Below are 57,114 nucleotides of genomic sequence, written 5' to 3'. Positions count from 1 at the left end.
CATGACCTGTACCTCGTGCCGCCATTCCACACCGAGCTGGTCAAAGGCGTGGCCACCTATGCGCTGGAACTGTTCAAGGCTGCGCCGGACCTGGACACCGTCTATGTACCGATTGGCTGTGGCTCTGGGATTTGTGGAGTGATCGCCGCCCGCGACGCACTGGGCTTGAAAACCCAAGTGGTGGGGGTGGTTTCCACAGAGGCGGCAGGCGCCAAGCTATCGTTCGAAGCGGGAGCAATCTGCGAAACCGCCTCGGCGAATACCTTTGCCGATGGCCTCGCCGTACGCAAGCCGGTTCCCGAGGCCTTCGCTATCTACGGGGCAGCGGCGGCGCGGATCGTATCCGTCAGCGAGGGCCAGATTGCCGAGGCCATGCGCGTGTATTACACCGATACCCACAACCTCGCTGAAGGGGCAGGCGCGGCAGCCCTGGCGGCGCTTATTCAGGAGCGTGAAACCATGGAAGGCAAAAGGGTCGGAGTGATTCTGTCTGGCGGGAATGTTGACCGAGCGGTGTATGCGAGAGTGATCGCCCCAGACCTTCATGCCTGAGTGGAGGCCTGTATCTCATAAATGCGAGGCATCTGTGTCTATCGCAAGTCTCTCTGGATGGCTACGGTCCACAGACATTCTTCATTGATGAGGCAACCATGGATCTCACGGCTGTTCCCTTTGGTACGACTGATTGGTCGACGGTCGAACCAGTCCAGCATGCTGGACAAACCGGTACCGCCTCTTGGCGAACGTGCCAGTTTGGTTCGACGCGCGTGCGGATGGTCGAATACAGTCCCGGCTATCTGGCCGATCACTGGTGCTGGAGGGGTCATATCCTGTTGTGCCTGGAAGGCGAGTTGCACACGGAACTGGAGGATGGTCGCCTGTTCACACTCACCGCCGGGATGAGCTATCAGGTGGGTAGCAATGCAGAGGGGCATCGATCTTCCAGCCCCCTGGGTGCCAGGTTGTTCGTGGTGGATTGACGCTGGGAGTGACCACTTGTGCACGTTCTTCGTTATCGCCCGAGTTGCTCCACCAATTCAGGCGTCACGTAGTGTGGTCCGTCGAACAGGTAGAGCGGATAGCCGTCATAGGCGGCCAACTGCGGTTTGAGCTCGGCGGCGGTGGCGGAGCGGAATCCGCCACCGAAATTGGGGCGGAAGGCTTCGACGATTATCCGCACACGGTCTTTGCCCAGACGCTGGCGCAAGGCGTCGGCATAGGTTCGGGCGACCGGCGCGGTGCGGGCGTAGACACCGACGCCATCCTGGAAAAACACGCCAATGTCATTCGGCAGCCACTGTTTGAGCCATTCGGCCGTGGCGACGGGGCCGATATTGGCGCCGTCGTAAACGCTGATCCACAACGGTCGCGGCAGTTTGGCAAGCAGGGCGGGCAACTCTTTGGCACGGGTCCAGCTGGGGTCGACTTCGGCAGGAAAATACCAGCCGGTGACGTGAAGCGGTGTAGGCAGTTTGGCGATGCGTTCCGAGACTTTAGCCAGTTGCTCGATGTTGTCCCGCGAGCGATTTTCGCTGAAGTAACCCGCCAGCCCGAGGATCACATCCTGCGCCCAGGGCGCCTTGGCGATGCGCACCCAGTCGGGCAGCACCGGCACACCGGGCAGGCCGGTGCCGGGGATGAAGGCCTGGTCGTCAACGACGGTCCATTGCACCAGCAGTTCACGAGCACCGAGTTTTTCCCAGTGACCGTTGATGCCGACCGTTCTGTTGTCCGGCTGCCAGACGATGCCGACAATCCCCGGGTTCAGGGGCTTGTTTGTCATGTAGAGCATGCTGGTTCCTGCGCTGAGGGTGACGGCAAACAACAGCGCCGCCACGCTGGCGCGGCGGGCGGTATAGCCAAAAATATTCACGGCAGTGCCTTGTTGATGCGTTGATGCCATTGGCTCAGCGAGGTGACGCCCTTGGCGCTCCAGTTGGCAGTCGCATCCGGGCCAAGATGAAACTGCCCCTCATTGAATTGCCAGACGATCACTTGCGGCTTGTGTTGGGCAAAATCCGCCGACTCCAGGTATTGCAGCAGCGTAGCCCATGGGCCGACATCACCGGGGTTCCAGGTCAGCGCGACGGGGCGGTCCAGCGCATTGGAGAGCTTCTGGGTAAAACCGAGGTAAGGCTGGACAAAGCTGTTGCCGATGACTTGCACCGGTGCTGGCGCATCATCGATCAGCAAGTCGTTTTCTGCCTGATGGCGAACGGTGTAGAGGTCGCGGCCAATCGCCTTGCGTTTGATCGCCGGCAGAAAATTGCTCGCCAGATCGCCGAACGCGCGGCGGTCGAACCAAGGACCCAGCGCCGCGCCACCACCGGGCTCGCCTTGCAGCCGGTAGCGCCCGGTAATCAGTTGCGCGGTGGCGTCGGCGGTGTTTTCGGCGCTCCAGGCGGTCCAGTGATAGTCGGCGCGGTAAAACGCCGTTTGTTCGCCTTGCTCGGTCCTTTGCAGGATGGGCTTGATGTTCAGCGTACTCAGTCCGACGCGAGTCAGGTCACTTTGCAGGTGTTCGTAACGCTGCATCACTGCCGCGCTGATCGGCTGATCGACGGGCAGGCGCTGGGCATAGAACGGCGCTTTCATCGGCACAACCAGCACGATCAGCCCGATGTGTTCGCGTTCGAGTTGCTGCTGCAATTCTTTGATCAGCACAACATTGCGGGCAGTGCCGGTATTGTCGACCTTGCTCAGGCTTTCCCAGGCCGGGAACAGCCACCCGCCGTCGCCCGTGATCACTGCCGAAGCCGCTTGGACGGCGGTGCTCGAGAGGCTCAGCAACAGACCCGCAATCAGGGTGGAAACCGCCAGGCGCGGGGTCAAGCGAACGTGTTTAAAAGGAGAGGTCATGGCGCGGTCTGGTCCACAAGGCCAATCAATCGTGGCGCCTGGCCGGAGTCGATGATGTACAGGCTGTAACGATCGCCGGCCTTGAACGGTTCCAGCTTCAACGGCAGGCTTCTGTGCTCGTTGCAGCTGGCAACCAGCGTCGCCTGCACCGGGTTGATCGTGCGCTGGGCCTGACCGTTGAACGGCACCTGGCTGAACACCGTGGCGCCATTGGCCAATTGGACGTTGGCCTTTTCGCAACCGCTGCCCAGGTTGTACACGTTGAGTTCGGCGCGCAGGTCTTTACCGCGCAAGGGCGGGTCGATCACCAGGCGAGGTGCACGTGCCGGGTCGCTGTCGAGAATCAGCGTGACCCACGCACTTTTTGGTGCGCTCAAGCCCTGGATCACGCGACCATTGACGGTGACTTGCAACGGCTGTCGCGAGTCGACGACCTGAAAGGGACTGGCCACCGCACTCTGGGCGGAAAGTGCGACGCTCATGCCTTGGCCTACCTGAACCTGCATGGCCGTGTCGGATGGATTGACCACCCGCAGCCACGCCGAACCCTCGGGCAATGCGGGTGCGTACAACCGGGCAATGTCGGGGGCGGCCTGGGCCCACGACGGGAGGAGGGCAAGGCCCAGCCACAAACAGATTCGAACGTTCATACAAGTCCTCAATAGGAATAAGTCAGGCGACCGAATACGCCTTGAGCGCGGTTATCGCCCAGCACCTTCACGCGGTACTGCAAGGAAAAATCCACGTAGGAACGGGGCGCGTTGTACGCGTCCTCGCGGAACCAGTAGCGGACGTTATTGCCGACACCCACGCCCCCGGCCTTGCCGGACGATGATTCGGTGCGGCCATCGGCATCGGTCCTGCTGTTCATTTTCGAGTCGTAGTCGAAAGCGGCCACCACATGGGGGAAGGTGACCCAGCGCGAGCCCGCGCCGCCAATGGCGTAGCTGCGACCGACCTGCCATTCGCTGTTGAAGTAGTCCCGCGAGTCGTTGATGTAATGACCGGCTTCAGCGAAGAACTGCGAGGTCCACCAACTGGAAGCATCAACCCGCAGATCGGTGCCGACGCTTGAGCCATAACCCAGGCGCACCAGCCAGTCACCGTCGACGTCTGACGATCCCAAGGGAAATGTGCGCTCGAAGGCGGCCATCACGTTCAGCGACGTGAACGGTTTGACCCGGATTCCGACGGCGCCTTGCAGCGCATCGAAACCGGTATCCGAATCGCCGTTCTTGCTCCACAGCGTGTCAGTGATGCGGCCGTAGAGTTCGACAAAGCGAGCGTTGCGATACCCCAAGGCACGCCAGGACAGTTCGGTGCTGTTTTGCAGGCTGTCATTGCTGCTACTGCCGCTGCCGGGCGCCGAACTCAGGCCACTGCTGGAATTGTTGCCGCGATAGCTGGTGGTGCTGGTCAAGCCGACTCTGCGCGAGACATCGCCCACCGTGCGGCGGGTGTCGAACAGCTGTTGCGCAGGCATGTCCAGGTCACCGGACGCTTGCGCATCGATGACGCGTTTGAAGTAGGCCACGGCTTGCGCGTCGTCATTGACCCGGATGGCGTTATAGGCCGCGTCCTGAGTGGCTGTCGGCGTGAGTGGAGTGACTGCATCGGATTGACGAAATGACGCGTGGGCACCGTCATCATCGCCGGCCTGGACCGACAGATAAGCGATCTGCAAATCGCTCATCGACTCCAGTTCGCCGGTGTCGCGCGCTTGTTGCAATCGTTCGCGCGCGGTCCGGCGCTGGCCGATGGCGGCATACAGGCTGGCCTCTTCGTAAGCGGGCAAACTGCCCATTGCCAAGGCCTGAGTAAAGTCCTGGCGTGCACCGGAATCGTCACCCGACTGTTGACGCAGGCGACCGCGTTGGGCCAGCAGCCGAGCGTCATCGCCGGTGATTTTCAGACCTTCGCTGGCCGCCGCGATGGCTTCGGGTACACGTTTCTGCTCGCCCAAGGCGCTGACCAGCAGACGTCGGTAAGCTGGATTCTGCGGCGCCCGGCGAATGGCTTCAGTCGCCAGTGCACCCGCTGTTGCCGGGTCTTTGCGGGCCAGCGCCGCGTAGGCCTGACCGGCCATCTCGGTGCCGCCGTCGCGCTGATTGCCAGGCCAGATATCGCAGACCAGGCCGAACGCGGTTTCCTGACAGTTCAACGCCGGTGCCGGAAAGCGGGTCACTGCATTCGAGCCGTTGTCTTTCTGTCGTAGCGCCATGCGAGCGGCGGTGCGTCGGCGGGCCACTTCGCCGCTTTCATCGTCGGCCAGTGGCTGCAGATGATCGAGCGCTTGTTGCGGCTCGCCATGGGCCAGTGCGGTGTCGGCGGCGAAGAAACGAATGTCACGGGTTTCTGTTGCCAGCAGGCCATCGATAGCCAGCGCATGATTCAGATCTGCCTGGGCCGCCTGCGTTTTGCCCTGTCGATCAAGGGCGTAGCTGCGCAAAATCCACGGTGCAATTTCCCCGTCGTCCTGGGCCAATGCGCCTGATGCGGCAAGCTCGGCGCCGCGGTAGTCGCTGGCGGCGAGCAGGGCACTGATCAGCAGTTGCTGATGGGCGCCGATTTCCGGCGCCCAGGCCACGGCTTTTCTGGCCTGGTCCACGGCCAGCGGCACATGGCCTTGCTCGAGGGCGCGATAGCCCGCAACCGCCAGTGGCGCGGCCAGTTGCCGACGAATCGCTTCGCGGCGCATCAGCAACGTATCGTCGTCCGGGAACACGGCCAGCGCCTGAGACGTCGCCTGATCCGCTTCCTGCAAATTCTGTTGGCGCTGCAACGACTCGATCAGCAGCAGCCGATAATCCATGCGTTTGGGTGCCTGAGCGATTGCAATACGTGAAGCTTGAGCCGCCGCGCCGAAGTCATCGCGATCATAGGCCTTGAAGGCCTTTGCCGCGGCCCCGAAGCCAGGGGCCTGACGGGACTGCGGATAGCGCTTGGGATGGTCACGCAATTCCTTGTCGCGCTCAGCCAACGCAATCAGCGTATTCAAGCGCGTGATGTCGGCGCGCTGACGCAATGCTTCGCGGGCCTTGGCGATGGCCAGGTCATAGTCTTTGCGCTCGTAGGCACTGTACGCCTCGTTGGCGGTGACATAGGCCGGACCGGTCAACGGCAGCGGCAATGTTTCGCCGTGCACAAACGCAGGCAGCAGGCTCAGCCCCGTGGCCATGAGGGTCAGCAAGGGGCGGTTCATGCCGGAAGCTCCGCAGGGTAGTGGCTGTGCTGACGGGCCACGGCCTTTTCGATGGTGGAGCGGGGCAGCACGCCGCTGTCGACCAGATAGTCGCCGATGCGTCCGTGACGCTGCGGGCGGTACTGCAACATGGCGCGGTTGAACTCGTCGCGATTCAGCAGGCCCATTTCGATCAGCAGGTCACCCAGCAGTGGCGCGCGGGCATCCGGTACGGCTTGGCCATCGCGCACGCTCAATTGACGCAACTGCGCAACGATTTCGCTTTCCCGGGCAATCAGTTGCACCGGTTCGCTACCCAAGACCTCGCTGACTTGTTGCAGGCCGGCGGTTGGCAACGGGCTGGCCACGGCAACTTGTGCGCGGCCGTCGGCATTCAAGCCAAGCGGCACGACGCGCCAGCGCAAAGCGAATTCATCGTCCAGGGTCAGGGTCGACAACTGCGCCTTGGCAGCCACATCGAATACCCGCGGCAGGTCGTTCTGGAAGGCAATGGCCTCCGCCAGTGTTTCGTCATCCAGCCAACCGTTGCTGAGCAAAATCCGCCCCAATGGCATGTGCCGGGTTTTCTGTTCGATGAGGGCACTTTGCAGGTCGGTTTCGTTGATCGCCTGCCAGGACAGCAACACGCTGCCCAGCTTGCGCGGTGCGGCCGCGACCAGGTCGGTGGACGGGAAGTCGTGCATGGTCTTGTCCCACACCAGCTTGCGGTTCAGCACTTTGCCGACGATGAACATGCGCCAGGCCCTTGATGCGGCCATGAAGTTGACGAAGTTGCCCACGACCATGCGCGGGATCGACAGCAAGCCATGCTGCCAGCCGTACAGCACGGTGGTGAAATAGCAGCGGTGGGCGATACGCCAGGCCAGCGCGATACCGTTGGCCAGCAGCAGGTATTTGATGAAACCGTTGGTCTCGAATGGCGTCGGGAAACTCACGTCCCACAGACCGCTCTGGCGCAGGATGATCAAGCCCAGCAGTTGCACCAGAATCACGTAGGCGATGATGCTGACGAACGCGGTCACCACGCCTTTGCGGTCACGGAACAGCAAATAGCGGTTGGCCAGCGAACCGTTCCAGCCCATTTGTTCCCAGCCTTGCAGACCGATGCCCAGCGTCCAGCGAGCCTTCTGGCGGAACGCGGTGCGAAAGGTATCGGGAAAGAATTCGCGCACGCACAACGGCATCTTCAGGGTCGATTCGTAAGGCTTGCGAAACCAGGATTTGCGCAGCACGCGAAACTGCACCGGGAAACGCACGAAGATCGCGTTCATGCCAACCTTGGCCAGGCGCGCGCCGACGTCGTAGTCCTCGGTGAGACTGTCGGTGTTGAATGGCTGGTTCTGGGTTTCCCCGGCCAGTACTCGCAGGGCGCGATGGGAGAAACAGGTGCCGACCCCGGCGGACGGTACGGTATCGGTCATGCTTTCACGCACCACCAGATCCTTGCCGTGCCATTCGGCGAATTCGTCCATGTAGGTGCCGGCCACCCATTCGTACCAGTTGCGCTCCAGTGACACCACGGGTAACTGGATCATGTCCTTGCGCGGCAGCAAGTAGTTGAACAGGCGCAATTCCATTGGGTGCAGCACGTCTTCGCTGTCGTGCAGAACCACGCCAGCGAAAGTCATGCCGTGGGTTTTCTCGTGCAGGAATATCGCCTGGATCACCCAGTTCAGACAGTCGGCCTTGCAGGTCGGCCCGGCATGCGGGACTTCCACTCGATGCAGTTGCTTGTAGCGCCGACGCATGCGTTCCACTTCATCGATGGTGCGCTGGTCGTTGATGTAGGTGCCGACGAAAACCACATAGTTCTGGTAATCCAGGGTCGACACCATGTTCTCGATCATCGGCGCGATGACGTCGTATTCCAACCAGGCCGGGACCATGATTGCCAGCGGCTGTTCATCCCGCGCCATCAATTGCTCGGCGGTCAGCGGCCGGTATTTTCGGTCCACGGTGAACTTGCGGAACAGGCGACGAGACCAGTACCACAGGTCAATGAACAGATCGTCCAGGCTGGAGATCAGGATCAGCACCGCGACCACGATGGTCGAGATTTCCAGGAAGCTGTAGTAGTGGGCCAGCCAGTAGGGCCAATAAAGCGACGTCATCGAAGGGTTCCGTTACTGGCGATTGCGACGGGCGTTTCGGCCAGCCAGCAACAGGATGAGAACCAACAGGATGCCACCCGGGATCAGCCACAACAGCGACGGCGTGCGCCAGGCGTCGAGGCCCTTGGGTTCATTGTTGTCGATCAATTGGCTGCCGCTCGGGTCCTGGGTGTCGAAGGTGTTCAATGCACCGTTGTCACCGAGGATCGCCACGTCGCCGCGGGTCAGCAGAATCTGTTTGGCGAAGCGTGGCGCGTCAGTGCCCAGCGGTCGATAGACCAGACCGTGCTGTCCGCCGGCATTCACTACTTGCAACGAGGCCAGGTGGTTCAGGGGATGCACGTCCAGCAACACCTGATCCTTGTGATTGATGCGCAGGCGACCCTGCTCATCCGCTTGTACCGATTCCTTGCTGTCCTTGATCGGCAGCTCGAAGGCGAGGAAGGCTTTATCCGGTGTGACCGAAATCTTTGGATCGGCACTGACTTTCAGTTGTGCCCGCAGCGGGGAAACCCCGGCGCCGTCAGCCACCGAAATCACTTGCGGCAAGCTGCTTGCCGGGTGGTCGAGGTAGGTCTGGGGGACGAGGATTTGTGTGTCCATGGCAAAGCGCGCGGCCATGCCGGAGAAGTCATCACCCAGGGCCGTCTTGTCCAGCACGATGTGGCTGGTCGGCAGCACCGAGACCGGGAAGGCTTGTGGCGTTTCCAGGCAGCGATCACTCACGGGCTGGCGCTGGAACGACACGCGCAAGACGTTCGTTGCACCCACCGCATAACGCGGGATACGCGCTTCGATGCGCTGCATTTCACCGTTGGCCACGAGCTGTTGCGCGCCAATCAGATAATCATTGAGAAACAGCGAGGCTACCGGTGCAGTGTCTGAGGCACCGGGCGCGGCAGACACATCGATCACTGCCTTGACTGGCAAGCGGCCGTCATAGGCCACGCTGCCGAGAGGAAACGAAGTACTCCAGTCGGATTTGGCCAGCACGTCGATGGCACCAGGATTACCGCCCAGGCGGGACAAGGCCACGCGGCCGTCGGCGCTCAATGGCAACTGCGCTTCGCTGACCGTCAATTGGCGGCTGCGCGCCAAGGTGTTCCAGGCCGAACTGAACAAGGCCAGGGCCTTGCCGGTGGCTTGCGGCGCGATCATCAGCACCGGACGTGTGCCGAGTAGTGCCAGGCGCACGTTGTCAGTACCGGTGGCGGCCAGGCCTGCATTGATATGCCGTTCACGCCACTGTACCAGCGCGTTGGCGGCTGTGGCGTCGAGACCTTGAATCTGGCTGTGCAGCGCGTCCAGAGATGCATTGACGGCCTTGAGCAGTTGCGGGTCGTTGATGGCCAGGTCCGCCTGGACGTTCGGCGTCTGGCCCAACATCAGGAGGGCGCCGATTTGTGCAGCGTCCGCCAGCGCGTGCGGGCCTTTGCCGTTGAGGCTGGCGAATGCTGGAATGCTCAGCAGCTCAGCCGGAATGTGCAGGCTGCCCAGGTCAATACTGTCTTGAATGGCAGGGAAGGGCAGGATGCTGCTGTGTTTGCCGATCCGTTCCAGCGCTACCCCGAGGCGCCACGCCGCATCGTAGCTTTCGGCGGACAAGGTGCCCGACGCGACCATGATTCCCGGTTTGCCCGGCAGTGCCGTCCACGCGGCGCCGACGTCCTGCAACAGGCTGGCGTCGTAGCTGTAGGTGAGGCGCGTGTCCGGTTCGATACGCAGCACGTTGCCGATGGCGCGTTCGTCTTCGCACAACACGCGGGACACGATGGACGACCAGGCAATGCCCAGACGCAGCGAGCCGCTGTCCCGCGCTTTCTTGTCCACGCCCAGCGTGGCGCTGGCGTCACCCTGGGGTTCGCTGAGCCCTTCGGCGCGCACCGGATAACCGTCCAGTGAGAGCAGCAGCGTATTGCGGCCGCCTTCACCATTGAGATAGCTGGCGTCGAAATTCAGGGTGGCCTCCGTCAGCGGCACACCCGCCGGCACCGGCAGATAGAGCTCGCGACGGGCATCGGTGGAGCCGAGAATGATCGGCGCGTCGATCCCCAGATCGCTCAAGCGCACCTCACGCTCCTGGCGAGTGTCGGCGTTGAGCCGGTTGATCGCCTGGGTGAGCGGGCTGTCCGCGGCCAAGGCAAAGGTCGGCATGAGCGCGAGCAGGCTTACGCCACAGGCAAGGGCGCTGAGCGCACCCGTATGGATGGCAACGGAAGACTTCATTCAGGCAGATCTCGAGCAGATAGGGGGAGGAACGGTTTTGGTTTATAGAGAGGTGGAGGCCGAGAGATTTTTCCCGGGTTCCTCGCGCACGGCAGCCGCTGTCGGGTGTTGCAGGAACCTGGGCAGCGCGCGTACCACGACGAAGTCATCGACCGCGCGACCCATCAGGGCGTCGACGATGCGCGCGCTGGCCTTTCCATCGCCATAAGGGTTGGCCGCCTGGGCGCAGCGACGCCACAGCAGTTCGTCATCAAACAGCGCGTTGACACCGGCGATAATCGAGTCCGGTGCGGTGCCAACCAAGCGCACAGTGCCCGCTGCGACCGCTTCCGGACGTTCCGTTACATCACGCATGACCAGCACCGGCTTGCCCAGTGACGGCGCTTCTTCCTGCACGCCACCGGAATCAGTGAGGATCACATGGGCACGTTGCATCAGGCGCACGAAGGTCAGGTAATCCAGCGGCTTGATCAGGTGCACATTGGGCAGATCGCCCAGTTGCTCGGTGACCGGGCCGATGACATTGGGGTTCAAATGCACCGGATAGACGATCTGGATATCCGCGCGCCGGGCCAGATGACTCAGGGCCTTGCAGATATGCAGGAAGCCTTCGCCGAAGTTTTCCCGACGATGCCCGGTGACCAGCAGCACCTTGCGGCCGCTTTGCAGAAACGAGAATTGCTGGTCCAGACTGGCCCGCAAGTCAGCGTCCTGCTCGATGCGCCGTGCGGTCATCTGCAACGCATCGATCACCGTATTGCCGGTCACGAAGGTGCGGCCCTGCAGGCGTTCATCGAGCAGGTTCTGGCGCGACTCATGGGTCGGCGCGAACAGCATGTCCGCACCCAGGTCGATGCAGCGACGGTTCATTTCTTCCGGCCACGGGCTGTAGATATCCCCGGTTCGCAGCCCGGCCTCCACGTGTCCGACCGGAATGCGTCGATGAAACGCTGCCATCGCGGCGACCATGGCCGAGGTGGTATCGCCATGCACCAGCACCCGGTCCGGGCGGGTCATTTCCAGCACCGGGTCAATTGCTGCGTATAACGCCGCAGTCAGCGAGTTGAGCGTCTGGTGTTGCGTCATCACATCAAGGGTGTAATCAGCCTTGAGGTCGAACAGATCCAACACCTGTTTCAGCATGCTTTGATGCTGGCCAGTGACGCAGATCCGCGAATCAATTCCCGGTTCTTCGGCGAGGGCTTTGACTAACGGCGCCATTTTGATGGCTTCTGGACGGGTTCCGAAGATCGAAAGGATTTTAATCTTATGGCGAGCGATGATGCCTTCCTTGCGCAGTTTTAGTGCGCAACACAACAGCGGCCCAGGTTTTATTGGAACTTGGGCAAGCTAGCGTTTTGAATTTAATTAAGGTCGGGTCATCGGCGTGAGAGGTGAGTAGATGTTCACTTCAGGTCAATAAGTTTGTTGCCTGGAACCCGGAATCGTCCGAATTATTAGCATCCGAGAACAGTATTTAAAAGTGTTAAATGTATTTTTTTATCTGATGGGAAAAGTTTGAAACTTTTATATGGGTGGTCGGTCTTTTCTAGTTTTTTACAATTTAAGCAAGAGTCTTGATGTTTGTTGTGTTTAATTTAACATTATGATTCTTATAGGCTTTTTTATTATTTAATACCATTCGTCGCTACGTGTGAATTATTCTCGCGTTATAAGAGTCGGGAACGTTCCCGGTAAGGCGTCGGCTGGCTGGAGTATAACGGGTTATAGTCACTTAAGTGACGCCTGTATATTGTCGCGACGCAACAATGTTTTGTGAGCTTGTCACCCGTGTTTGATAACGGTCCTGCTGCGAATTGGCAGGTTAAGTGTTTGACTGCCAAATTAAGCCTGGCTAATCACTTCGCTTTCCAGTGTCCGCCACCCGACTCGCAATCAATCTTCAGCTGGCTCAAGTGTTCGGCGTCGTAGTAATACGTGGTCACTTGGGCATTGTCTGGAATGTTGAGCGACTTGGCGTTCTTGTCCTTACTGGTGGAGTGAGGATTGGCCAGCGACTCCTGAGTCAAGGTCGCAATGCAAGTGGCCTGATAATGACCGTCGCACTGTTTCACCTTTTTCTTGGTGCTGGTCATCATTTCCTTGCTTTCATTACTGCATGACCAATCGATGGAATTGACCGGCATGCCTTCATACTCATAGCAACTATGGGTTTCGACCACGGGCACGGAAGGGCTTTGGGAGCGGGTCAGGACGTCGCAGCCTTCAGCGAAAGCCAGGGCCGGACTGAGGCTGGCGATCAGAAACAGCACTCTACTGTTCATCGGGGTTTCCTCTCCAATGGCGCCTTGCCAGATCAAGGATCGGCGCTGATAACGTTTCGAAAACGCGATGACGCGCCGGGTTCCATTCGTTTTTGATCGGCGACAGGCTGTCACTGTAGAAGTCGCGAATCGAAGGTACGAATCATGGCGCGGTCCCCAGAGGAACCGATGGGAGGAGCGTGGACCGTTTTGCGATATCCTGATGCACCAGACTCCTGTCCGTTCACGCAACCGAGTGCCAAAAACATTGATCGAACGACGCCAATTTAGCGGAGGCATGAAGGGGAAAAATCTCCGCTATCTGAACGACAACCCCAACGAGCCTGTTCAAATGACGCGAACAGGCTTTTTGCTGCTCGAACATTTCTCGCTGCCTGCTTTTACCCAGGCGCTGGATACAATCGTCACCGCGAATCTGCTACGCCCCAAACTGTTTTCGTCCCGCACCTTCGGCTTGAACGACGGGGAAGTGGTCAGCGATCTGGGGCTGGTCATTCGGCCGGATGCGCGCATCGACTGCTCGGTGATTCACGACCTCGATCTGCTGGTCATTTGCGGTGGCTACCGAACCGAGCTGAAGGCGACTGACGAGTTGATCAGTCTGTTGCGAGCGGCCGCCGACCAGGGCGTGAGCCTGGCGGGATTGTGGAATGGCGCATGGTTCCTCGGGATCGCCGGGTTGCTCGACGGTTATCGTTGCGCGATTCACCCCGAACATCGCCCCGCGCTCGCGGAAATTGCCAAGGCCACGCACGTCACCAGCGAGCCCTTTGTCATCGACCGGGACCGGCTCACGGCGTCCAGCCCGTCAGGTGCCTTCCACATGGCGCTGGACTGGATCAAGGGCCTGCACGACAAGGCGCTGGTCGAGGGTATTGAGGACATCCTCGCGTTCGAAGAGTCCCGCTACCGGCGCATCAAACCGACGGAGAACGTCTGTGTGAGCGCTCCCTTGCGCGAGGTGGTGAAGCTGATGGACGCCAACCTCGAAGAACCGCTGGAGCTGGAACAACTGGCCGTCTATGCAGGTCGTTCTCGTCGACAACTCGAGCGTTTGTTCAAGGAGCAACTCGGCACCACGCCGCAGCGTTATTACATGGAGCTGCGGATTACCGAGGCGCGTCGACTGCTCCAGCACACGGAGCTGTCCCAGGTGGATGTGCTGGTGGCCTGTGGGTTTGTGTCGCCGAGCCATTTCAGCAAGTGCTATAGCTCGTATTTCGGTTACAGGCCGTCCAAGGAAACGCGGCTGGTCAAATGACACTCTTCTGAGCCGGTTCTTCGAGATCGGCGATCTTTACGTTCGACATGTGTTGTCGTACGACTATCTGAAATTAAAAATCTGCTGGCAATTTCGCCCGGACTAAAAGCTGTCGGACTGCTTCGCCCCGCGTGTTTGGTCGATAGCGAATCTTCAGCGAGGGCTGAATGGCGAGACGAACGGCAATTTTCCAGATTGACAGCCGGGTAGGGGACTCGCTATAAAAGGCGCAGTTGTACGACGACATACGATGTTACACCCCTAAAAACAAAAACCGGGTCCCATCATGAACTCAATCCGCTTTCTCGCCTCCCTGCATCCCGCTTCTTATGGTCCGGTCCTGACTGCCTGCCCGTGCGCATTGTCTGCGGCAGCTCCGCCAACCCCCTGCTTGCACGTGCTACTCGTCTGACGCGAGCCGCAGAGCGGCGTGCTGCGCGTAAGAAGTGATCTCGCTTGAAACCGAGAGATCATCACCATAATCCAATAATAAAGTGATGCGATGAATCTGAACGAGCCCATCAATGCGCAACGTGTCGGCCAGGCTGTCGGTAAATACCGCTGGACGATCTGCGCGCTGCTGTTTTTTGCTACCACCGTCAACTACCTGGACCGCCAGGTGCTCAGCCTGCTGGCACCGGATTTGTCGACGCAATTTGGCTGGAGTAACAGCGACTACGCCAACATCGCTTCCGTTTTCCAGTTTGTGTACGCGATTTCCATGTTGTTTGCTGGTCGGTTCGTCGACAAGATCGGGACCAAGAAGGCCTACATCATTGCGATCAGTATCTGGTCGACCGGCGCCATGATGCATGCCTTTTCAGTACCGATGGGCGAGGGCATCGCAGCGGTGTGCGGCGCGTTCGGACTGGCTGTCATCCCAGTGTCGATCGCAGGTTTCATGCTCTCTCGCGCCGTGTTGGCGATAGGCGAAGCGGGTAACTTCCCGATCGCGATCAAGGCCACTGCCGAATACTTCCCGAAGAAGGAGCGCTCCTTCGCCACTGGTATCTTCAACTCCGGCGCCAACGTAGGCGCGATCCTGGCACCGATCTGCGTACCGCTGATTGCCGGCCTGTGGGGTTGGGAAGCGGCGTTCATCGTGATCGGCATGCTGGGCTTCGTCTGGGTGGCCGTGTGGATTGCGCTGTACGACAAACCGGAAAAGCAAAAACGTCTCTCGGCGCAGGAGCTGGCCTACATCCGCAGTGATGCGCAGGTGATCGATACTCCGGCGCCGAACGTCGCCGAGAAGAAAGTATCGTGGTTCAAGTTGCTGACCTACCGCCAGACTTGGGCTTTTGCCTTCGGCAAATTCATGACTGACGGCGTGTGGTGGTTCTTCCTGTTCTGGCTTCCGACGTATCTGTCAGCGCAATACGGCATGAAAGGCCAGGCCATCGTGTGGCCGCTGGCCGTGTTGTACAGCATGACCATGGTGGGCAGCATCGGCGGCGGCTGGTTCCCCAGCTACTTCATGGCTCGCGGCGACGCGCCGTATGACGGTCGTATGAAAGCCATGCTGGTGATCGCTTTCTTCCCGCTGCTGGTACTGTTGGCGCAGCCCTTCGGATACATCAGCTTCTGGGTGCCGGTGCTGTTGATCGGCGTAGGCGCGTCGGCGCATCAGGCGTGGTCGTGCAACATCTTCACCACCGTGTCCGACATGTTCCCGCAAAAATCCATCGCATCGGTGGTCGGCATTGGCGGATTGGCGGGCGGCTTGGGCGGCGTGGCAATGACCAAAGTCGGCGGCTGGGTGTTCGACTATTACAAATCGATCAACGACATTCACACCGGTTACATGATCATGTTCGCCATCTGTGCGGTGGCTTATCTGGTGGCCTGGAGCGTGATGAAACTGCTGGTGCCACGCCATAAGGAAATCACCGACCTGTAAGGGGCGGGCCCGACAAAAGTGAATGGCAAGGCCCGATTTTATCGAGCCTTGCCATTTTGCGTATCAGCCCAACGTAAATCGTTCGGGCTTCTGAAGAAGGTTGCTGCCTATCGACCATGAGCAACCGCCGCCAGTTGCCCGGCATCGACGCGCACAAAAATAGAGTCCCCGACCGCTGTCAGCACATCCCCGGCATAGACCTCGCAGATGACGCGGGTTTTGCGTCCCACTTCGCCTTCCACTTTCGCACGCAGGGTCAGCGGTACGCCCATCGGCGTCGGCTTGATGAACTTGATGCCCAGGTTGCCAGTGACGCAGTTGATGCGCGGTAGGCTGGCGACTTCGCGGTTTTCCATGCGGTAGTGATAGGCCATCGCCGTCCAGTTGGAATGGCAATCAACCAGCATCGCGATCAAACCACCGTAAACCAGATCCGGCCAACCACAATACTTGGCTTCCGGCATATGCTCGGCAATGACATGCTCGCCGTCTTCATGCCAGAAGCTCTTGATGTGCAGCCCGTGTGGATTGCTGCCGCCGCAGCCGTAACAAACGCCGTCAGGCGCGGCGGTGTCTTGCAGGGAAGTGTCGGGTGTGGACATGCCTGGATCATCCTCAAGAATGTGAACGGGAGCGGGCAGATATTAACGCTGAACCGCTAGCGATGGTTGCTGCAAATCATGTCCGGCGCGGGTGCCGGATCGTTCCCCAGTGACATCTGTTCACAGTCAGATCGTGGCGGGCGCAGAACCATAGGCTTTAATAGTAAGCGGCCCTTCATGGATGCCGCTGTTCATCGTTCTGCCAACGCGGCCGATATCAGGGTATGCAACACACTAACGTCGACGACCAGCAGGAATCTATGCCGAACAGTTCCACCTCCAGTAACCCTGCTTCCTCCCGTCGCTCGAGCGTGGTACTGGCTCGCGCCTCGCTGCTCAAGTTTGTGGGTCTATTGGCGGGCGTGTTTTTACTGGCCAGCTATTCACTCGTTTACCTTGCACATGATTTGGACCGGGCAGAGGAGGCTGAAAGCGCGTTCTACACGAAGAAGGCCGTCCAGTCGCTGGAAAAATCGCTGCGCTCAACCGTCAAGGATTACGCCTTCTGGGGTGACGCCTACAGGCACCTGCATGCCGAAGTGGACCCTGACTGGGCCTTCGTACGACAGAACGTCGGAGCAACGCTCTACACGGATTTCGGGGTCCAGGGACTGTTTGTCGTCAACGACGTTGATCGCACTGTTTACGCTGTGGTCAAGGGTGAGCTGAAATCCGTGGAAGTCACTGAGTGGCTCAAGCAGTCCATCGCCGGAATTCTTGACAAGGCGCGTGCAGGAGCGGAAACCGAGACGCCGATAACAGCCTTCATCAACCTGGGAGGAGTACCCGCCCTCGTCGCGGCAGCAGCCATTACGCCGGGAACCGATCCGACAGTGGTGCCTGATGACAGGCCACCTTCAGTGCTGGTTTTCGTCGATGTGTTGAACAACGCCAAGCTGCAGATGATCGGCGACGATTTCGGGGTCGATCGTTTGCACGTCGTCACGTCCGGCGAAACCGACACTGCGTCGCTCTTGCCACTGGGCGATGACGGTTCGGCCGGCAGCCTGCAGTGGAGACCGGAAAGGCCGGGCCTGCGGTTGCTGGGGATAGGGTTGCCATTGATCGGCATTGCCGCGTTGTTGGTGTGCCTGATGACGTGGGTCATTTTGCGTCGCACGACCGCGGGTGCGCTGGCACTTGATGCCAGCTATGCGTCACTGCAAAGCAGTCAGGACGCCCTTGCCACCAGCGAAGCACGCTTTCGCGACGTGGTTGAAGCCAGCTCGGACTGGGTATGGGAAATTGATCCCGAGTGGCATTTCACCTATTTGTCAGAACGATTCGAAGACGTGACGGGGCTCTCGAGAGACATCTGGATTGGTGCGGTAATCGATGATCTGCTGAGTACCGAACTGGGCACGCTGGCTCAGTGGCTCAGCATCCCGAACCGTCGTCCGGATATCAGCATTCAGTGCCGATACGTCGATACCGAAGGCCAGGAGCGAATCACTCGTCTTTCGGCTCGAAAGATGGCAGGTGGGGGGTTCCGGGGGACTGCGACGGATGTGACAGAGGAAGTCGAAGCTCGTCGGCGTATCGAATTCCTCTCGCAGCATGACGCCCTGACCGGGCTGCCGAACAGAACCCGCCTTCAAGAGTTTCTCGACGGTAAACTCAAGGCATTGCCAACGATAGAACAGCCGCTGGTCATGCTCAGCCTGGATCTGGATCGTTTCAAGCCGGTGAATGACTTGCTCGGGCATGCCGCAGGTGATCTGGTCCTTAATGAAGTGTCGAGTCGCCTGTCAGAGTGCGTGCGCCATGGCGACCTGGTCGCTCGGGTGGGCGGGGATGAGTTTGTATTGATCCTGACCGACGTGAGTTCCCAGGAAGAAGTCGAGACGCTCTGTCGCCGCTTGATCGAGTCCATCGAGCAGCCAATAACGATCGATGAGCAGGAAGTGTTCGTCAGCGCCAGTCTAGGCATTGCAATGGCGCCTCATGACGCATGCGAGGCGACCGAGCTGCTTCGCTATGCGGATATCGCACTCTACGAGGCCAAGGCCGGAGGGCGTAACACCTGGCGCTTTTATGCCGGCGATATGAACGCCAGGATCATCGAGCGCCGTCGTCTGGAAAGCGACCTGCGCTTCGCGATCAAACATGGAGAGCTGCGGCTGCATTTCCAGCCACGCTATCGTATCGCTGACGGTCAGATGGTGGGTGCTGAAGCGCTGGTCCGGTGGCAACATCCTGAGCGCGGTTTGATACCACCCGACACGTTCATCCCGATTGCCGAAGAGTCCGGGCTGATTCTTTCCCTGAGCAACTGGGTTCTCGATACCGCCTGCCGCTGCGCCGCACGGTGGCCGGAAAGTTTGTTCGTATCAGTCAACCTGTCACCGACCGAATTCAAACGAGGCAATCTGGTCGAGCGTATTCAGACAACCCTTTTGGACTCTGGCATCGACCCTGGCCGCGTAGAACTGGAAATTACCGAAAGCGTCATGCTCGAAGACGCCACCGGCGCTCTTGAGGTCATGCGTACGCTCAAACGTCTCGGCGTACGGATATCAATGGACGACTTTGGAACGGGATATTCTTCGTTGAGCTACCTTCGCGCATTCCCGTTCGACGGCCTGAAAATTGACCGCAGCTTTTTGAACAGGCTGGCCGATAGCGAGGATGACAAGGCGATCATCCGGGCTATCGTGGGCCTGGGACGTGCGTTATCGCTCACCGTAACGGCTGAGGGCATTGAGACGGCCGATCACCTGAAGTTGCTGAAGGCGGTATCGTGCGATGAAGGTCAAGGCTATTTCCTGAGCCGGCCGCTGGATATTGTTGCTTTCAATGAGTTGGTAGGCCTCTTCGAGGAAGCTCGTTAGAGGCAGGCTACCAACCCTGAACAACGGTCATTCATCCCTGGACGGATTCCGGAAGTCTGGCGATCACCTTGATCTCGAACTGGAAACCATACAGCCACGTGACGCCAATCCCGGTCAGCGTCGGGTGCGGCGCGTTGCCCCAGAACTCCGGGACGATCTTCCAGATCGTTTCGAACGTCGATTCGGGATCGACGATGAAGACGGTGACATCAATCACGTCGTCGAAAGTGCAACCAGCCGCGACCAGGATCGCGTTCAGGTTGTTGAAGGCAAGCCGGACCTGATTCTCCAAATCAGGCTCGGGCGATCCATCCTCTTTGCTGCCGACTTGTCCGGACACGAACAGAAAGCCATTGGAGCGAATCGCCGGCGAGTAGCGATTGCGCTCATAAAGCGCTTGGCGTCCGCTCGGAAAAACCACGTCACGCGTTGTCATAAACCACCTCGATCAAAAGGCCGAAACCGACCCGAAACTAACGATGTAGGGACTGTAAGGACTTGCGCCGGGGCGATAAACGAGCAACCTTGGTGATCACTGTTTGGAAAATACAAACAATCTGATCGGAACAAGGGGTGGCGATGGACCGTTTTGACGCGATGCAGGCATTTGCGCGTGTGGTGGAGGCGGGCAGTTTCACCAAGGCTGCAGAGACCCTGCACATGAGCAAGACCACCGTGACTCAACTGGTGCAGCAACTGGAAGCGCGGTTGCGCGTCAAGTTGCTCAACCGTACGACGCGCAAAGTCAACGTCACCGCCGATGGCGCCGTGTATTACGAACGCGTGATCAAACTGCTGGCCGACATCGACGACGCGGAAACCAGTCTGTCCGGCGCCTCGGCATCGCCCCGGGGCCGGTTGCGAGTCGATGTGCCGAGCCCGTTGGCGAGCATGATTCTGATGCCGGCATTGCCTGGGTTCTACGCGCGATATCCGGACATCCAGATCGACATGGGCGTCAGCGATCGCATCGTCGACATGATCGATGAGAACGTCGATTGCGTGGTGCGCGGCGGTGAACTCACGGATCAGTCGCTGATGGCCCGGCGCGTCGCTGATCTGTCGCTTGGCGTTTTCGCAGCACCGAGCTATCTGGCTCGCGTCGGTACACCCTTGCATCCGCGAGAGTTGGAAGAGTCGAACCATAGGATCGTCGGTTTTCTGTGGGCGCGCACCGGCAAACCATTGCCCTATGCGATGCATAAACACAGCGAGCGCTTGCAGATCAAAGGTCGCTACGTGTTGGCCGTCGACGATGGCAATGCCTACCTCGCGGCCGGCCTGGCAGGGTTGGGTGTTCTTTGGCTGCCCAAGTACATGTCCAAAACCTTCGAGGCGAGTGGCGAGTTAGTGCCGCTGTTCGAAGACTGGCACCTCGACACGATGCCGCTTTACGTGGCTTTTCCACCGAACCGGCATATAAGCCTCAAGTTGCGCGTGTTCATCGATTGGGTCGTCGAGGTGATGGCGCTCCATGCGCCGGTGGGCGACCGACAGGTATTGCCGCTGGGCAAATGATCGATGGCTTCGTTGACCCGACGCATGGGCGAAGCGCTCGGCTCCGGTCGAGCGACTCGCGTGGGTATCCTGCGATGACGCCGGGCAGAGCATCGCAGCACTTTGAAATTATCGGCAACACCGGTCACTCTGCACTAACGTTTAGGCATTCGTTCTGAACTGCAACTACGCTACATGTTTTTGCTCGGCCACCGATTCTGAATCTTCTTACTCAGGATCTTATGAGCACGGCGTCAACCTCGTATAGATCATGCGGAGCCTAGGGATTAAATGCACGATCTTCGCCCAAACCCAGCGTTAAGGCTGGAATACTGTGCCGAACGCCCAATATTCATGGACTTCTTGCAGCAGGCGAGGCGTTCGCCCGATGCCATCGCTGTCATCTCTCAAGACGCGACGTGCAGCTATCGACAACTTGAAGAAATAAGCCGGGGCATGGCGTCCTTGCTGATCAGGGAGGGCGCAAAACAATCCGACCGGGTTGTTATTGTTTCGAGTCGTTGTGCGGGGCTGGTCTACGCCATGCTCGGAGCGTCGCGGGCCGGATTGATGTTCACGGTGGCCGACGTCGCCTATCCGCCAGCGCGTGTAGGGCAAATCATCAAGGCGCTGGAGCCTTCCTTTGTGCTGGTGTGCGGCGAGGCGCCTGACGAACTCAGGCTTGAATGCCTTGAGACAAGTACGCGGGTCGTTCACATTCCGGAAAGTCCCGCCCTTGCACTGCAAGCCTTCGCCTGTGATCAAACAAGCCTGCCTGAAGTCAATCCGGCCGATCCGGCCTATGTCACCTTCACCTCCGGCAGCACGGGTGAGCCGAAAGGAATCGTGACTCATCACGCGCCTTTGGTTCACTTCATTGAATGGCATGCCCGGCGTCATTCATTAACCAAAGACGATTGCTTTTCCCTGCTGTCCGGTCTGGGGCATGACCCGGTGTACCGGGATGTTTTTACGCCGCTCTCCATTGGCGCGAAAGTTGTGGTTCCATCGCAGTCAATTGTCATTGATCCTTCAGCTTTGGCTACGTGGATACAGGAAAATGGCGTTTCGATTATTCATCTGACGCCCCCGTTGGGAAAATTGATTGAAACGGGCGCGAAACTTAAAAAACTTGAATTCAATGCCCTGCGATATCTGTTCTGGGGCGGAGATGCATTAAGTCAGACGCTGTACAAACAAATTCGCGCTATTGCGCCTGGTGCCGTCAGCGTGAACTTCTACGGCACGACAGAAACGCCGCAGGCCATGGCGTACCATCATCTCGATCCTGAAATCGACCGTCTGAAAATTCCGCTGGGCAAGGGGATTGAAGGTGCGCAACTGCTGGTGGTCAATGAGTCAAATCAGTTGGTCAGCGAAGGCGAAGTGGGCGAGATTCTGATACGCAGCCCTTATTTGTCGTTGGGTTACTGGAGTGACACATCGCAAACCAGAGAAAAGTTTGTGGTGAACCCGTTTACGAACGACGAACACGATATTTGTTATAAAACCGGTGACCTGGGCACTTATCTTATCGATGGCAGTGTCAGCTTCCTGGGGCGAGGTGACAGTCAGGTCAAGATTCGCGGCCATCGAATCGAACTGACTGAAATCGAAGGCGCGCTGTCACGGCATCCCCGAATCAAGCAGTGTGTCGTGCTTGCCAACCATGACACGTCGCTCGCCCGGCTGGTTGCCTACTGCGTTGCGACTACGCCGGTTACATCGGTTGAATTGCGTGACCATGTCGGCAAGGAGCTCCCCGACTATATGGTCCCGGCGTTGTTCGTCTTCCTGGACGCTATTCCACTGACGCCGAACGGAAAGATAGATAGGCGCGCATTACCCTCGATTGATACGGACGCGACGTCGATCAATTCGAGCCAGAACCTGTCACCGCTGGCGCTCCAGCTGGTAGCCGCCTGGTCGGAAATACTCGAAGTCCCGCGTATTGATTCAAATTTGTCGTTCGTCGAACTGGGTGGGGATTCGCTCTCGTTTGTACAGGCTTCCATGGCACTTGAAGCGCTGATTGGCCATCTCCCGGATCAGTGGGAAATGATACCGGTGCGTGAATTGTGTGAGCTGACCCATAAAACCCGGTCTTCCCGGTTTTCACTTCGGGCAATGGAGGTTCCTGTTCTTCTGCGTGTCATGTCCATTTTGCTTATTGTTATCGAGCATCTTGATATTTTTTCAAAATTCCCGCTTGCAGGCGAGACGAAGGTGTTGTTTATCGTGTCGGGCATCAGCCTGGCCAGGTTTCAACTTCAAGCGATCAATGAGCGCGGTAATGCGCGTACACTTTTAAAGTCCATTGTCAGTATCGCGATACCCACCATCCTGTACGCCATCTTGATTCAAATAGTTTTCGACAGGGTTCATTGGCAAACGGTATTGCTCGTTTCGAACTGGTTTCCAGAACGTGTTGTAGGCACCTTTACCTATTGGTATGTCGAAGTTCTTCTGCAAATGATCCTGATCATTGGATTCGCCCTGTCGTTCGAGCGAGTCAGAAAAACGATCATGTCAAATCCGTTTCAGAATCTGGTCATTGCGGCCTGCGTATTGGCCGTGGCGGATGTTCTGATCAGTGCCTATTTGTTTGATGCTTCCGAACTCTATGACAGAGTGCCGCAACACTATCTGGCGATCATGGTGCTCGGAATGGCCATTCATTATGCCAACTCGAGCATCAAGAAATGGATCGTCAGTGCGGTGGCCGTCATTGTGCTGGGCGGGCAGGATCTTCTGCTCATCTATGGGCCGCACAACATGGACATAAACGGATATGTCGATATCGCCTTGCCTGCCGTGCTCGTGGTGATCTGGGTCAAGTCCATTCCTGTGCCTGGCTTCATTGCGCGGGGCCTGGCGTTAATTGCCGCATCAACGCTGTATATCTATTTGACGCATTTTCAGTTTCAGTCCCTGGCGCGTCACATTGTTGATGTGCCGGCGTTGTCGGTTGTAGTCGCTCTCGTTGGTGGTGTCGGGGTTGGTTATGTGTGGAACAAGGTGGTTCGGATTGTCTTGATGCGGTGGAACAGGGGGAAGAAGAAAGCCAGTGTGGATGCGGTTGAGCGGGTGGCTTGAATAGAGATTGGGATTGGGATTGGGTGAATATCCGTTGCTGCGGTGACGGCCACTAATGGTTCCGCCCTTACGGCGGGTTACTTGGAAGAGCGCCAAGTAACCAAGCGCTTGCGCCCCTGACGTACGGTGCCTCGCTAAAGCTCGGCATGCCCTCGCTCCGGTCCTGCTCCGTGGGCCCGCCGCCATCGGCCATCCATGGCCGGGGGCGGCTAACCCGGCATCCATGCCGGGTTGCCCACTGCGCAGAACCTGCGCTCGGCCTTCCGACGGGGCAGATCAAGATCAAAGGCCAAAGCGAGGCGGCCTGATAGCCGGCCTGAAGTCCGTCACCACCACGCCCAACCATTCGTTTAATCAATAACCACCATCAATAAACGCAAGTTCTGTTTTTCCGGCAACGGAGGAGGATAGCTACATACCGAATTCGCCTCCGAAGGAATCTGCGCGATGAGAATCTCTACCTGGCTGGCCCTTGTCGCTGTATTGACCGGCAGCGTTGCCGCCACCGCACCGGCCTATGCCGCTGAACAGACCTGCCATTTCTTGCCGGTCGCCGACAGCGCCGCCAGCCTGAAGCCTGCCCAAACGGTGGGTGTGCTCTACAGCGAAAACACCGTCAACACCCTCGAATACCTTGAGCAGTACCACTCGGTTGCGCTGAACGGCGCGAAGAACCCGGCGCTGGATTCGCGTATCAGCAATGCCTTCGTGAAAAGCTCCGATCCGAAATTGGCAATCAACTGGCTGATGGGTTCGTTGCACAAAAAATTTGCCACGGTGACCGTCTACGACAACCTCGACGCACTGGTGCAAGCGCACCCGGACGTGGTGGTGATGCTGGACACTTACAGCCGTCTGGTGTCGAAGCGCAACAATCAGGTTGAAGCGCGTTTCATGGCGAAATTCTACGACTCGAACCTGCAATACATTGGCAAGGCCGAAGGCGCTCGCGCACAGCAAATGCCTTCGGTGTGGGTACAGGGCAAGGCAGCGCCGGAAATCGCCGCGCAGATCGACCAGCAAACCGAGCTGCAAGTGAGCGCCCTGAAACAGTTCGATGCCTCCCTGGCGGCACTGGTGAGTTCGGGCACTGTGGCTCAAGTCGCGAGTAACTGACGGTTGCCCATCGCCGCGCCGATTGTGTTTGCGCCTGGGTTTGGCTAATCTCGCACAAACCCGCAAATTCAGGCGAAAACATGCACGATCATTCGGCGGCCGAACTTCCCCAGCTGCGCCGGCAAAAAATCCTCCTGATCCTCGAGCGTGACGGCAAGGTCATGGCCTCCGAGTTGAGCCAGCATTTCGCAGTCTCCGAAGACACCATCCGCCGCGATCTGTCGGAACTGGCCACGGCCGGTCTGGTGCAGCGCGTACACGGTGGGGCGCTGCCTCGGCCCAAGGATACGGGCAAGGATTATTTCACCCGTGTCAGCGAAACCGATGAGGTGAAAACCCGCCTGGCGCAGCTCGCCGCGGACCGGGTGGAGAATGGCCAGATCGTGATGTTCGATTCCGGCTCCACCACGCTGCAGATCGCGCGTTCGTTGCCGACGGACATTTCCATCACGGCGATCACGACCTCGCCGATGACCGCGATTATCCTCGCCGAATACAAAGGCATCAAAGTGATTCTGGCCGGCGGACAACTCAACCTGGCGACGATGTCGGTCAGTGGTCACGAGACCGTGCGCCTGCTGCAGGGCATCAAGGCCGACGTGCTGTTCACCGGGGTCTGCGCGATTCATCCGGAAGTCGGCATCAGCTCACTGCATTTCGACGAGGTGCCGGTGAAGCAGGCGCTGATTGACAGTGCTTCGCAAGTGATCGCCGTCACCACAGCGGACAAACTGGGCGCGGTGGAACCGTTCGTGGTCGCGCCATGCAACCGCATTCATACGCTGATCACCGAGCGTCATGTGGCGTCGGGCGATGTCGGGGATTATCGGAAACTGGGGATTGAGGTGGTTCAGGCGCAGGACTGAAAACGACGCAACGCCCACCATTCTCCGCCGCCAGTGACTGGCGGAAGCCATCGCCCGACTGCTGACGATGGCCAAGTCGCCCCGTCTCGATCACTCAAGCACAAAATCAACGGGCTCCAGAACCGGAGGAAGCTGCGTCACCCCCAGCGCCGACAGCACTTCACGTTCGATGATACGCACCAAGGCATCGGTGGGCAGGTCATTTTCGTCGCGACCGAGCGGGTCTTCCAGCTCATCGCCAATCGCGTCCAGACCGAAAAACGTGTAGCTGACAATGGCCCAGGCGTTGTTGCGAAAGCTCATGAAGATCGACAACGACAAGCCCAGCAGGGTGAACGGCGTTGCACTGACCTTGGAGAAGTAACTGGGGTGCAGGGTTTCGATCAGCACGATGGCCGAGGCGAGCAATGTCACCATCAGGCTGCGCCAGGCAATGCGTTTGGCGATCGAACCCTTGAGTGAAGTCAGCACGCCGATCAGATTGGGTTTGGGCCTGACAATCATGGTCTTCAGCCGCCTGTCATGTTCATGAAGCGAACCACCTGAACATCATCGTTCACTTCAAAATTGTGCCGATAGGGCTTGAGCTTCATCGCCTCGATAATAGCGTTCTCCAGGCGCTCGGGCTGGCCTGGATGGGCGCGCAACACGGCCTTTAGATCGACGGAATGCTCGTTGCCCAGGCACAGCAGCAGTCGACCTTCGACGGTCAGCCGCACCCGGTTGCAGGTGCCGCAAAAGTTGTGGCTGTGAGGAGAAATGAACCCCAGTCGGATCTGCGGCGCCTCGGCCAGGCGCCAGTAGCGGGAAGGGCCTTGGGTCGACTCGGCGGAGTCAATCAACGTGTAGCGTTCGGCAATTCGTTCACGGACCTGGGCGCTGGAATAAAACGATTCCGCGCGGCTGTGCTCATGGATGGTGCCCAAGGGCATTTCTTCGATGAATGAAATATCGAGCTGGCGGTCGATGGCGAAGCTCACCAGGTCGTTGATCTCGTGATCGTTGCGACCCTTCATGACCACGCAGTTGAGCTTGGTGTTGCGAAACCCGGCTGCATTGGCGGCGTCGATGCCCTTGATGACCTGCGCCAGGTCGCCGGTGCGCGTCAGTTCGCGAAAGCGCTGCGGGTCCAGGCAGTCGAGGCTGATGTTCAGTCGCTTGACCCCGGCGTCGAACAACGGCTTGGCCAGTTTGCTCAACTGCGAACCGTTGGTGGTCATGCACAATTCGCGCAGGCCGGGCAGGGCGGCGATGCGTTGGCACAGTTGCACCACGCCCGGGCGAATCAGCGGCTCGCCGCCGGTCAGGCGGATTTTGCGCGTTCCCAGCGCCACGAAGCTTTCAGCGACTTCGTAGATTTCTTCCAGGGTCAGGATCCGTTGGCGTGGCAGAAACTGCATGTCTTCGGCCATGCAGTACACGCATCGGAAATCACAGCGATCCGTGACAGACATTCGCAGATAGTCCACACGCCGGGAGAACCCATCGATCAAGACTCGCTCTGACATGACAGCCTCGCTTGGCGATTCGGGTCGCACTTCTAATGGGTATTCCGTCATTAACGGATGTGTGAGTCGCAGGCTAAGAGCAACTTGAGGGGGGCGTCCAATCACTATTTATGACCGGGTGATCGATGGGCTCTATGACGAATTCCGGGAGGGGACCGGTTGCCTGGTGAACCCGGCCTGCTTCAACAAATACGGTCGAGCTGCTGTGCAGGGTGGGCATCGGCTACATAGCGTCGATGCCACACCCACTCCGGGTTTTTGCGTTTGTATGGGAGGTGCCTTACGGCGTACCGAACATCGCCGTCCAGTAGATTCCCGAATCACTTTTCGGGTCCACCGCATACGCCGCACCCAACTCCTGGAATTGCGGGTTCATCAGGTTGGCGCAATGTCCGGGGCTGGCGACCCAGCCATCGACTACCTTGCGCACGGCGTCTTGTCCGGCGGCGATGTTCTCGCCGATCTGCTGGCCGCTGTAACCCGCCAGCTCTGCCCGATCACCGGGCGTGCGGCCATCGCGGTCCTTGTGATCGAAATAGTTGTTGTTGGCCATCGACCGCGAATGGGTCTCGGCCGCCGTTGCCAGGATAGCGTTCCAGGTCAGCGGCGTGGCGGCAGCGAAGGATTGCGTGCCGCACTGGCGCGGCCGACCGCGTGCGACATTGAGCTCGGCCAGCAATTTCTGGCCTTCGGCCTGCCAGTCGCTCAGCCGTGCGCTCAACAGTGGACGGGCCAGCACAATGCGCCATTCACGGTCCTGGCGGCTCACACCAATGTCGACGAATTGCGGGTCCAGCACGATCTGGCAAAAGCTCTCCTGGATCGCTTTCATCGCCGATGCCGCATCACGCGGCCCGGACAGGCTGATCGCCTGCACATTCTTCATCGGATAATTCGCGGCGACCATGGCCTGTTGCAAATTGACGACGCTGGTGGCGGACAACGCCAGCCGTGGATCACCCGCCAGCGGCGGCAGTTCCGCCGATACCTCACCCGCGCAACGCTGCACCTGGCTGCGGTAGTCGTTGATCGAATCGATCAGTTGTTTCTCGTCAGCCGCCAGCGCCTTCGCGGCGAACAGCAAGCCCAACGACAACGTGGCAAGACGCAAAGCGGATGACAGGACACGCATGGAAATCTCCCTTGGATCTGACTGCGCCCATGATGCGCGAAGTGGCCCCCCTGCAGGCAATGGATTTTTCCAAAATGCCGGGGAGGTGATTGCTGTCATTTCACTACTACACTTATCCGAAACCGCCAACCGAGTCTTTCGACGATGTGCTTCCATTGGATTGCCACCTGCCTCGCAATTACCCTGTTTGCCGGCCTGGCTTTCGCCACGGATCAGGAGCAAAAACAGCAAGCGGCCGAGAACAAGGCCGAGGTACTGGAGCAAAAAGCGGCGGATAACCCCAGCCCTGCGCCGGCCCCAAAATCCGAAGCCATTACCCAGTCCGAGGTCCAGTCCGTGGATCCCGCAGGCGTCGCGCCGCTGGACGATGCGATCACTTGCCTGGCCCGTTCGATCTATTGGGAAGCCAAAGGCAAGGACGCTGTCGACATGGAAGCGGTCGCCAACGTCGTCATGAATCGCCTGGGTCACAAAGGTTTTCCGGACACCGTGTGCGGTGTGGTCAAGCAGGGCTCCGAAACCAAAAGCTGCCAGTTTTCCTGGTGGTGTGACGGCCGCTCCGATTCGGTCCAGGAAGAGGTGCCTTACGCACTCGCCAAGGAAATCGCGCGCAAGGCGCTGAATAAACAGCTGCCGGATCGCACAAGCGGAGCCTTGTACTTCCACGACCGCACCGTGAAACCGGATTGGGCCAAGGAGTACATCAAAACGGCGGATATTGGATTGTTCCGCTTCTACAAGCCCCATGATGGCGATGCGAAATAGGAGAGTTTTTCGTTCGCCCCGGAGCGTGTCATCTGGGTGTCATCGAACCCATGTCAACATCCTTGCAAACCGTCTTGAGTGTTCAGCGGAGCGGCTTCTGCTGACAGATGAATTGCGCAAGGAATACCTCAATGAAAGGAGACGCCTCCCTGTTTGCGGCCATTGACCTGGGCTCCAACGCGTTTCGTTTGATGATCGGCCAGTCGGTCAGGCGGAACCAGCAACTGGTGATCCAGGAAGTGAAGACCCTGCGTGAGCCCGTTCGGTTGGCGGAGGGGTTTCAGGGTGGCGCGCTGGACGAAATGGCGCTGGATCGTGGATGGCAGGCGCTCGCGCGATTTGGCAAAAAATTGCGTGGCTTCGAGCCCGGTCGTGTGCGGGCGGTGGCCACCAGTGCGGTGCGCGAAGCTGACAATGCGCAGCTGTTTCTGGCCAGCGCGGAAAGGCACCTGGGTTTTCGTATTGATGTGATTTCCGGGCATGAAGAAGCCCGGCTGGTGTACGCCGGCGTGGCCCATACGGTGCCCGGCACCGAGCGCAAGCGACTGGTCATCGATATCGGCGGCGGTTCCACGGAATTGATTCTGGGGCAGGGCGCTCAACCGCTGTTGACCGAGAGCATCGCCATCGGCAGCGGCACCTTTGGCGCGCGCTATTTTCAAGGCGGCCGCATCTCGGCCCCGGCACTGCTGGAGGCCGAGCGTGTCGCGACTCTGCAGTTCGAACGCGTCGCGCGCCGTTATCGCACGCTGGGCTGGCAGCAGGTCATCGGTTCTTCAGGCACCGCACGCATGCTGGCCAAAGTCCTCAAGGCCAACGGTTTGAACGACGATGGCCACAGCGGAATCACCTACAGCGGCCTGTTGCGTCTTTCGTTGCGCCTGCTGGAAGCAGGGCACGTCGAACAGCTCAGGCTGGCCGGTCTGCAGAGTCATCGCCTGAGCATCCTGCCGGGCGGACTGGTGCTGATGCTGGCGGCGTTCAAAGTCTTTGGCGTCTCGCACATGACACCTTCCGAGCCCGGCTTGCGGTTCGGTGTGCTGCACGGGTTGATGACCAGGCACTAGCGACTGATTCAGGAGTACAGTGCAGACTCGGCTGACCGTAAACCCGTCATGCCACCTTTAAGGTCAAAGGAGTCTGCCACCGTGCACAACATCGGCCTCATCGTTTACCCTGGTTTCCAGGTGCTGGGCCTGGCCATGTGTGCGGCTTTCGAAATGGCCAACGGTGCCGTCGACACTCCGATGTACGACATCACCTTGCTGTCCGAGCACGGCGGTACCGTGCGGACCTCGGCGGGTTTCGGCGTGGAGACCACGGCGTTCCACCATGCCCCCTTCGACACGCTGCTGGTGATGGGCGACAACCTGATCCGTCCTGTCTCGCCCGGTATGGTGGAGTTTTTGCGCAGCGCCAGTCGGACCTCTCGACGCCTGGGGTCCATTTGCACCGGGGCCATCGCATTGGCCGAAGCCGGCCTGCTCGATGGCCGGCGTGCGACCACGCACTGGTGTCATGCGCCGGCATTGCAGCGGGCGTACCCGAAAGTGAGGGTGGAAGAAGACCGGATTTTCATCAACGACGGTAACGTCTGGACCGCGGCGGGCATGAGCGCGTGTGTCGATTTGGCGCTGGCGCTGGTTGAAAAGGATCTGGGCGCCGACGTGGCGCGGCGCGTGGCCCGGCAATTGGTGGTGTATCACCGGCGCGCGGGCGGGCAGTCGCAGTTTTCGGTGATGCTCGAACTCGAGCCCAAGACTGACCGCATCCAGTCCGCGTTGATCTACGCCAAGCAGAACCTGAAGTCCGAGCTATCGGTCGAGGCGCTGGCCAGCGCGGCCAACCTTAGCCCGCGACAGTTCAGTCGTGTGTTTCATGCCGAAACGGGTCAGTCACCGGCCAAGGCTATCGAGAACCTGCGAGTGGAAGCCGCGCGCCTGATGATGGAAACCGGCCGGCATGCCATCGATGTGGTGGCGACAGAGACCGGTTTTGGTGATCGTGAGCGTATGCGCCGGGCTTTTATTCGTGCGTTCGGCCAACCACCGCAAGTCATCCAGCGTGCCAATCGCAGTTGATCCCAGGCCGATGGCCGAGCGCTCTACTGTGGCGAGGGAGCTTGTCGGAACGCCGCACCGTCCCGCTCGGCTGCGCAGCAGTCGCAAAATCCAATGGGCACGGATTGTCCTGAAAGGTGGTGTATTCGACATTCAAGACAAAATATTATTACCGTAATCTGGTCCTCGTTGAAACCCATTCCCCAACGAGATTACCGTCATGACCATCGTCAAAGCCGCCGCCGTTCAGATCGCTCCTGTGCTCTACAGCCGTGAAGGCACTGTAGAAAAGGTCGTCAACAAAATCCTAGAACTCGGCGAGAAGGGCGTGCAATTCGCCGTTTTCCCGGAAACCATCGTGCCGTACTACCCGTATTTTTCCTTCGTGCAGGCCCCATTCAAAATGGGCGCCGAGCACTACAAACTGCTGGACCAGGCCGTCGTTGTCCCTTCCGCGACTACCGATGCGATCGGCAAAGCCGCGAAGGACGCCAACATGGTCGTGTCCATCGGCGTCAATGAACGCGATGGCAGCACTCTCTACAACACTCAGTTGCTGTTCGATGCGGACGGCACCCTGATTCAGGCGCGGCGCAAGATTTCGCCGACCTATCACGAACGGATGATCTGGGGCATGGGCGACGGCTCCGGCCTGCGGGCCACCGACAGCGCCGTCGGCCGCATCGGCCAACTGGCTTGCTGGGAGCATTACAACCCGCTGGCGCGTTACGCCTTGATCGAAGACGGTGAACAGATTCACGCCTCGATGTACCCCGGTTCATTTGCCGGCCCGCTGTTCACTCGCCAGATGGAGGTCAGCATCCGCATGCACGCGCTGGAATCGGCGTGCTTCGTGGTGAATTCGACGGCCTGGTTGTACCCGGAACAGCAGGCGCAAATCATGGCTGACACCGGTTGCGAGATCGGTCCGATCTCCGGCGGCTGCTACACCGCGATCATCGATCCGCAAGGTGAGGTTGTCGGCGCACTGACCGAAGGCGAAGGCGAAGTCATCGCTGACATCGACTTGTTCCAGATCGAAATCCGTAAACGCCAGATGGATGGCCGCGGTCACTACAGCCGACCGGAAATCCTGAGCCTTAACATCGACCGCACGCCCCATCGCCATGTGCATGAACGTAACGCTCAACCGCAGCTGGCGGTGGCTGCCCAAACGGAAGACGTGAGCCAGTAAGCATCGTTGCAAAAAAAAGGCACCTTCATCGTCGTATGAAGGTGCCTTTTTCGCGGGTGTGGGCCTTACAGTTCCATACCCAAAAAGATCAGCGTATTGCCATGGGCCTCGGCCGCTGCACGCTGGTTGTAGCTGTCACGGTGCGAGCAGTTGAAGCCATGTTCGGCTTCCGGGTACACGACGATTTCCACGTTATCGTTGTTGTCGAAGCGCTCGGCGATTTTCTCGACGGCTTCCAGCGGAATGTGGCTGTCCTGTTCACCGAAGTGCATCAGCAGCGGCACTTCGATTTCGTCGGCACGGTCCAGTTGGTTCTGGATGCCGCCGCCGTAATAGGCAATGGCCACGTCCACCAGCCCGTTGGCGGCGGTGTGGTACGAGAGCAGGCCGCCAAAGCAGTAGCCGATGGAAGCGATCCCGCCGTCCAGGCCCGGCTGGGCTTTCAGGGCGTCGATGGCCAGTTCGATGTCCTTCTGCGCCTTGTCGACGTCGGTGGCGTTCATCAACTCGATCGCACGTTTCCAGCCGGCTTCGTCGTAGGTCAGTTCGATACGGTGGCCGCTGCGCCAGAACAGGTCCGGCGCGATCACCAGGTAGCCGTCGGCGGCGTACTGTTCGGCGACGGAGCGAATGTGTTCGTTGACGCCGAAGATCTCTTGGATCAGCACGATCCCAGGGCCTTTCCGGGTATGCGGAATGGCCAGGTAGGCGCCGAATTTACCTTCGGCGCTGTCGATCTCGATCCATTGGGTGGTCACGCTCATGGTGGCTCCTGTCTACGCAAGTGAGGTGGGAGGTACAGCTTGCCACATTAACATTTCAGCGATTGTTGCGACGCCAGAAGAATCGGGCCAGCAACGCATCGAGGCTGAGTTTGCCGGCACCCGAGAGCAGCAGTGGCATCAGGGCGGCGAGGTAGATCAGCGGCAATTTGAAGTTGCCGTAGCCCTTGTTGCTGATGGAGTAACCCTGGGCAAGCTCACTCAATGTAGACCAATCGGCTGGCCAGTGAACGGCAGCGGTCGCAACGACAGTCACCACGATCAACACAATGGCGGAGATCCGCGTACCCAGTCCGACAAGGATGGCGAGGGCGCAGATCAGTTCGGCCCACATCGACAGTTCCCAGTTCAGCGTGGCCGGCACATGGTCGAAGGGAAACGGGAAGCGGTCCTGAATGTCGGCGAACCAGTTTTCGCCGTTCCACTTTTCCAGGCCCGACTCGAAGAATTCCCAGGCGATGAACAACCGCAAGGTCAGAGGGGCGAGCCAGCTACCGGCACGGTCAAGGTTCAGGTGCAGGCCTTTTACGGCCGACGAGATTGCAGCGTTCATGGACTTGGTCTCCGTTCAGTCAGGGATGCGGGGCCCGACGGCCCTGCGCAGGGGTTACTCGCTGGCGCCGCACTTGCCTTCGCCGCATTTGCCTTCAGCCGGTTTTTCCGCGGTGTCGGCCTGGGCCTGGCTGTAGCCGTGGGCCAGCTGTTTCATGCTGAACGCTTCGGACTCGGAAGCCGACGCGACGTTGGACAGGGCCAGGCCGCCCGCAATGATCAGGCCGAGGGTCAGGGAAGAAGTCGAGAGCTTGAACATGGTGATACCCCATAGCATTGAGTGAGTTGAGCGCTTTGATCGGCTGAGCCAATCGACAGGCACATTTCATCAATCGGGTGTATCTGCGATGTGTCGCGGGTGCGGGGTTTTATGGACGGGGTGTGTCAAAAACGGGGCTGTATACATGCTGATACACAGGCAATGCAAATCCCCTGTGGGAGCGAGCAAGCCCCACGGGGAGCAGTGTTGTTATGAGATTGTGTTCAGGCAATCTGTGATTCGCCGCTGACCGCCAGCGTCTAGCGTCAGTGTCCCCGCAATCCCATGGGGCAAGACTTCGGAACCCGGCATGCAAGCGCTGTTGAACGAGATCCTTGACGCAGTTCGTCCCCTGATTGGTCAGGGCAAGGTGGCTGACTACATTCCCGCCCTCGGCACCGTGCCGGCCAACCAGTTGGGCATTGCCGTGTATGGCAACGACGGCGAACTGTTTTGTGCCGGTGACGCCCATACGCCGTTCTCAGTGCAGAGCATTTCCAAGGTGTTCAGCCTGGTGCAGGCCATCGATCATTCCGGCGAAGCCATCTGGCAGCGTCTGGGCCACGAACCTTCCGGCCAGCCGTTCAACTCGCTGGTGCAACTGGAGTTCGAGCGCGGACGCCCGCGCAATCCGTTCATCAACGCTGGTGCGCTGGTGATCTGCGACATCAACCAGTCGCGTTTTGCCGCCCCGGCGTTATCGATGCGCGATTTCGTCCGGCGTTTGTCGGGCAACCCGCAGGTGATGGTGGACGGCAAGGTCGCCGAGTCCGAATACCAGCACCGTGCGCGCAACGCCGCCATGGCCTACCTGATGCAATCCTTCGGTAACTTTCATAACGATGTCGAAGCGGTATTGCGCAGCTATTTCAGCCATTGCGCCCTGCGCATGAGCTGCGTGGACCTGGCCCGGGCGTTCTGCTTCCTGGCCAACGACGGTTTCTGCAAACACAGCGGCGAACAGATCCTCAGCGCCCGCCAGACCCAGCAAGTCAACTCGATCATGGCCACCAGCGGCCTCTACGACGAGGCAGGCAACTTCGCCTATCGCGTCGGCCTGCCTGGCAAGAGCGGCGTGGGCGGCGGGATCGTCGCCGTGGTGCCGGGGCAGTTCACGGTGTGCGTCTGGTCGCCGGAACTGAACACGGCCGGCAACTCGCTCGCGGGCATGGCCGCACTGGAACTGCTGAGCCAGCGAATTGGCTGGTCGGTGTTTTGAGAAATTCGAGCGGGCGGGGTTAATGACGCTTCCGGCGTTTTGCTATACATTTTCCAGCCGCCCCTTGCATGGTGAAACCGCTTCATGTCTCTTGCGCTCGAACGTCTAATCGCTGGCACGCCAATTCCTTTCGCTGGTAACCGCGTCACCGTGGTCAGCCCCGAACTGGCCTTGCGCTTTCAGCCCGGGGACCACCTGCTGGTGGAGCAGGTCAGCGGCGAGTTGCTGCTGATTCCCGTCGCGGACCAGAAAGCGGCGGCAGTAGCGATCGAGCGGGCCGAAGCGGCGTTTACGGCAATGTCCGCCGTGTCGGACCAGGCGATCAGTGAGTTCTTTGATTTCTTTGCCCGGCGCCTTGAAGATCAGGGCTGCTGGGACTTGATCGAGGCGGCCAACCTCGCCGACATCGAGTGGGCCAAGTCTCGTGGACGCTCGACCACGCGGTTGCTGGCCGATGAACGCATGCGCCGCGACATGATCGCGGGCCTCAGGGCCTGGCGCGATGCGTCAGCCACGCGTGGCAAAGTGATCAGTTGCGTCGAGCATGACGGCTGGAAAGTCGAGCAGGTGGTTTCGCCGCTGGGTATCGTCGCCTTCGTCTTCGAAGGACGGCCGAATGTCTTCGCCGACGCCGCTGGCGTGTTGCGTACCGGCAACACTGCGGTGCTGCGCATTGGCAGCGACGCCTTGGGCACGGCGAAAGCCATTGTCACCCATGCGTTGAACCCGGCGTTGAGCGACGCCGGTTTGCCGGTGGGTGCGGTGTCGCTGGTGGAAAGTGTCAATCACGCCGCCGGTTGGGCGATGTTCGCCGACCGACGCCTGTCGCTGGCGGTGGCCCGTGGTTCGGGGCGTGCCGTCAGCCAATTGGGCAGCATCGCGCAGCAGGCCGGCACGGCCGTCAGCCTGCATGGCACCGGTGGCGCCTGGCTGATCGCCGACAAGGAGGCCGACGCCCAGCGTTTTGCCGCCGTCGTGCGCAATTCCCTGGACCGCAAGGTCTGCAACACCCTGAACGTCTGCCTGATCCACCGCGACCGCGCCGCCGAACTGGTGCCGCTGTTTCTGCAGGCCTTGAAACAGGCTGGCGCCGCTCGGGACGAGGGTTGCAAGTTGCACATCGTCGAGGGCAGCGAGACATACCTGCCTTACGATTGGAGGACCGCGAAGGTCGACGTCTGCCGCGCTGAAGGTTATCAAACTGAAGCATTGGCCGAGCCGCTGCCCGAGGACCAGTTGGGCCGCGAGTGGGAGTGGGAAGAAACCCCGGAAGTCAGCCTGAAGATCGTCGACGACCTGGACAGCGCCATCGCCTTGTTCAACCGCTACAGCCCGCAGTTCACCGTGTCGTTGATCAGTGAAGATGCCGAGGCCCATGAGCGTTTCTACAATGCGGTCAACGCGCCTTTTGTCGGCAACGGCATCACCCGCTGGGTCGACGGACAATACGCGCTGAACAAGCCGGAACTGGGGCTTTCGAACTGGGAGAGCGGCCGCCTGTTTGCCCGCAGCGCGATTCTCTCGGGGGATGGTGTGTTCACGATTCGCAGTCGCATGACGCAGGTGGATCTGTCGGTCAAACGCTGAGAACCCCGACCACAGACGCAGGCCGCACTATAATTTAGGTGTCTGCGTCTGCGTTTCGAAAGAGGGTTCGCCATGAAACATCATTCCTTGGAGCATTACTCTCATCAATTGGGAATAATCGCGCATGACGCGTGGCTGACCGCTCGGGTGAAGTCGGCCCTGGCGCTGGCCGATCCTGCCCTTAGTCTGCAAGTCCATGTCAAAACACTTGCAGGAACGGTGGTGTTAAGTGGTCGCGTCAACACCCATAAACAATGTGAGCAGGTCGTTGCGCTGGCCCGCACGGTGAATGGCGTCAATGAAATCGATGCCAGGGAATTGCTGACTCACGTGTTCACGCCCGGAAGCGTTCCAACACCGCCAAGCGCCGAGGACAGCCCGGAGATCCGGTCACCAGCGTCAGGCAAGCCTGACGACAAATGAAACTGGATGCAGCGCTCCCGTGAACCGGGCGCGCTGCATCGGCTGCCGACCTGGATCAAGCCGCTTCCATCGCTTTGCCGTGCACCGCGCAGGTAGTCGGGTGTTCGACCAGCGACACGAACGTGCGGCTGTGGGCATCCAGCGCATCGATCGAACCGGTTTCAATGTCGTAGACACAGCCATGCAGGTTCAGCAGGCCTTTTTCCTGAGCCAGTCGCACGCTCGGGTGGGTCTGGATGTTGGCCAGTTGAGCGATCACATTCTCCCGCACCATCGAACTCACCTTCGCCGCGTCATTGGCGTGAGGGCGCGATTCATTGATCACTTTCGCCGACTCGGCGTGTTGCAACCAGCCGCTGACGGCGGGCAGGTGGTCCATGCATTTGCACGAGGCGACGGCGGTCATGGCGCCGCAGTCCGAATGGCCACAGATCACGATGTCGGTGACGCCCAGCACGGCAACCGCGTATTCGACCGTGGCCGATACACCGCCTGGATGCGGGCTGTAGGAGGGCACAATGTTGCCGGCGTTACGGATTACGAACAGTTCGCCGGGCTCTTGCTGGGTCAGCAATTCCGCACGACACGACTGTCGGAGCAAGTGATAGAGCAGGGCGGCGGTGACGTAGGCGAGGCCGAGTTTTTCGCCGATCACTTTGGCCGCGGCTTCCGGCCGAGCTTGAAGTTGATCGCGCTGATGATGCCGTCGCCGAATTGTCCATGAACCAGGGCTTTCAGGGTGGTGCCGTAAATCTGGATCATCTCGTAGAAGCGGTAGATGGTCGGGTCGGTCGGGACAGGATCGACGTGGTCAGGGTCAGACTCGGGTCGTTGTAAGCGTGGGACTGTTGCATCGGGTATCTCCTGTCGGCGTGGTGTTGCTTGGGTGTGAAGCCATCTTCTGCTGGTTGATTCATAGCGTCCAAGACCGATATGCAATGCTGCGCATAAGGCCTGCCTATAGGTTCAATCCTGCGGCGGTTTCACCCGTGCTGCCGCGGCACTGCACGTGTCACAGCCAACCTTGTCGCAACAGATTCGCCGACTGGAGGAAACACTGGGGGGTAGCCTGTTCGATCGCACCTCGCGCACGGTCAGGCCGACTGACGCGGGCGAGGCCTGCATCGGGTGTGCGAGGTGGGGGCTGGTGGCGTTGGAGGCGGGCAAACGGACGCTGCATAACGTGAAGGAATTGCCGTTATGGAGTTGGTTCTGGGAAAGCCGAGTCGTCGACGTCAGTCATCGACTGACTGGCACACTCCATTGGGCGCCTTGCCGGTGGAAGACACGACCACCGAATCGTCATCGGCCAGGACGATGGACAGTGTGATGCCGGAGCTCTTGGCTTCGAAGCGGCGATCATTGATGGCTTTGGTTTCGGCTTCCTTGCCGTTGATCATCACCGGCCCGTCCTGATCCGCCTGGACGAGGATCTTGCCAGGGCACTCCACTGCGAATGACGGGACTCCGTTGACGCTGTTTGCCTGAACAGCGCTCGTCATCAGCAGCAACAGCAGGAATTTCAGGTTGTTTTTCATCGCAAGTCTCCAGGGACCAACAGCGGATACCTTTAACGATAGCTTTGTTTGGCACAGTGGAGACAAACAAAAAGGCCCCGCTCGATCATCATTCGAGCGGGGCCTTTTTATTGCGTTGAATTATCAGTAGAACCGGTCAATCACCCGAACTTCATTCTGGTTCTGCATCGAGGCCCAGGCCTGTTTCAGCGTTTGCAGAACATTACCGATGAAGTCTTTGTCGGCTGCGGCTTTTTTGCCGACATAGCCCTGACCGCGACGGTACATCTTCAATCGGGCCAGCAGATTCTGGTTGTTCTGGTCGAACTCGGCTTCATGGGCATGCGGCGACAGGCAGTCGATATGCACCTGGCCCGATTTGCTGATCCACAGGATATGGCTGTCGTGGCTGTCTTTTTGCGCAGCGAACATACGAGCCAGTTCATCGATGGTGGGTTGATTGTTCAGATTCATATAAAGCCCCTTGACCATTTGGTGATCTTTCAAAGTTGATTCGCTAATACAGGTAGCCCATCGGTTAGTTGATCCCTGGCACCGAAACCAGGACGTCAGCGGTCGGCCGCCGAAATGACGGGGTCCCGCGTCTGTTGCATGTAGTCGTGTTGAATAACTGCTACGCAATAGCGTCACAACGAAGAGAAGCAGCGATAACCTTCGGGCCACTACCGACGTTTTCAGGGTCGGCCACAAGCTTCATGAGGATTGATCGCCAGCGCTTCTCGTCCTTGTACTGGACGTTCGGGCCAGGTCAGCTTCTTCAATCTGCCTTGTGGGCAGCGTGTATCCGGGAAAAACAGCTCGGCGGTCAGACGAGCTTGCTCAAACATGTTGCCGTACTCCCGATCGGGGAGATGTCTGCATCATGCAAGGGCAAATCGGAGGCGTCAACGGTTTTGTAGTGATTATTTTCAAGCACTACATATTGTCGGACAAAGCTGTTTGGAATGAGAAAGCGGAACTGGAGAACGTCACTCAGGACGATAGCGGTGAGCTTTGGAAGCGATAAAAGGTGCAGGGGAAATCGTCTACCGGCTGCTGATGCCGTGTGTACGTGCCGCCGGTGAGATCGTCAATCACACTCGCCCAGAACAAACGCGCGGGCTGATTGGCGTCGATGTGGAAAATCTGCCATTGACCGGGGAGCTGGCTCAAGAGGGTGGATGCGACAAACGTCGCGACACCTTGGCCACGAAAGCGGCGGCTGACGAACAGGTAGCCGATGTTGTGCTCGGCGCCGGGAAGATGGGTGCGGTCATCCACGGTCACGAAACCGGCCAGTTCCCCATCGACCTTGATCAAAAAGGGGCGGGTGGCAGGGTTTCGCCAGTAATCCTGTTGGTCCTGGAGGTTGAAGAAACCATTCGCGCCGAGTTTCAGCGGCAGCCATTCACTGAAGTCGTGCAGGTAGAACTGCATCAGGTTTTCAATGGTTTCCAGTTCATCGCGCTGTGCGGCGTGCAGTTCAATCGAGGGCATGCGGGCTCGCTCCTGATGTCAGCGGATCTGATGAACAGTAGACCATTGCCCGATCACGCCTTGCTCGCCGGTTTTGCTGCGCGCTTGCCAGCCGTCGCGGGTTTGCGCTTGGCCGGTTTGCGTTTGTTTTTCCATGGCGCGCCACCGCGCCCGGCCGGGCTTGCCGGGCCGCTGATGGTCAGGCTGAGGCCGGCGCAGCGGGCCACCTGCTTGCTCATCCACGCGGCTTGTTTGGTGACGAACTCTTCCAGGCTCATTTCGCCGCTTTGCACCATGTCCAGCGCCTGTTCCCAGATCGCCGTGGTGCCCGGATCGGCAATGGCACGTGGCACCGCGTCGATCAGGCTGAAGGCGGCCGGCGTCGCGGCCAGTGCCTTCCCGTTCTTGATCAGGTAACCGCGGTCGAGCAGGCCCTGGATGATCGAGGCGCGGGTGGCTTCGGTGCCGATCCCGGTGGTGTCCTTGAGTTTCTGCTTGAGCAGTGGGTCTTCCACCAGTTTGGCGACGTTCTTCATCGCTTTGATCAAGTCACCTTCGGTGAAGGGTTTGGGCGGCTGGGTCCAGAGGTCCTTGAGCTTCACGTCGGCCACCGTGCACTCACGTCCTTCGGCCAATGTCGGCAAGGTTTGTGGCGCTGGCGCTTCGCGGCCCTTGGCCGGGGCGAGGGCCTCGGGCAGGGCGCGTTTCCAGCCAGGCTCGATGATCTGCTTGCCGACGGCGCGCAAGGCTTGACCGGCGCAGTCGAAGTCGGCCTGGGTCCGGTCGTATTCATGATTGGGCAGAAACTGCGCCAGATAACGTGCACGGATCAGGGTATAGACCGCACGCTGCTTGCCCGCCAGCCGATCAAGGTTTTTTGCCGCGGCAGTGGGGATGATGCCGTGGTGAGCGCTGACTTTCGCATCGTTCCACGCCCGTGAGCGGCGCTGGGGTTCCAGGTAGTCCTGCAAGGCGTTGAGGGCCGGATCAGCTTGCCTCAACGCTGCCAGAATACCTGGCGCTTCGCTGTGTTGACTGACAGGCAGGTAGCCGCAATCACTGCGCGGATAGGTAATGACCTTGTGGGTTTCGTAAAGCGCCTGGGCGATGTCGAGCGTTTCCTGGGCGCCGAGGCCAAGCTTCTTCGAGCAGACTTCCTGCAAGGTGCCCAGATCGAACGGCAGCGGCGCCACTTCTCGCATCCGCTCGGTACGCAGCTTGATCACCCGGGCACTCGCCGCATTGCCAATCGCCGCCGCCGCTTGTTGCGCGAGCGCCTGGTCGAGGCAGCGATCCTGATCGTCGCAAGCGTCGGAGGCCGCGCGCCACTGTGCGGTGAACGCGGTGCCATCGTGCAGCAGCTGCACGTCGATGGCCCAGTAAGCCACGGGGACGAAATCGGCAATGCTGCGGTCGCGATCCACGACCAGCCGCAGGGTCGGCGTTTGCACCCGACCGACCGGCAACACGCCCTGGTAGCCGGACTGGCGCCCCAGCAGCGTGAACAACCGGCTCATGTTCATCCCGATCAGCCAGTCGGCCCGTGAACGGCCCAATGCCGAATGATAGAGACTGAACGTCTCCGCTCCCGGTTTCAGTGCAGCCAACGCCTTGCGGATCGACGCATCGTCCAGCGCCGACAGCCACAATCGCTGGATCGGCCCGCGATAACGGCAATGCTCCACCAGTTCCCGGGCGATCATTTCGCCCTCACGGTCGGCATCGGTGGCGATCACCAGCTCATCGGCCTCGCCAAGCAAGCGTTTGACGGCCTTGTATTGACTGGCGGTGCGCGGTTTGACGGTCATTTTCCATTTGTCCGGAATGATCGGCAGATCCGCCAACACCCAGCGCTTGTAACGTGCGTCGTAGGCATCCGGCGGCGCGGTTTCCAGCAGATGGCCGATGCACCAGGTTACCGTGACGTCCGTTCCCAGCCAGCAGCCGTCGCCGCGACGCCGAGCGCCGAGCACGGCCGCAATGTCTTTGGCCTGGGAAGGTTTTTCACAGAGGTACAACCGCATAACCACCATCGTTCATCAGCTGCCGGAAGGTGCACAGAATGGCGGCTGATGAGCGATGGAGCAATCTTTATCTGTATGGATGTACAGCTTGTGCATGTCCAGACATTGCAACGATCTGCAGATCGAGGCGCTCAATGGGAGGACACAAACTGCGCGTTCTCCAGAGGCGGCAGGGCGAACGAGCCTTTCATTCGCGTCACCTCATCGGTGGGCGTACGACCGAACAGCCTTTTGAATTCGCGACTGAACTGCGAACCGCTTTCATAGCCGACTTGCGAAGCGGCCGACGCGACGCTGCAGCCGTTGCGCGCCATCAACAGGCGGGCCTGATGCAGGCGCGTGGTCTTCAGGTACTGCATCGGCGAGGTGTGGGTGATCGCTTTGAAATGCGCGTGGAAGGTCGGCACGCTCATGTTGGCCTCCCTGGCCAGGTCTTCCACCTCCAACCGTTCGCCGAGGCTGGCGTGGATTTTTCGCAGGGCCAGGGATATACGGCCAAATCGGCCTTTGGCGCTGAGGGCGGCGCGCATCGAACCGCCCTGAGCGCCGGCAAGAATCCGGTAATAAACCTCGCGCACCAGCGCCGGTCCGAGCAGGCGACTGTCCAGCGGCGAGTCAAGCGCCTCCAGCAGCCTCAGGACCGATTGGCTCAGGCGCGGTTCCATGGGCGAGGCGAACATGCCTTGGGGCGCGGCCGACGGTTGGTCGTCGAGTTGCAACATCAGTTCGGCGACGAGGTTGAAGTCCAGATGCAGATAGATCGCCAGCAGCGGTTCGTCCTCGCTGGCGTCGGTTTCCATGGTGAAGGGAACCGGCACGGTCACCGCCAGATAATGCCGGGCATCGTAGAGGTAGGTCGTTTCCCCCCAATAGCCGCGTTTGCGCCCCTGGCAGACGATGACGATGCCCGGATCGTAAAGCACCGGGGTGCGATGCAGCGGACGGTTTGAGCGCAGCAAACGCACATCCGCCAGCGCGGTGAGGTTGTAGCCTTCGTCCGGAGCGAGTCGGCTGAGCAGGTCGATCATCCGTTGCTGGCAATCGTTTTGATCTACGGCTGATGGGCTCACGGTTCGGTCCTGATGAGTGTTCATTGGGCTTGAATGTGACCCTGCCGTTCGCACAAAGCAATCAACTCATAGGATTAGGCAAATAACTCGCAGCAATGGGCGTTCAGTCCGCGCGTGTGCACTTCTACCATGGTGTCGAGCCTGACTGTCGCGCTGTGCGGCAGCACTACCTGGGTGGAATGTGACCATGAGTACAAAAAAGACCCTCTTCATCACCGGCGTCAGCAGCGGTTTCGGCAAGGCGTTGGCCAACGAGGCACTTGCGGCGGGGCATCGGGTGATCGGCACTGTGCGCAGCGAATCGGCGCGGGTTGAGTTCGAGGCGCATGCCTCGAAACAGGCTTTCGGTCGATGCCTGGATGTCACTGACTTCGCGCGGATCGACGCGGTGGTGGCCGAGGTCGAAGCCAGCCTCGGCCCGGTGCATGTATTGGTCAATAACGCTGGCTATGGTCACGAAGGTATTTTCGAAGAGTCGGCCCTTGAAGAAATGCGCCAGCAGTTTGAGGTGAATGTGTTCGGCGCGGTGGCGGTGACCAAGGCTTTCGTGCCCTTTTTTCGCCAGCGCCGGGCAGGGCACATCATCAACATCACGTCCATGGGCGGTTTCATCACGATGCCTGGCATTGCCTATTACTGCGGGAGCAAATTTGCACTGGAGGGGATTTCCGACACCTTGAGCAAGGAACTCAAGCCATTCGGCATCGCGGTCACGGCCGTTGCACCGGGATCGTTTCGCACTGATTGGGCCGGGCGTTCAATGCGCCGATCCGAACGCAGCATTGCCGAATACGATGCCACTTTCGACCCGATCCGTAGCGCGCGGCAGAACAAGAGCGGCAAACAGTTGGGCGATCCGGTGAAAGCCGCGCGAGCCATGTTGACGTTGATTGACAGTGAGGCGCCACCTGCGCACCTGTTGCTCGGTAGCGATGCGCTGCAGCTGGTGCGCGAGCGGCTGGAGGCGATGACGCGTGAAATCGAGGCGTGGGAAGCGGTGAGCCGGTCCACGGACGGATAAAGCACTTGATCCCGTTCGGCTGCGAAGCCGTCGTGATGGCAAAATCTGGGTTATACCTGAAGCTGTGTTCTCACGTTTTGGGGCCGCTGCGCGCCCCATCGCGAGCAAGTCGGACCGCCGCTCGCACGCTCCTACAGGTTTATCATCATCCCGAGGAACGCAATTCATGAAAAGCTCCGGTCCCAGTCCTGTCATCACCATTGCCGAGCAACCAGGCACCCTGCTGGTGAAGTTTCACGATATTCAGGTGGCCGCGTCCACCCGCGCGCTGGTGCTGCTGGAGGCCAATTACCCTCCGGTGTATTACGTCCCGCGGGAGGACATCGACGAGCAATATTTTGCCCGCACCGATCACACCAGCTATTGCCCTTACAAGGGCGACGCGAGCTATTTCAGCCTGCAGATTACGGGGCATGAGGGGGCCAATGCGGCATGGAGTTATGAAAACCCCAAAGTGTCGGTAGAACAAATCAAGAATCATGTGGCCTTCTATCCCGATCAAGTGAAGTTCGAGATTCTCGAAAACATTGAATGAGGGGCGCTTCAGCGAAGATAGAGCTTCTACGGCTGACAACCCCGTCACACCTACGGGTGAGGCGGGGTTTGGCCAATACAGCTATTGCCAATCACCTCCTGTACCGATGACAATGCGATTCATTATCAGTCGCGAATTATTCCATTGTCATGTCCGCCAACGATTTGTCCCTGCGCAGCGCCGTCAATGATCTGTATTGCGACCACCACGGTTGGCTTAATGGCTGGCTGCGCAAGCGCTTGGGTAACGCCTTCGATGCGGCGGATCTGGCGCAGGACACCTTCGTCCGGGTGATCAAGGCGCGCAACGCGCTGGAGATACGCGAGCCGCGGCCGTACCTGTCGATGATCGCCAAGGGCTTGTTGATTGACCTGTTCCGCCGGCGTTCGCTGGAACAGTCGTATCTGGAAGCCTTGGCGGCCATGCCCGAAGGGCAACAACCTTCGCTGGAAGAGCAGGCGATCCTGCTGCAAGCCCTGATGGAAATCGATCGTTTGCTGCAAGGGTTGGGGCCGAAGGTCAAACAGGCGTTCATTCTGTCTCAGTTCGAAGGCCTGACCTACCCGCAGATTGCCCAGCGCCTGGGCGTCAGCGTGCGCACCATCAACAATCACATGGCCAAGGCCATGGAGCATTGCTGTCTGATGCAAATCCAGTTGCAGCTGGCATGAGCCTTTCACCCGCCGAATTGAAGGCGATCAGTGTCGCGGCTCAGTGGTATGCACGCCTACAGTCAGGTGTCGCGACCGACACCGATCGCGCGGCATGGAACGAATGGCTGCTCGCCGACCCTGTGCACACTCAAGCCTGGCAGCGCATGGCCGCCGTCGGCGAGCAAATGAGTCGCGTGCCTGGCGCTTTGGCCTCACCGGCCTTGCGCGGCGCTGACAGCTCGCGTCGGCAGGTGTTGCGTAGTGTCGTGGTACTGGCCTCGGCCGGTTCGCTGGGTTGGTTGGGATGGCGCAGTGAAACAAGCCAGAACCTGTTCGCCGATTTCCGCACTGCCGTGGGTGAGCGCCGGGAGTTCCGCCTGGCGGATGGCAGTTCATTGCTGCTGAATACCGACACGTCGGTCAACCTGCGTTTCGATGGGCACCAACGGGTGCTGGAACTGTTGTGGGGCGAGATGCTTGTCACGACCGCTGTCGATCCTTCGCAGCGACCGTTCAAGGTGGTCACTCGCCATGGCGAGGTGCTGGCGCTGGGGACACGGTTTATCGTCCGGTCCGGGCATCGGGACGGCGAGGTGGCCGTGCTTGAGAAGGCGGTGGAAGTGACTTCATCTGGCGTTGGCCCGAAGGTGCGCCTCGAAGCTGGCCAGTCCCTGAGTTTCAATCCTGCTTCACTGGGGACGGTACGGCGCAATGATGCTTCGACGGGCGCCTGGCAGCAGGGCAGCATCATCGCCATCAATCGTCCGTTGGCCGAGTTGCTGGCCGACCTGTCGCGCTATCGCACTGGCGTGCTGCGCTGTGATCCGCGCATTGCCCATCTGAAGGTGTCCGGGGCGTTCCCCATCGATAACACGGACCTGGCGCTGGCTGCGCTGGAAAGCGGTTTTTCCCTGCGTATCAGCCGATTCAGTCGCTATTGGGTCAATGTTTCCGGCTGAGGCGACAAAAAATAATTTCAGTCTTTTGCACTTTTCATTCACATCGTTCGGCTCATCCCTCAGTGAGTTTTATTGATGATCTTTGGGGGAGGGTAAGCATGTCTCGGGTCTACACGTCAGGTCGTCTGGCGATTGCAGTGAACGTCGGATTGATCGCGGCAACGTCGATGTGCGTATGGCCGGTCGCGGCGATGGCGGCGCAACAGCAAACTTCGGTTCAATCCTTCGACATTGCTGGCGGCAGTCTGACCGAAGTCCTCAGTCATTTCGCCAGTGCGGCGGGCGCCGCCATTTCCTTTGATGCGCGACAAACCGAAGGGCTGAAGTCCCCCGGACTCAAGGGGGCGTTCGGTGTGAGTGAAGGATTCGCGCGAATTCTGGGCGGCAGCGGTCTGCAAGCCGAACCCCAGGCCAACGGCACTTACGTGCTGCGGCCAGTACCGGCCACCGGCTCGGCACTGGAACTGGGGGCGACCAACATCAACGGGCAGATGCTGGGCGCGACCACCGAGTACAGCGGCTCGTACACCACGGGCGCGGTGACCATCGGCAAGGGCGAGCACTCGCTCAAGGAAACGCCGCAATCGGTCACGGTGATGACCCGCAAGATGCTTGACGACCAGAACCTCAACACCATCGAACAGGTCATGGAAAAGACGCCGGGCATTACTGTCTACGACTCGACCATGGGCGGCAAATATTTCTATTCGCGCGGCTTCCGTATGTCGGGCCAGTACCAGTACGACGGCGTGCCGCTGGATATGGGCAACCTTTATGTTCAGGCCGACAGTTTCAGTGGTGACATGGCGTATTACGACCGGGTCGAAATCCTTCGTGGTGCCGCGGGCATGATGAAGGGTTCGGGTGGCACGGCCGGCGGGGTGAATTTCGTGCGCAAGCGCGGCCAGACCGCGCCGCATACGGACATCACGCTGTCCGGTGGCAGTTGGGACAATTATCGCGGACAGGTCGACACCGGCGGACCGCTGAACGACTCCGGCACAGTGCGCGGCCGGGCGGTAGTCGCCGAGCAGAGCCGGCATTACTTTGTGGACGACGCCAGTCGCAAGGATCAGGTGTATTACGGTGCCCTCGATTTTGATGTCAGCCCCGACACGACACTCGGGCTGGGCGTTGCCTATGAAGACGTCGACGCCAATCCCTGCTGGGGCGGTCTGCCGCGTTACCGGGATCGCAGTGACCTGAAGCTCAGCCGCTCCAGCTGCCTCGACCCTTCCTGGAACACCTGGCGCAGCCAGCGCACCACCGTCTTCAGCGATCTGAAACATCAAATCAACGAAGACTGGTCCTTGAAGGTCGCAAGCGTTTACACCAAAAACACCCAGGACATCAAATACGCGTTTGCCTCAGGCGCGGTGACTCCCGGCACCAACACCACGGGTATGCTCGGCAGTATGTATGACTACGACCAGGTCGATTACGGCCTGGATGCCTACGTGGACGGCAAGTTCGACGCGTTCGGCCAACAACACGAATTGGTGGCAGGTTTCAACGCCAGCCGTGCGAAAAAAGACGACTTCTACTCAGTGGCGTTTCTGCCGCAGCGGCAGAATGTGTTCAACCCCGACAAGCATGTTCCTGAACCGGACGACAGCTACTTCATCGACAACTCGTCTCGCGGCGGGCCGGTCAATTCCGTGACCAAACAGAAAGGCGTTTACTCGACGTTGCGCCTGAAACTGGCAGATCCGTTGACCCTCGTCGTCGGCGGTCGTGTGAGCTGGTACAACTCGGAAACCGACTACGACTTCATCAATACAGGCACCTCGGAACACGCCAGCACCACGGAGACAGGCCAGGTCACGCCATTTGCCGGCGTGCTGCTGGACCTGAACGAGCACCTGACGGCTTACGCCAGCTACTCGGATATCTTTACCCCTCAAGGCAACTTTCGTTCGGAAGACGGTTCGGCCCTCAAACCGCTGGTGGGGCAGAGTTATGAATTGGGGATCAAGGGCGCCTGGTTCGATGGTCGCCTGAACAGCTCGTTCAACCTTTTCCGCACCATCCAGAAGGACCAGGCGCAGACGGACTTCAATTCCTCTTGCCCGTCATCGGATGGCTACTGCTATGTCAACGCGGGAAAAGTGCGCGCCCAGGGTTTCGAGGCCGAGATCAGCGGTGAAGTGATCGAACGATTGCAATTGCTCGCGGGTTACACCTACACCCAGACCAAGACCCTCGACGACATCGACACCAGCCTGAACGGCGCCGCGTTCAACAGTTATGTGCCGAGACACGTGTTGCGCATGTGGGGTGATTACGCGCTGGGCGGTGCTCTTGAGCGGTTCACCCTGGGGGCCGGCGTCAACGCGCAAAGCGATAATTTCCGCGTCTCTCCGGCCACTGGCGACAAGATCACTCAGTCAGGTTATGCGATCTGGAACGGTCGGATCGGCTACCGCATCGACGACACCTGGTCGGTGGCGTTGAACGGCAACAACCTGTTCGACAAGCGTTATTACACCACCATCGGTACCGAGAGCTTCGGCAACTATTACGGCGACCCACGCAACTTCATGGTGTCGGTCAAAGCGAGTTTCTGACGCTCGCCTCCCTGGAAAAGCCGCGCCATTGCGCGGCTTTTTAATGATTGCGATCAGCTCACCGAACCGCCTGCACCAGCGTCGATTCATCAATCTGACCAATCGAAGTGACCCCGGTTAACGTCATCGCCACGCGCATCTCTTTGGCGAAAATGTCCAGCATGTTTTCCACCCCGCGTTGACCGTCGGCGGCCAGCGCGTACGCCATGGAACGCCCCAGCAACACGCCTTTCGCGCCCAGCGCCAGCATCCTCACGACATCGAGCCCCGAGCGGATTCCCGAGTCGACCAGCACCGTCAGGTCATTGCCCACCGCTTGCATGATCGGCGGTAATGCCTTGGTGGTGGAGAGCACGCCGTCCAGCTGCCGCCCGCCGTGGTTCGACACCACAATGCCGTCCGCGCCAAAGCTGACTGCGTCCCGGGCATCCTGAGGGTCGAGGATGCCTTTGATGATCATCGGGCCTTGCCAGAAATCCCGTATCCATTCCAGATCGCTCCAGCTGATCGACGGGTCGAAGTTGTTGGCCAGCCAGCCCATGTAGTCTTCGAGGGTGACGGCTTTGCCGAGGTACTTCGAGATGTTGCCCAAGTCATGCGGACGACCCATCAGGCCGACGTTGAAGGCCCAGTCGGGTTTGGTCATGGCTTGCAGGATTCTTCGCGAAGACGCAAAAGGCCCGGACATCCCCGAGTGTGCGTCCCGGTAGCGCGCGCCGGGCGTGGGCATATCGACGGTGAACACCAGGTTTTTCACCCCGGCGGCCTTGGCCCGCTCCAGGGCATTTTTCATGAAGCCTCTGTCTTTCAGTACATACAGCTGAAACCAGATGGATTGTTGGGTTTGGGTCGCCACTTCTTCGATCGAGCACACCGAGACCGTTGACAGGCACAGGGGGATGCCTTTGTTTTGTGCGGCCTTGACCGCTTGCACTTCGCCACGACGGGCGAACATGCCTGTCAGGCCGACCGGTGCGAGGATGATCGGCATCGCAAGGGGCTGGTCGAAGAGGGTGGTTTCAAGGCTCAGGGTTTCGACGTTTTTCAGGATGCGCTGACGCAGGCTGATACCCGTCAGGTCGGCGCTGTTGGCCCTCAGTGTGTGCTCGGCATAAGCGCCGCCGTCGATGTAGTCGAACAGGAAGCGGGGAAGTTTGCGGCGGGCTGCCTCGCGGTAGTCGGATGCGGATGAAATGATCATGGTGCCTCGGTCGGGTGAGTGGCGGGGCGATGGATGCTTCGGGTCAGAGTAGCGAAAACGGCTCGCGATTGCGGTAATTCTGTTCACTTGAGGAAGTGGATACCGATTTGAACTCGCGGATGTCAGCGGAACCCTGTGGGAGCTGGCTTGCCAGCGATGGACGTCCAGACAGCGCGTTCATTCAGACAGCGCGTTATCGTTAACGACCATCGCTAGCAGGCTGGCCTACCAATCAATTCATCAAGTCAGGTGTCAGTTGGTATCCAGATCCACATTCTTGGTCTCACGCAAACAAATCATCCCCACCACCAGGCTCACCGCAGTAATCACTACCGGGTACCAAAGCCCGTAGAAAATGTCACCGGTATACACCACCAACGCGAACGACACCGTCGGCAGAAACCCGCCAAACCAGCCATTACCGATGTGATAAGGCAGGGACATCGAGGTGTAGCGGATGCGCGTCGGGAACAGTTCGACCATCAGCGCCGCCAGCGGGCCGTAGCACATGGCGGAGATGATGATCAGCACCACCATCAGCGCCACGATCATCGGCTTGTTGACCTGTTGCGTATCCGCTTGTGACGGATACCCCGCCAATGTCACTGCGCCGCGCAGGGCCGCTTCGTCGTAGCCATCGATTTTTACCTCACCAACGCTGACCTGCACGTCGCTGCCGGTCGGGGCTGCTTCACTGGTGTAGGGCAAGCCCTGTTTCACCAGGAAGGTTTTGACCTTGTCGCAAGGGCTGTCAAATTTCGCCTTGCCCACCGGATCGAACTGGAAGGTGCACGTGGCCGGGTCGGCCAGTACGGTGATCGGCGCCTGGCGACTGGCTTGGTCGATGGCCGGGTTGGCGTAGTGAGCGATGGACTTGAAGATCGGGAAGTACAGCGCGGTGGCCAGCAACAGGCCGATCATCAACACCGGTTTGCGCCCGACCTTGTCCGACAGCCAGCCAAAGAAAATGAAGAACGGCGCGCCGATGATCACGCTGACGATCAAAAGGCTGTTGGCCAGTGCCGGATCCATTTTCAGGAACTGGGTGAGGAAGAACAGCACATAAAACTGCGCCGCATAAAACGTCACTGCTTGCCCGGCGTTGATGCTGAACAGGGCGATCAGCACGACTTTGAGGTTTTCCCATTTACCGAAGGAATCACGCAGCGGCGACTTGCAGAGTTTGCCTTCCTCTTTCATTTTCACGAACGCAGGAGATTCGTGCAGGCTCAGGCGAATCCAGGTCGAGATGCCCAACAGCACGATCGAAAACAGAAACGGAATCCGCCAGCCCCAGACTTCGAACTGGTCACCGGTGAAATAACGGCAACCCAGCACCACGAGCAGCGACAGCAGCAAGCCGAGGGTTGCAGTGGACTGAATCCAGCTGGTGTGGAAGCCGCGTTTGCCGATGGGCGCGTGTTCCGCGACATAGGTCGCAGCGCCGCCGTATTCACCGCCCAGGGCCAGCCCCTGAAGCATACGCAACACCACCAGAATGATCGGCGCGGCGATGCCGATGCTGGCGTAGGTCGGCAGCAGCCCGACGCAGAACGTCGCCACACCCATGAGGATGATGGTCGCGAGGAAGGTGTATTTACGCCCGATCATGTCCCCCAACCGACCGAACACCAGCGCACCGAAGGGGCGCACGATGAAGCCGGCGGCGAACGCCATCAGCGCAAAGATGAACGCGGTGGTGTCGTTGACCCCGGCGAAGAATTGTTTGCTGATGACCGCCGCGAGGGCACCGTAGAGGAAGAAGTCGTACCACTCGAACACCGTCCCGAGTGACGAAGCGAAAATGACTTTGCGGGTGTCGCGGCTCGTGTCGACGCTGCGTGTGATGTCCAGGGGCTGTACATGTTCTGACATATCGGTATCCCTCACAGTGATTGTTTTTGTTGTTCCACTGTCGGCGCCTGCCTTGTGGGCGGGTGCCGCTACTGTCAATTCGACGCTACCTGCATCGATCTTGCTGATTTACCCGATCCCTGTAGCAGCTGCCGCAGGCTGTGATCTTTTGACCTTGATGCTCTGGCGCGCCATGGGCGCCAAAAGATCGCAGGCTTCGCCAGCGCCTACATTGACCGAGTTTGGCATTCAGACGTTCGTGACCAGTTCCCTTTCCTGGCTGTTGCTCCTTGTATTGGGGTTAAGAATGAGTTGCGCGGCTTTTTCGGCAATCATCAGCGTAGGCGAACAGGTGTTGCCCGAGGTGATGCGCGGCATGATCGACGCATCGGCAATGCGCAGGCCGGGGATGCCATGGACTTTGAGCTGCGCATCGACCACCGCGTCGGCGTCGTCGCCCATGCGGCAGGTGCCGACCGGATGGAAAATCGTCGTGCCGATGCGGGCGGCGGCTTCGTGCAGTTCTTCTTCAGTCTGCAAGCGGTCACCGGGCAGGTATTCCACCGGCTTGAATGCTTGCAGGGCGGGGGCGGAAACGATGCGCCGGGTCAGGCGTATCGCGTCAGCCGCGACGCGCAAGTCTTCCGGGTGGCTCAAATAATTAGGTTGGATCAGCGGTGCTTCCTGGGGATTCGCCGAACGAATGTCGATTCGACCACGGCTCTGCGGGCGCAAATCGCAGACCGACGCGGTGAAGGCGGGGAAGGCGTGCAATGGCTCGCCGAAACGTTCCAGCGACAAGGGTTGCACGTGGTATTCGAGGTTCGCCGAGGTCTGTTCCGGCCCTGACCGGGCAAACGCACCGAGCTGACTTGGCGCCATGGACAGCGGCCCGCTGCGGTCATACAGGTAACGCAACCCCATGCCCATTTTGCCCCAGACGCTGCCGGCGATCTGGTTCAGGGTCCGGGCATTTTCCAGTTTATAGATCAGCCGCAGTTGCAGGTGATCCTGCAGATTGCCGCCCACGCCGGGCAGCTCATGCATCACGCCGATCCCCAGTTTTTCCAGGAGTGGGCGAGGGCCGATGCCGGAGCGTTGCAGGATGCTCGGTGAACCGACAGCGCCAGCGCAAAGGATGATTTCCTTGCGTGCCTTGAACGTTTTTACCTGGCCTTGCCAGCGCGTGCTGACCGCCGAGGCGCGGCCGTTTTCCAGGAGCACGCGGTCGACTTCGACGTCGGTCAGTACGGTGAGGTTGGGACGGAGACGGACCGGTTTGAGAAATGCCTTGGCCGCGTTCCAGCGAATGCCGGCTTTCTGATTGACCTGGAAGTAGCCGCAACCTTCGTTGTCGCCCTGGTTGAAGTCGTCGATGCTGGCGATGCCGCTTTGTTCGGCTGCGCTGCGAAACGCATCGAGAATCGGCCATGACAGTCGCTGGCGCTCGATCCGCCATTCCCCGGCGGCACCGTGGAATTCAGAGTCGCCGGCAAAGTGATTTTCGCTTTTCTTGAACAGCGGCAGGACGTCGTTCCAGCTCCAGCCGGGATTGCCGTCGGCGGCCCAGCGGTCATAGTCGCCAGCCTGGCCACGCATGTAGATCATGCCGTTGATAGAGGAACAGCCGCCGAGCACCTTGCCACGGGGGTAACTCAGGGCGCGACCTTGCAGGCCAGGTTGCGCTTCGGTCTTGAAGCACCAGTCGGTGCGCGGGTTGCCGATGCAGAACAGGTAACCCACGGGGATGTGAATCCACGCGTAGTTATCGCGGCCGCCGGCTTCAAGCAGCAGCACGCGGTGTTGCGGATTGGCCGATAACCGATTGGCCAGCAAACAACCGGCCGGCCCGGCTCCGACTACGATGTAGTCGAATTCTTCAAGGGAAGTCTGCATCCCTGACCTCTTATTGTTGTTCTTGTTGTCGGTCATCCTAGTTGTTAGCTTTCGTCAAAAGAATGTTAGTTTTTGCGCAGCCGCTGTGCGTTTTCAAACAGCGCAGCCCTAAGGACGGTTCATGTTCGATTGGAATGACCTGCGGTTTTTTCTCGAATTGCAGCGCAGCGGGCGTTTGCTCACTGCCGCCCGCCGTTTGAACACTACCCACGCCACGGTGGCCCGGCATATCGAGGCCATCGAAAAGAGCCTTGGCTCGGCGCTGTTCGTCCAGCATGCCCAGGGCTACGAGATGACCCCGGCCGGCGAAGCGCTGCTCAAACACGCCGAGGCGATGGAAAACGTTGCGCTGCTGGCTCAGGAGGAGATCACCCAATCGACGGCGCCCTTGGGCAAGATTCGCGTCGGCGTGACGGAAGGGCTGGGCATCATGTTCCTCGCCAGTCGCATGAACGGGCTGTTCGAACGCTATCCGGGGCTCGAAGTGGAACTGGTGGCGGTGCCACGGTTTGTCAGCATTCTCAACCGCGAAGCCGAGATCAGCATCCACCTGGAACGCCCGTCCGCCGACATGCTGGTCACGCGCAAGCTCACCGACTATCGCCTGGCGCTGTACGCCAGCCAGGCGTATCTCGACAGCGCACCACCGCTGCGCAGCCGCGAAGACCTCGGTCGCCATGCGTGGATCGGTTATGTCGACGATTTGCTGTTCAGCCAGGAACTGATGTTCCTCAACAGCTTCTGCCGCAACCCGCAGGTGGTCTTCCACAGCACCAGCGTCATCGCCCAGCAACAGGCGGCGCGATCAGGCCTGGGGATCGCGGTGTTGCCGTGCTACATGGCCAGTGCCGATCCGCAGCTGGTGCCGTTGTTGCCGGATGAAAGCATCCAGCGCAGCTATTGGATCAGCACCCGCCGCGAGCTGCACAAATCCGTGCGGCTGCGGGTGTTGTGGGATTATGTGGTGGAGTTGTGTGAGCAGGAACAAACTTTACTGCTGGGCCAGAACCCTTTGTAGGCGCCGGGTTTCAGGGGAGGATTTCGAAGGCCGTGCTGGCCAGGCGCTCGCCGTTCACCATCACGTGTACTGCATGTTGGCCCGCGTAATGTTTGCGGGTGGTGAGTTCCTTGATGTGCTGACCACGGCTGAGCACGGCGGTGGTGTGGCCGGGCAATGTCAGCGCTTTGAGTTTGAACACCTTCGCTGAAGTGCTGCCATTGGCTTTGACGTAATCGATGGTGTAGTCGATCACCAGTCGCTGGCTGTTCTCGACTGTGGATTTAACGGTAAAGGACAAGGTGATTTTCTCCCCCAATGCAATCACCGCCGGTTCGACGTTCACGTCCATGATCTCGACCTCGGGTTTGCCGCCCGCGCCAATGATCGCCAGTGCCCGCGAGTTACCTTGTTTGATCAGGCTGCGAAGGGCGTGCCTGGCAATCCACGCGGTGTGCCTGTTGTCCAGCGACCAGCCTTCGATCAGGTCCAGCACCCACTCGGGATGGTCCTTGGTGATGTCGTTCAAGTGGTTGGCCACCGACTTGCGCACATAAAGGCTGTCGTCGGCCTTGAGGTTGTCGAGGATGGCGGCGGCGAGGGTCGGGTCAGCCTGGATCTGTTCCAGTCGAAATGACCACGGCAGACGCGGGCGGCAGCCTTCGCTGGCCAGACGCCGGACGTGTTCGTTTTCGTCCAGCGACCACTCGTGCATCACCGCCAGCGCGCGCTCGAAGTCGCTGCGCAGGAAATAGCGGATCGCGAATTCAGCGGAGCCGAAGGTGGTGAAGTATTTGAGCGCGTCCATGGACTGCTCGAACGCGTGGCCGCCATAGGTCGCGACGTAATGCGGCAGCGAGATGCTGACGAAACCGCTGTTCAGGCGCGGGGCGAGGGCGCGCAGCACGTCCAGCGACGCTTCATAACTCAACGGCAGGACAGCGTGCAGGCACTCGCTGACCCGGGCCATGCGCTGCATGATCGACAACTCGGCGAGCCCGTCGTTGGCCATTTTCAGGAAGGCCCTGGCGTTGAACGCGGGGTAGACCGCCGTCATCTCCGTGGCGATGTGCTTGAGGCGCTCGGCGTTGAAGATTTCCTTGAGGGCGGGGGCGGGTGGGGCAGCGGCCATTGTGGATTCCTTGAAGTCGTTTTTTATTCGGATATACCGCGTTATCGTTCTTCGCGAGCAAGCCTGCTCCCACAGTTGATCGAATGAGCATGCCAGATGCGCTCTAGTGTGGGGGGCGGGCTTGCACGCGATGAGGCCCTCACATTCACTTCAACTCTTACTGGATTCTTCTTCCAGCTGATCGGACTCAAACAGCTTCGCCAGTTCCGCCCTGGCTTCCTGCGCAGTCTGCAACACCTTCGCCGCATCGTCATACACCGCATGCTGCGCTTCCAGCACCTGTTCATCGTGATGCTTGAAGCGCTTGATCCGCGCATCGGCCTGAGCCTGGGTCAGCCCCAGTCCTACCAAGGTGCGCCGGCTCATTTCCAGACTCGAATAATAGGTTTCCCGAATCGCCTCGGCCCCCAGGTCCACCAACCGGTGCACATGCTGGCGGTTACGGGCGCGGGCGATGATCTTGATGTGTGGATACAGCCGGTGCACCACCTCGGCGGTCTTGATGTTGGTGTCCGGATCATCGGTGGCGATGATGAAGTACTCTGCCTGCTCGACCTTGGCCGCGCTGAGGATTTCCGGGCGCATCGGGTCGCCATAGAACACCGGTACGCCGCCAAAGCTGCGCGACAGTTCGATGGTTTCCACCGAAGTGTCGAGGGCCACGAACTTGATATTTTGCGCACGCAGGATACGGGCGACGATCTGTCCCATCCGGCCCATGCCGGCGATCACCACGCGGGGTTCGTCGGTGTCGATCTCGCGGAATTTTTCCGGCACCACCACAGGTTGCACCTTCGGTGTGACCAGTCGCGCGCAGAGCAGCAGCAACAACGGCGTCACGGCCATGGACAGCGTGATCGTCAGCACCAGCAAATCGT

49 protein-coding genes and 3 pseudogenes (2 of these 52 only partly in view) are annotated in these 57,114 nt (G+C 59.6%); 23 read left to right on the top strand and 29 right to left on the bottom strand.

The window, feature by feature from the left end; genetic code table 11:
• On the top strand, positions 1 to 552 hold the 3' portion of the coding sequence (locus ACM6I5_RS30385) for a threonine dehydratase (protein WP_414878417.1). Its footprint begins 420 nt before the window's first position; only the last 552 of its 972 coding nucleotides appear in the window; its start codon lies off the left edge, out of view; it ends in the stop codon at positions 550 to 552.
• Between the two features lie 98 nt (positions 553 to 650).
• Positions 651 to 980 (top strand): DHCW motif cupin fold protein, encoded by a 330-nt coding sequence (locus ACM6I5_RS30380; RefSeq protein ID WP_414885292.1) that lies wholly within the window; start codon positions 651 to 653, stop codon positions 978 to 980.
• Between the two features lie 32 nt (positions 981 to 1,012).
• Here ACM6I5_RS30380 and ACM6I5_RS30375 read toward each other — a convergent pair whose 3' ends face one another.
• The 8 genes from ACM6I5_RS30375 to ACM6I5_RS30340 form a co-directional block, all read right to left on the bottom strand.
• Positions 1,013 to 1,792 (bottom strand): hypothetical protein, encoded by a 780-nt coding sequence (locus ACM6I5_RS30375; protein ID WP_414878478.1) that lies wholly within the window; start codon positions 1,790 to 1,792, stop codon positions 1,013 to 1,015.
• 77 nt (positions 1,793 to 1,869) lie between these two features.
• A complete protein-coding gene (locus ACM6I5_RS30370; RefSeq protein WP_414885291.1) occupies positions 1,870 to 2,859 on the bottom strand; it encodes an alginate O-acetyltransferase AlgX-related protein in 990 nt (329 codons plus the stop codon).
• Positions 2,856 to 3,509 carry an alginate O-acetyltransferase AlgF gene (locus ACM6I5_RS30365; RefSeq protein ID WP_414885290.1) on the bottom strand — a complete coding sequence of 218 codons (654 nt, stop codon included), beginning with the start codon at positions 3,507 to 3,509 and terminating at the stop codon, positions 2,856 to 2,858. Before ACM6I5_RS30365 ends, ACM6I5_RS30370 begins: the two co-directional genes overlap by 4 nt.
• 8 nt (positions 3,510 to 3,517) lie before the next feature.
• Positions 3,518 to 6,061, bottom strand: coding sequence for an NfrA family protein (locus ACM6I5_RS30360; protein WP_414885289.1), 2,544 nt, complete (start codon positions 6,059 to 6,061; stop codon positions 3,518 to 3,520).
• Positions 6,058 to 8,172: a glycosyl transferase family protein gene (locus tag ACM6I5_RS30355; RefSeq protein WP_017339531.1), complete on the bottom strand. Its 2,115-nt coding sequence runs from the start codon at positions 8,170 to 8,172 to the stop codon at positions 6,058 to 6,060. Before ACM6I5_RS30355 ends, ACM6I5_RS30360 begins: the two co-directional genes overlap by 4 nt.
• A gap of 12 nt (positions 8,173 to 8,184) precedes the next feature.
• The gene (locus ACM6I5_RS30350) at positions 8,185 to 10,398 is read right to left on the bottom strand and encodes a hypothetical protein (protein ID WP_414885288.1); all 2,214 of its coding nucleotides are present in this window, start codon (positions 10,396 to 10,398) and stop codon (positions 8,185 to 8,187) included.
• Between the two features lie 42 nt (positions 10,399 to 10,440).
• Entirely contained in the window at positions 10,441 to 11,619 is a 1,179-nt protein-coding gene (gene wecB / locus ACM6I5_RS30345; RefSeq protein ID WP_017339530.1) for a non-hydrolyzing UDP-N-acetylglucosamine 2-epimerase, read from the bottom strand.
• Positions 11,620 to 12,257: 638 nt separating this feature from the next.
• Positions 12,258 to 12,683, bottom strand: a complete 426-nt coding sequence (locus tag ACM6I5_RS30340) for a hypothetical protein (RefSeq protein ID WP_414885287.1) — start codon at positions 12,681 to 12,683, stop codon at positions 12,258 to 12,260.
• Between the two features lie 247 nt (positions 12,684 to 12,930).
• On the opposite strand from ACM6I5_RS30340, the gene ACM6I5_RS30335 reads away from it, so the two are divergent.
• Positions 12,931 to 13,944 carry a GlxA family transcriptional regulator gene (locus ACM6I5_RS30335; protein WP_033037628.1) on the top strand — a complete coding sequence of 338 codons (1,014 nt, stop codon included), beginning with the start codon at positions 12,931 to 12,933 and terminating at the stop codon, positions 13,942 to 13,944.
• Between the two features lie 502 nt (positions 13,945 to 14,446).
• Positions 14,447 to 15,844 carry an MFS transporter gene (locus ACM6I5_RS30330; protein WP_017339527.1) on the top strand — a complete coding sequence of 466 codons (1,398 nt, stop codon included), beginning with the start codon at positions 14,447 to 14,449 and terminating at the stop codon, positions 15,842 to 15,844.
• Between the two features lie 107 nt (positions 15,845 to 15,951).
• On the opposite strand, the gene ACM6I5_RS30325 is transcribed toward ACM6I5_RS30330, so the two are convergent.
• Positions 15,952 to 16,446: a PaaI family thioesterase gene (locus tag ACM6I5_RS30325; RefSeq protein WP_414885286.1), complete on the bottom strand. Its 495-nt coding sequence runs from the start codon at positions 16,444 to 16,446 to the stop codon at positions 15,952 to 15,954.
• Between the two features lie 260 nt (positions 16,447 to 16,706).
• Between ACM6I5_RS30325 and ACM6I5_RS30320 the strand changes: the two genes are divergently transcribed.
• Entirely contained in the window at positions 16,707 to 19,277 is a 2,571-nt protein-coding gene (locus ACM6I5_RS30320; protein WP_414885298.1) for an EAL domain-containing protein, read from the top strand.
• A gap of 31 nt (positions 19,278 to 19,308) precedes the next feature.
• Here ACM6I5_RS30320 and ACM6I5_RS30315 read toward each other — a convergent pair whose 3' ends face one another.
• Positions 19,309 to 19,713, bottom strand: a complete 405-nt coding sequence (locus ACM6I5_RS30315) for a RidA family protein (protein ID WP_414878424.1) — start codon at positions 19,711 to 19,713, stop codon at positions 19,309 to 19,311.
• A 143-nt stretch (positions 19,714 to 19,856) separates the two neighbouring features.
• On the opposite strand from ACM6I5_RS30315, the gene ACM6I5_RS30310 reads away from it, so the two are divergent.
• The 4 genes from ACM6I5_RS30310 (at position 19,857) to ACM6I5_RS30295 (ending at position 25,852) form a co-directional block, all read left to right on the top strand.
• Complete coding sequence (locus tag ACM6I5_RS30310) at positions 19,857 to 20,795, top strand: LysR substrate-binding domain-containing protein (protein WP_414885285.1); 939 nt, start codon at positions 19,857 to 19,859, stop codon at positions 20,793 to 20,795.
• Between the two features lie 270 nt (positions 20,796 to 21,065).
• The gene (locus ACM6I5_RS30305) at positions 21,066 to 23,870 is read left to right on the top strand and encodes an amino acid adenylation domain-containing protein (RefSeq protein WP_414885284.1); all 2,805 of its coding nucleotides are present in this window, start codon (positions 21,066 to 21,068) and stop codon (positions 23,868 to 23,870) included.
• Between the two features lie 447 nt (positions 23,871 to 24,317).
• Positions 24,318 to 24,986 (top strand): ATPase, encoded by a 669-nt coding sequence (locus tag ACM6I5_RS30300; protein ID WP_414885283.1) that lies wholly within the window; start codon positions 24,318 to 24,320, stop codon positions 24,984 to 24,986.
• Between the two features lie 80 nt (positions 24,987 to 25,066).
• Entirely contained in the window at positions 25,067 to 25,852 is a 786-nt protein-coding gene (locus ACM6I5_RS30295; protein ID WP_414878428.1) for a DeoR/GlpR family DNA-binding transcription regulator, read from the top strand.
• Positions 25,853 to 25,942: 90 nt separating this feature from the next.
• On the opposite strand, the gene ACM6I5_RS30290 is transcribed toward ACM6I5_RS30295, so the two are convergent.
• The 3 genes from ACM6I5_RS30290 to ACM6I5_RS30280 all read right to left on the bottom strand — a co-directional run bounded on the left by ACM6I5_RS30290 (position 25,943) and on the right by ACM6I5_RS30280 (position 28,492).
• The gene (locus ACM6I5_RS30290; protein WP_017339519.1) at positions 25,943 to 26,356 is read right to left on the bottom strand and encodes a bestrophin family ion channel; all 414 of its coding nucleotides are present in this window, start codon (positions 26,354 to 26,356) and stop codon (positions 25,943 to 25,945) included.
• Positions 26,357 to 26,361: 5 nt separating this feature from the next.
• Positions 26,362 to 27,360 (bottom strand): GTP 3',8-cyclase MoaA, encoded by a 999-nt coding sequence (gene moaA / locus ACM6I5_RS30285; protein ID WP_414885282.1) that lies wholly within the window; start codon positions 27,358 to 27,360, stop codon positions 26,362 to 26,364.
• Positions 27,361 to 27,640: 280 nt separating this feature from the next.
• Positions 27,641 to 28,492: a CAP domain-containing protein gene (locus tag ACM6I5_RS30280; protein ID WP_017339517.1), complete on the bottom strand. Its 852-nt coding sequence runs from the start codon at positions 28,490 to 28,492 to the stop codon at positions 27,641 to 27,643.
• 144 nt (positions 28,493 to 28,636) lie between these two features.
• On the opposite strand from ACM6I5_RS30280, the gene ACM6I5_RS30275 reads away from it, so the two are divergent.
• From ACM6I5_RS30275 to ACM6I5_RS30260, 4 genes are all read left to right on the top strand, one after another.
• Positions 28,637 to 29,257, top strand: a complete 621-nt coding sequence (locus ACM6I5_RS30275; protein ID WP_414885281.1) for a cell wall hydrolase — start codon at positions 28,637 to 28,639, stop codon at positions 29,255 to 29,257.
• Positions 29,258 to 29,388: 131 nt separating this feature from the next.
• Complete coding sequence (locus tag ACM6I5_RS30270) at positions 29,389 to 30,324, top strand: phosphatase (protein ID WP_017339515.1); 936 nt, start codon at positions 29,389 to 29,391, stop codon at positions 30,322 to 30,324.
• An 81-nt stretch (positions 30,325 to 30,405) separates the two neighbouring features.
• A complete protein-coding gene (locus tag ACM6I5_RS30265; RefSeq protein WP_414885280.1) occupies positions 30,406 to 31,338 on the top strand; it encodes a GlxA family transcriptional regulator in 933 nt (310 codons plus the stop codon).
• 199 nt (positions 31,339 to 31,537) lie between these two features.
• Positions 31,538 to 32,512 (top strand): nitrilase-related carbon-nitrogen hydrolase, encoded by a 975-nt coding sequence (locus ACM6I5_RS30260; protein ID WP_414885279.1) that lies wholly within the window; start codon positions 31,538 to 31,540, stop codon positions 32,510 to 32,512.
• 65 nt (positions 32,513 to 32,577) lie between these two features.
• Here the strand turns inward: ACM6I5_RS30260 and ACM6I5_RS30255 are convergent, their stop codons facing one another.
• Genes ACM6I5_RS30255 through ACM6I5_RS30245 form a run of 3 tightly spaced genes read right to left on the bottom strand, consistent with a single transcriptional unit; the run spans position 32,578 to position 34,105 of the window.
• Positions 32,578 to 33,276 carry a dienelactone hydrolase family protein gene (locus ACM6I5_RS30255; RefSeq protein WP_017339512.1) on the bottom strand — a complete coding sequence of 233 codons (699 nt, stop codon included), beginning with the start codon at positions 33,274 to 33,276 and terminating at the stop codon, positions 32,578 to 32,580.
• 55 nt (positions 33,277 to 33,331) lie between these two features.
• On the bottom strand, positions 33,332 to 33,847 hold the full coding sequence (locus ACM6I5_RS30250) for a DoxX family protein (protein ID WP_414878430.1): 516 nt from the start codon (positions 33,845 to 33,847) through the stop codon (positions 33,332 to 33,334).
• Positions 33,848 to 33,901: 54 nt separating this feature from the next.
• The gene (locus tag ACM6I5_RS30245; protein WP_214384004.1) at positions 33,902 to 34,105 is read right to left on the bottom strand and encodes a hypothetical protein; all 204 of its coding nucleotides are present in this window, start codon (positions 34,103 to 34,105) and stop codon (positions 33,902 to 33,904) included.
• 310 nt (positions 34,106 to 34,415) lie between these two features.
• On the opposite strand from ACM6I5_RS30245, the gene glsB reads away from it, so the two are divergent.
• The 3 genes from glsB (at position 34,416) to ACM6I5_RS30230 (ending at position 37,334) form a co-directional block, all read left to right on the top strand.
• On the top strand, positions 34,416 to 35,324 hold the full coding sequence (gene glsB / locus ACM6I5_RS30240) for a glutaminase B (RefSeq protein ID WP_414885278.1): 909 nt from the start codon (positions 34,416 to 34,418) through the stop codon (positions 35,322 to 35,324).
• Positions 35,325 to 35,408: 84 nt separating this feature from the next.
• Positions 35,409 to 36,911, top strand: a complete 1,503-nt coding sequence (locus ACM6I5_RS30235; protein WP_017339508.1) for an aldehyde dehydrogenase family protein — start codon at positions 35,409 to 35,411, stop codon at positions 36,909 to 36,911.
• A gap of 72 nt (positions 36,912 to 36,983) precedes the next feature.
• Positions 36,984 to 37,334, top strand: a complete 351-nt coding sequence (locus ACM6I5_RS30230; protein ID WP_414878434.1) for a BON domain-containing protein — start codon at positions 36,984 to 36,986, stop codon at positions 37,332 to 37,334.
• A gap of 55 nt (positions 37,335 to 37,389) precedes the next feature.
• Here ACM6I5_RS30230 and ACM6I5_RS30225 read toward each other — a convergent pair.
• A pseudogene (locus ACM6I5_RS30225) lies at positions 37,390 to 37,946 on the bottom strand (carbonic anhydrase); the annotation flags it as partial.
• Between the two features lie 54 nt (positions 37,947 to 38,000).
• Positions 38,001 to 38,132, bottom strand: a pseudogene (locus tag ACM6I5_RS30220) (cyanate hydratase); the annotation flags it as partial.
• 178 nt (positions 38,133 to 38,310) lie between these two features.
• Between ACM6I5_RS30220 and ACM6I5_RS30215 the strand changes: the two are divergent.
• Positions 38,311 to 38,529 (top strand): annotated as a pseudogene (locus ACM6I5_RS30215) (LysR family transcriptional regulator); the annotation flags it as partial.
• 40 nt (positions 38,530 to 38,569) lie between these two features.
• On the opposite strand, the gene ACM6I5_RS30210 reads toward ACM6I5_RS30215, so the two are convergent.
• The 6 genes from ACM6I5_RS30210 to ACM6I5_RS30185 all read right to left on the bottom strand — a co-directional run bounded on the left by ACM6I5_RS30210 (position 38,570) and on the right by ACM6I5_RS30185 (position 43,379).
• The gene (locus ACM6I5_RS30210) at positions 38,570 to 38,872 is read right to left on the bottom strand and encodes a hypothetical protein (protein ID WP_017339504.1); all 303 of its coding nucleotides are present in this window, start codon (positions 38,870 to 38,872) and stop codon (positions 38,570 to 38,572) included.
• Between the two features lie 123 nt (positions 38,873 to 38,995).
• Positions 38,996 to 39,325, bottom strand: coding sequence for a hypothetical protein (locus ACM6I5_RS30205; RefSeq protein WP_031319009.1), 330 nt, complete (start codon positions 39,323 to 39,325; stop codon positions 38,996 to 38,998).
• A gap of 221 nt (positions 39,326 to 39,546) precedes the next feature.
• A complete protein-coding gene (locus ACM6I5_RS30200) occupies positions 39,547 to 39,699 on the bottom strand; it encodes a hypothetical protein (protein WP_007946257.1) in 153 nt (50 codons plus the stop codon).
• A 145-nt stretch (positions 39,700 to 39,844) separates the two neighbouring features.
• Positions 39,845 to 40,348, bottom strand: a complete 504-nt coding sequence (locus tag ACM6I5_RS30195) for a GNAT family N-acetyltransferase (protein ID WP_017339502.1) — start codon at positions 40,346 to 40,348, stop codon at positions 39,845 to 39,847.
• A gap of 53 nt (positions 40,349 to 40,401) precedes the next feature.
• Positions 40,402 to 42,351, bottom strand: a complete 1,950-nt coding sequence (locus tag ACM6I5_RS30190; protein ID WP_414885277.1) for a DNA topoisomerase III — start codon at positions 42,349 to 42,351, stop codon at positions 40,402 to 40,404.
• A 131-nt stretch (positions 42,352 to 42,482) separates the two neighbouring features.
• Positions 42,483 to 43,379 (bottom strand): AraC family transcriptional regulator, encoded by an 897-nt coding sequence (locus ACM6I5_RS30185; RefSeq protein WP_414885297.1) that lies wholly within the window; start codon positions 43,377 to 43,379, stop codon positions 42,483 to 42,485.
• Positions 43,380 to 43,608: 229 nt separating this feature from the next.
• On the opposite strand from ACM6I5_RS30185, the gene ACM6I5_RS30180 reads away from it, so the two are divergent.
• From ACM6I5_RS30180 to ACM6I5_RS30160, 5 genes are all read left to right on the top strand, one after another.
• Positions 43,609 to 44,442 (top strand): oxidoreductase, encoded by an 834-nt coding sequence (locus tag ACM6I5_RS30180; protein WP_414878436.1) that lies wholly within the window; start codon positions 43,609 to 43,611, stop codon positions 44,440 to 44,442.
• Positions 44,443 to 44,608: 166 nt separating this feature from the next.
• Positions 44,609 to 44,977 carry a DUF427 domain-containing protein gene (locus tag ACM6I5_RS30175; protein WP_414878437.1) on the top strand — a complete coding sequence of 123 codons (369 nt, stop codon included), beginning with the start codon at positions 44,609 to 44,611 and terminating at the stop codon, positions 44,975 to 44,977.
• 149 nt (positions 44,978 to 45,126) lie between these two features.
• Positions 45,127 to 45,648: a sigma-70 family RNA polymerase sigma factor gene (locus ACM6I5_RS30170; protein WP_414885276.1), complete on the top strand. Its 522-nt coding sequence runs from the start codon at positions 45,127 to 45,129 to the stop codon at positions 45,646 to 45,648.
• On the top strand, positions 45,645 to 46,589 hold the full coding sequence (locus ACM6I5_RS30165; protein ID WP_414885275.1) for a FecR domain-containing protein: 945 nt from the start codon (positions 45,645 to 45,647) through the stop codon (positions 46,587 to 46,589). Before ACM6I5_RS30170 ends, ACM6I5_RS30165 begins: the two co-directional genes overlap by 4 nt.
• Before the next feature lie 98 nt (positions 46,590 to 46,687).
• Positions 46,688 to 49,156, top strand: a complete 2,469-nt coding sequence (locus ACM6I5_RS30160; protein ID WP_017339495.1) for a TonB-dependent siderophore receptor — start codon at positions 46,688 to 46,690, stop codon at positions 49,154 to 49,156.
• A gap of 58 nt (positions 49,157 to 49,214) precedes the next feature.
• Here ACM6I5_RS30160 and lldD read toward each other — a convergent pair whose 3' ends face one another.
• From lldD to ACM6I5_RS30145, 3 genes are all read right to left on the bottom strand, one after another.
• Positions 49,215 to 50,357: an FMN-dependent L-lactate dehydrogenase LldD gene (gene lldD / locus ACM6I5_RS30155; RefSeq protein WP_414885274.1), complete on the bottom strand. Its 1,143-nt coding sequence runs from the start codon at positions 50,355 to 50,357 to the stop codon at positions 49,215 to 49,217.
• A 252-nt stretch (positions 50,358 to 50,609) separates the two neighbouring features.
• Positions 50,610 to 52,232 carry an MFS transporter gene (locus tag ACM6I5_RS30150; protein ID WP_414885273.1) on the bottom strand — a complete coding sequence of 541 codons (1,623 nt, stop codon included), beginning with the start codon at positions 52,230 to 52,232 and terminating at the stop codon, positions 50,610 to 50,612.
• Between the two features lie 228 nt (positions 52,233 to 52,460).
• Positions 52,461 to 54,107: a GMC family oxidoreductase gene (locus ACM6I5_RS30145; RefSeq protein ID WP_414885272.1), complete on the bottom strand. Its 1,647-nt coding sequence runs from the start codon at positions 54,105 to 54,107 to the stop codon at positions 52,461 to 52,463.
• A gap of 121 nt (positions 54,108 to 54,228) precedes the next feature.
• Between ACM6I5_RS30145 and ACM6I5_RS30140 the strand changes: the two genes are divergently transcribed.
• A complete protein-coding gene (locus ACM6I5_RS30140) occupies positions 54,229 to 55,125 on the top strand; it encodes a LysR family transcriptional regulator (RefSeq protein ID WP_017339491.1) in 897 nt (298 codons plus the stop codon).
• A gap of 10 nt (positions 55,126 to 55,135) precedes the next feature.
• Here ACM6I5_RS30140 and ACM6I5_RS30135 read toward each other — a convergent pair whose 3' ends face one another.
• Together ACM6I5_RS30135 and ACM6I5_RS30130 are read right to left on the bottom strand one after the other, a co-directional pair.
• Entirely contained in the window at positions 55,136 to 56,236 is a 1,101-nt protein-coding gene (locus ACM6I5_RS30135; RefSeq protein ID WP_414885271.1) for a DNA alkylation repair protein, read from the bottom strand.
• A 150-nt stretch (positions 56,237 to 56,386) separates the two neighbouring features.
• Positions 56,387 to 57,114 carry the 3' portion of a monovalent cation:proton antiporter-2 (CPA2) family protein gene (locus tag ACM6I5_RS30130; RefSeq protein ID WP_414885270.1) on the bottom strand. The gene runs 1,081 nt beyond the window's last position, so only the last 728 of its 1,809 coding nucleotides appear in the window; its start codon lies off the right edge, out of view; the stop codon is at positions 56,387 to 56,389.

It is taken from the genome of Pseudomonas sp. IT-P171 (genome assembly GCF_949767765.1).
Taxonomy (GTDB): Bacteria; Pseudomonadota; Gammaproteobacteria; order Pseudomonadales; family Pseudomonadaceae; genus Aquipseudomonas; species Aquipseudomonas fluorescens_B.
This window is presented reverse-complemented; position numbering and strand designations above follow the sequence as displayed.

Bases quoted from the DNA above. Each gene is read 5' to 3' on its own strand.
- ACM6I5_RS30310 (WP_414885285.1), top strand. From the start codon at position 19,857: ATGGACCGTTTTGACGCGATGCAGGCATTTGCGCGTGTGGTGGAGGCG.
- ACM6I5_RS30380 (WP_414885292.1), top strand. From the start codon at position 651: ATGGATCTCACGGCTGTTCCCTTTGGTACGACTGATTGGTCGACGGTC.
- ACM6I5_RS30135 (WP_414885271.1), bottom strand. From the start codon at position 56,236: ATGGCCGCTGCCCCACCCGCCCCCGCCCTCAAGGAAATCTTCAACGCC.
- ACM6I5_RS30230 (WP_414878434.1), top strand. From the start codon at position 36,984: ATGAAACATCATTCCTTGGAGCATTACTCTCATCAATTGGGAATAATC.
- ACM6I5_RS30190 (WP_414885277.1), bottom strand. From the start codon at position 42,351: ATGCGGTTGTACCTCTGTGAAAAACCTTCCCAGGCCAAAGACATTGCG.
- lldD (WP_414885274.1), bottom strand. From the start codon at position 50,357: ATGATCATTTCATCCGCATCCGACTACCGCGAGGCAGCCCGCCGCAAA.
- moaA (WP_414885282.1), bottom strand. From the start codon at position 27,360: ATGTCAGAGCGAGTCTTGATCGATGGGTTCTCCCGGCGTGTGGACTAT.
- ACM6I5_RS30250 (WP_414878430.1), bottom strand. From the start codon at position 33,847: ATGAACGCTGCAATCTCGTCGGCCGTAAAAGGCCTGCACCTGAACCTT.
- ACM6I5_RS30245 (WP_214384004.1), bottom strand. From the start codon at position 34,105: ATGTTCAAGCTCTCGACTTCTTCCCTGACCCTCGGCCTGATCATTGCG.
- ACM6I5_RS30195 (WP_017339502.1), bottom strand. From the start codon at position 40,348: ATGCCCTCGATTGAACTGCACGCCGCACAGCGCGATGAACTGGAAACC.
- ACM6I5_RS30340 (WP_414885287.1), bottom strand. From the start codon at position 12,683: ATGAACAGTAGAGTGCTGTTTCTGATCGCCAGCCTCAGTCCGGCCCTG.
- ACM6I5_RS30150 (WP_414885273.1), bottom strand. From the start codon at position 52,232: ATGTCAGAACATGTACAGCCCCTGGACATCACACGCAGCGTCGACACG.
- ACM6I5_RS30360 (WP_414885289.1), bottom strand. From the start codon at position 6,061: ATGAACCGCCCCTTGCTGACCCTCATGGCCACGGGGCTGAGCCTGCTG.
- wecB (WP_017339530.1), bottom strand. From the start codon at position 11,619: ATGGCGCCGTTAGTCAAAGCCCTCGCCGAAGAACCGGGAATTGATTCG.
- ACM6I5_RS30270 (WP_017339515.1), top strand. From the start codon at position 29,389: ATGAAAGGAGACGCCTCCCTGTTTGCGGCCATTGACCTGGGCTCCAAC.
- ACM6I5_RS30235 (WP_017339508.1), top strand. From the start codon at position 35,409: ATGTCTCTTGCGCTCGAACGTCTAATCGCTGGCACGCCAATTCCTTTC.
- ACM6I5_RS30305 (WP_414885284.1), top strand. From the start codon at position 21,066: ATGCACGATCTTCGCCCAAACCCAGCGTTAAGGCTGGAATACTGTGCC.
- ACM6I5_RS30355 (WP_017339531.1), bottom strand. From the start codon at position 8,172: ATGACGTCGCTTTATTGGCCCTACTGGCTGGCCCACTACTACAGCTTC.
- ACM6I5_RS30140 (WP_017339491.1), top strand. From the start codon at position 54,229: ATGTTCGATTGGAATGACCTGCGGTTTTTTCTCGAATTGCAGCGCAGC.
- ACM6I5_RS30145 (WP_414885272.1), bottom strand. From the start codon at position 54,107: ATGCAGACTTCCCTTGAAGAATTCGACTACATCGTAGTCGGAGCCGGG.
- ACM6I5_RS30300 (WP_414885283.1), top strand. From the start codon at position 24,318: ATGAGAATCTCTACCTGGCTGGCCCTTGTCGCTGTATTGACCGGCAGC.
- ACM6I5_RS30365 (WP_414885290.1), bottom strand. From the start codon at position 3,509: ATGAACGTTCGAATCTGTTTGTGGCTGGGCCTTGCCCTCCTCCCGTCG.
- ACM6I5_RS30350 (WP_414885288.1), bottom strand. From the start codon at position 10,398: ATGAAGTCTTCCGTTGCCATCCATACGGGTGCGCTCAGCGCCCTTGCC.
- ACM6I5_RS30255 (WP_017339512.1), bottom strand. From the start codon at position 33,276: ATGAGCGTGACCACCCAATGGATCGAGATCGACAGCGCCGAAGGTAAA.
- ACM6I5_RS30280 (WP_017339517.1), bottom strand. From the start codon at position 28,492: ATGCGTGTCCTGTCATCCGCTTTGCGTCTTGCCACGTTGTCGTTGGGC.
- ACM6I5_RS30375 (WP_414878478.1), bottom strand. From the start codon at position 1,792: ATGCTCTACATGACAAACAAGCCCCTGAACCCGGGGATTGTCGGCATC.
- ACM6I5_RS30325 (WP_414885286.1), bottom strand. From the start codon at position 16,446: ATGTCCACACCCGACACTTCCCTGCAAGACACCGCCGCGCCTGACGGC.
- ACM6I5_RS30165 (WP_414885275.1), top strand. From the start codon at position 45,645: ATGAGCCTTTCACCCGCCGAATTGAAGGCGATCAGTGTCGCGGCTCAG.
- ACM6I5_RS30260 (WP_414885279.1), top strand. From the start codon at position 31,538: ATGACCATCGTCAAAGCCGCCGCCGTTCAGATCGCTCCTGTGCTCTAC.
- ACM6I5_RS30160 (WP_017339495.1), top strand. From the start codon at position 46,688: ATGTCTCGGGTCTACACGTCAGGTCGTCTGGCGATTGCAGTGAACGTC.
- ACM6I5_RS30370 (WP_414885291.1), bottom strand. From the start codon at position 2,859: ATGACCTCTCCTTTTAAACACGTTCGCTTGACCCCGCGCCTGGCGGTT.
- ACM6I5_RS30295 (WP_414878428.1), top strand. From the start codon at position 25,067: ATGCACGATCATTCGGCGGCCGAACTTCCCCAGCTGCGCCGGCAAAAA.
- ACM6I5_RS30210 (WP_017339504.1), bottom strand. From the start codon at position 38,872: ATGAAAAACAACCTGAAATTCCTGCTGTTGCTGCTGATGACGAGCGCT.
- ACM6I5_RS30175 (WP_414878437.1), top strand. From the start codon at position 44,609: ATGAAAAGCTCCGGTCCCAGTCCTGTCATCACCATTGCCGAGCAACCA.
- ACM6I5_RS30275 (WP_414885281.1), top strand. From the start codon at position 28,637: ATGTGCTTCCATTGGATTGCCACCTGCCTCGCAATTACCCTGTTTGCC.
- ACM6I5_RS30200 (WP_007946257.1), bottom strand. From the start codon at position 39,699: ATGTTTGAGCAAGCTCGTCTGACCGCCGAGCTGTTTTTCCCGGATACA.
- ACM6I5_RS30290 (WP_017339519.1), bottom strand. From the start codon at position 26,356: ATGATTGTCAGGCCCAAACCCAATCTGATCGGCGTGCTGACTTCACTC.
- ACM6I5_RS30330 (WP_017339527.1), top strand. From the start codon at position 14,447: ATGAATCTGAACGAGCCCATCAATGCGCAACGTGTCGGCCAGGCTGTC.
- ACM6I5_RS30205 (WP_031319009.1), bottom strand. From the start codon at position 39,325: ATGAATCTGAACAATCAACCCACCATCGATGAACTGGCTCGTATGTTC.
- ACM6I5_RS30315 (WP_414878424.1), bottom strand. From the start codon at position 19,713: ATGACAACGCGTGACGTGGTTTTTCCGAGCGGACGCCAAGCGCTTTAT.
- ACM6I5_RS30170 (WP_414885276.1), top strand. From the start codon at position 45,127: ATGTCCGCCAACGATTTGTCCCTGCGCAGCGCCGTCAATGATCTGTAT.
- ACM6I5_RS30185 (WP_414885297.1), bottom strand. From the start codon at position 43,379: ATGATCGACCTGCTCAGCCGACTCGCTCCGGACGAAGGCTACAACCTC.
- ACM6I5_RS30180 (WP_414878436.1), top strand. From the start codon at position 43,609: ATGAGTACAAAAAAGACCCTCTTCATCACCGGCGTCAGCAGCGGTTTC.
- ACM6I5_RS30320 (WP_414885298.1), top strand. From the start codon at position 16,707: ATGCCGAACAGTTCCACCTCCAGTAACCCTGCTTCCTCCCGTCGCTCG.
- glsB (WP_414885278.1), top strand. From the start codon at position 34,416: ATGCAAGCGCTGTTGAACGAGATCCTTGACGCAGTTCGTCCCCTGATT.